The 56,083-nt window shown below is 72.2% G+C and carries 59 protein-coding genes (2 of these 59 cut by a window edge); 16 read left to right on the forward strand and 43 right to left on the reverse strand.

The genetic code is table 11. The features are described 5' to 3' along the window. On the forward strand, positions 1-708 hold the 3' portion of the coding sequence (locus tag FZC61_RS00295; protein WP_148611345.1) for a metallophosphoesterase. It extends 237 nt beyond the left edge of the window; 708 of the gene's 945 nt are visible here — the last part of the coding sequence; its start codon lies off the left edge, out of view; the stop codon is at positions 706-708. 445 nt (positions 709-1,153) lie between these two features. Here the strand turns inward: FZC61_RS00295 and FZC61_RS00300 are convergent, their stop codons facing one another. The 5 genes from FZC61_RS00300 to FZC61_RS00320 form a co-directional block, all read right to left on the reverse strand. Further along, entirely contained in the window at positions 1,154-2,422 is a 1,269-nt protein-coding gene (locus tag FZC61_RS00300) for an HNH endonuclease signature motif containing protein (RefSeq protein ID WP_148611347.1), read from the reverse strand. Positions 2,423-2,830: 408 nt separating this feature from the next. Then, positions 2,831-5,089, reverse strand: coding sequence for a transglutaminase TgpA family protein (locus FZC61_RS00305; RefSeq protein ID WP_148611349.1), 2,259 nt, complete (start codon positions 5,087-5,089; stop codon positions 2,831-2,833). After that, entirely contained in the window at positions 5,086-6,276 is a 1,191-nt protein-coding gene (locus FZC61_RS00310; RefSeq protein WP_148611352.1) for a DUF58 domain-containing protein, read from the reverse strand. The genes FZC61_RS00305 and FZC61_RS00310 overlap by 4 nt, the downstream gene beginning before the upstream one ends. After that, positions 6,276-7,250 carry an AAA family ATPase gene (locus FZC61_RS00315; protein ID WP_148611354.1) on the reverse strand — a complete coding sequence of 325 codons (975 nt, stop codon included), beginning with the start codon at positions 7,248-7,250 and terminating at the stop codon, positions 6,276-6,278. Before FZC61_RS00315 ends, FZC61_RS00310 begins: the two co-directional genes overlap by 1 nt. Before the next feature lie 10 nt (positions 7,251-7,260). Then, a complete protein-coding gene (locus tag FZC61_RS00320) occupies positions 7,261-13,500 on the reverse strand; it encodes a fibronectin type III domain-containing protein (protein WP_148611356.1) in 6,240 nt (2,079 codons plus the stop codon). Between the two features lie 102 nt (positions 13,501-13,602). On the opposite strand from FZC61_RS00320, the gene FZC61_RS22830 reads away from it, so the two are divergent. Together FZC61_RS22830 and FZC61_RS22835 are read left to right on the forward strand one after the other, a co-directional pair. Next, positions 13,603-14,721 carry an FHA domain-containing protein gene (locus FZC61_RS22830; RefSeq protein ID WP_170285914.1) on the forward strand — a complete coding sequence of 373 codons (1,119 nt, stop codon included), beginning with the start codon at positions 13,603-13,605 and terminating at the stop codon, positions 14,719-14,721. Further along, positions 14,718-16,139 carry a serine/threonine-protein kinase gene (locus FZC61_RS22835; protein ID WP_170285915.1) on the forward strand — a complete coding sequence of 474 codons (1,422 nt, stop codon included), beginning with the start codon at positions 14,718-14,720 and terminating at the stop codon, positions 16,137-16,139. Before FZC61_RS22830 ends, FZC61_RS22835 begins: the two co-directional genes overlap by 4 nt. A 15-nt stretch (positions 16,140-16,154) precedes the next feature. Here the strand turns inward: FZC61_RS22835 and map are convergent, their stop codons facing one another. From map to rpsJ, 24 genes are all read right to left on the reverse strand, one after another. Further along, positions 16,155-16,976 (reverse strand): type I methionyl aminopeptidase, encoded by an 822-nt coding sequence (gene map / locus FZC61_RS00330; RefSeq protein ID WP_148611360.1) that lies wholly within the window; start codon positions 16,974-16,976, stop codon positions 16,155-16,157. Positions 16,977-16,982: 6 nt separating this feature from the next. Beyond that, positions 16,983-17,558 carry an adenylate kinase gene (locus FZC61_RS00335; protein WP_148611362.1) on the reverse strand — a complete coding sequence of 192 codons (576 nt, stop codon included), beginning with the start codon at positions 17,556-17,558 and terminating at the stop codon, positions 16,983-16,985. A 2-nt stretch (positions 17,559-17,560) separates the two neighbouring features. Beyond that, a complete protein-coding gene (secY, locus tag FZC61_RS00340; RefSeq protein ID WP_148611364.1) occupies positions 17,561-18,865 on the reverse strand; it encodes a preprotein translocase subunit SecY in 1,305 nt (434 codons plus the stop codon). 158 nt (positions 18,866-19,023) lie between these two features. Further along, the gene (rplO, locus tag FZC61_RS00345) at positions 19,024-19,464 is read right to left on the reverse strand and encodes a 50S ribosomal protein L15 (RefSeq protein WP_148611366.1); all 441 of its coding nucleotides are present in this window, start codon (positions 19,462-19,464) and stop codon (positions 19,024-19,026) included. Between the two features lies 1 nt (position 19,465). Continuing rightward, complete coding sequence (gene rpmD, locus FZC61_RS00350) at positions 19,466-19,648, reverse strand: 50S ribosomal protein L30 (RefSeq protein WP_140008184.1); 183 nt, start codon at positions 19,646-19,648, stop codon at positions 19,466-19,468. Further along, positions 19,648-20,283: a 30S ribosomal protein S5 gene (rpsE, locus tag FZC61_RS00355; protein ID WP_148611368.1), complete on the reverse strand. Its 636-nt coding sequence runs from the start codon at positions 20,281-20,283 to the stop codon at positions 19,648-19,650. Before rpsE ends, rpmD begins: the two co-directional genes overlap by 1 nt. A gap of 34 nt (positions 20,284-20,317) precedes the next feature. Next, positions 20,318-20,701: a 50S ribosomal protein L18 gene (gene rplR / locus FZC61_RS00360; protein WP_148611370.1), complete on the reverse strand. Its 384-nt coding sequence runs from the start codon at positions 20,699-20,701 to the stop codon at positions 20,318-20,320. Positions 20,702-20,704: 3 nt separating this feature from the next. Continuing rightward, complete coding sequence (rplF, locus tag FZC61_RS00365) at positions 20,705-21,244, reverse strand: 50S ribosomal protein L6 (protein ID WP_148611372.1); 540 nt, start codon at positions 21,242-21,244, stop codon at positions 20,705-20,707. A gap of 28 nt (positions 21,245-21,272) precedes the next feature. Continuing rightward, the gene (rpsH, locus tag FZC61_RS00370; protein WP_148611374.1) at positions 21,273-21,674 is read right to left on the reverse strand and encodes a 30S ribosomal protein S8; all 402 of its coding nucleotides are present in this window, start codon (positions 21,672-21,674) and stop codon (positions 21,273-21,275) included. A gap of 76 nt (positions 21,675-21,750) precedes the next feature. Continuing rightward, positions 21,751-21,936 (reverse strand): type Z 30S ribosomal protein S14, encoded by a 186-nt coding sequence (locus tag FZC61_RS00375; RefSeq protein WP_028636399.1) that lies wholly within the window; start codon positions 21,934-21,936, stop codon positions 21,751-21,753. Positions 21,937-21,939: 3 nt separating this feature from the next. Further along, entirely contained in the window at positions 21,940-22,512 is a 573-nt protein-coding gene (rplE, locus tag FZC61_RS00380; protein ID WP_148611376.1) for a 50S ribosomal protein L5, read from the reverse strand. A gap of 2 nt (positions 22,513-22,514) precedes the next feature. Further along, entirely contained in the window at positions 22,515-22,889 is a 375-nt protein-coding gene (gene rplX / locus FZC61_RS00385) for a 50S ribosomal protein L24 (protein WP_211357022.1), read from the reverse strand. Beyond that, complete coding sequence (gene rplN, locus FZC61_RS00390) at positions 22,889-23,257, reverse strand: 50S ribosomal protein L14 (protein ID WP_091109706.1); 369 nt, start codon at positions 23,255-23,257, stop codon at positions 22,889-22,891. The genes rplX and rplN overlap by 1 nt, the downstream gene beginning before the upstream one ends. A 79-nt stretch (positions 23,258-23,336) precedes the next feature. Further along, positions 23,337-23,615 carry a 30S ribosomal protein S17 gene (gene rpsQ / locus FZC61_RS00395; RefSeq protein WP_148611378.1) on the reverse strand — a complete coding sequence of 93 codons (279 nt, stop codon included), beginning with the start codon at positions 23,613-23,615 and terminating at the stop codon, positions 23,337-23,339. After that, positions 23,612-23,854, reverse strand: a complete 243-nt coding sequence (rpmC, locus tag FZC61_RS00400) for a 50S ribosomal protein L29 (protein WP_148611380.1) — start codon at positions 23,852-23,854, stop codon at positions 23,612-23,614. The genes rpsQ and rpmC overlap by 4 nt, the downstream gene beginning before the upstream one ends. Beyond that, positions 23,854-24,273, reverse strand: a complete 420-nt coding sequence (gene rplP, locus FZC61_RS00405) for a 50S ribosomal protein L16 (RefSeq protein ID WP_148611382.1) — start codon at positions 24,271-24,273, stop codon at positions 23,854-23,856. The genes rpmC and rplP overlap by 1 nt, the downstream gene beginning before the upstream one ends. A 3-nt stretch (positions 24,274-24,276) precedes the next feature. Further along, on the reverse strand, positions 24,277-25,107 hold the full coding sequence (gene rpsC, locus FZC61_RS00410; protein WP_148611384.1) for a 30S ribosomal protein S3: 831 nt from the start codon (positions 25,105-25,107) through the stop codon (positions 24,277-24,279). After that, on the reverse strand, positions 25,107-25,529 hold the full coding sequence (gene rplV / locus FZC61_RS00415; protein WP_148611386.1) for a 50S ribosomal protein L22: 423 nt from the start codon (positions 25,527-25,529) through the stop codon (positions 25,107-25,109). Before rplV ends, rpsC begins: the two co-directional genes overlap by 1 nt. Then, the gene (gene rpsS, locus FZC61_RS00420; RefSeq protein ID WP_148611388.1) at positions 25,529-25,810 is read right to left on the reverse strand and encodes a 30S ribosomal protein S19; all 282 of its coding nucleotides are present in this window, start codon (positions 25,808-25,810) and stop codon (positions 25,529-25,531) included. The genes rplV and rpsS overlap by 1 nt, the downstream gene beginning before the upstream one ends. Before the next feature lie 15 nt (positions 25,811-25,825). Then, the gene (gene rplB / locus FZC61_RS00425) at positions 25,826-26,662 is read right to left on the reverse strand and encodes a 50S ribosomal protein L2 (RefSeq protein ID WP_148611390.1); all 837 of its coding nucleotides are present in this window, start codon (positions 26,660-26,662) and stop codon (positions 25,826-25,828) included. Between the two features lie 26 nt (positions 26,663-26,688). Further along, positions 26,689-26,994: a 50S ribosomal protein L23 gene (rplW, locus tag FZC61_RS00430; protein WP_148611392.1), complete on the reverse strand. Its 306-nt coding sequence runs from the start codon at positions 26,992-26,994 to the stop codon at positions 26,689-26,691. Further along, on the reverse strand, positions 26,991-27,644 hold the full coding sequence (gene rplD, locus FZC61_RS00435; protein WP_148611394.1) for a 50S ribosomal protein L4: 654 nt from the start codon (positions 27,642-27,644) through the stop codon (positions 26,991-26,993). The genes rplW and rplD overlap by 4 nt, the downstream gene beginning before the upstream one ends. A 2-nt stretch (positions 27,645-27,646) precedes the next feature. Next, positions 27,647-28,303, reverse strand: a complete 657-nt coding sequence (rplC, locus tag FZC61_RS00440; RefSeq protein WP_148611396.1) for a 50S ribosomal protein L3 — start codon at positions 28,301-28,303, stop codon at positions 27,647-27,649. Positions 28,304-28,317: 14 nt separating this feature from the next. After that, positions 28,318-28,626, reverse strand: coding sequence for a 30S ribosomal protein S10 (gene rpsJ / locus FZC61_RS00445; RefSeq protein ID WP_008360994.1), 309 nt, complete (start codon positions 28,624-28,626; stop codon positions 28,318-28,320). 461 nt (positions 28,627-29,087) lie between these two features. On the opposite strand from rpsJ, the gene FZC61_RS00450 reads away from it, so the two are divergent. From FZC61_RS00450 to FZC61_RS00475, 6 genes are all read left to right on the forward strand, one after another. Then, on the forward strand, positions 29,088-29,579 hold the full coding sequence (locus FZC61_RS00450) for a carboxymuconolactone decarboxylase family protein (protein ID WP_148611398.1): 492 nt from the start codon (positions 29,088-29,090) through the stop codon (positions 29,577-29,579). Positions 29,580-29,689: 110 nt separating this feature from the next. Continuing rightward, on the forward strand, positions 29,690-30,787 hold the full coding sequence (locus FZC61_RS00455) for a hypothetical protein (RefSeq protein ID WP_148611400.1): 1,098 nt from the start codon (positions 29,690-29,692) through the stop codon (positions 30,785-30,787). Positions 30,788-30,805: 18 nt separating this feature from the next. Continuing rightward, positions 30,806-31,411, forward strand: a complete 606-nt coding sequence (locus FZC61_RS00460; RefSeq protein WP_148611402.1) for a DUF4129 domain-containing protein — start codon at positions 30,806-30,808, stop codon at positions 31,409-31,411. Beyond that, positions 31,408-32,541 (forward strand): DUF4350 domain-containing protein, encoded by a 1,134-nt coding sequence (locus FZC61_RS00465; protein WP_148611404.1) that lies wholly within the window; start codon positions 31,408-31,410, stop codon positions 32,539-32,541. Before FZC61_RS00460 ends, FZC61_RS00465 begins: the two co-directional genes overlap by 4 nt. After that, positions 32,538-33,545: an AAA family ATPase gene (locus FZC61_RS00470; RefSeq protein WP_148611406.1), complete on the forward strand. Its 1,008-nt coding sequence runs from the start codon at positions 32,538-32,540 to the stop codon at positions 33,543-33,545. Before FZC61_RS00465 ends, FZC61_RS00470 begins: the two co-directional genes overlap by 4 nt. Before the next feature lie 10 nt (positions 33,546-33,555). Beyond that, a complete protein-coding gene (locus FZC61_RS00475) occupies positions 33,556-34,848 on the forward strand; it encodes a DUF58 domain-containing protein (RefSeq protein ID WP_148611408.1) in 1,293 nt (430 codons plus the stop codon). Between the two features lie 190 nt (positions 34,849-35,038). Here FZC61_RS00475 and FZC61_RS00480 read toward each other — a convergent pair whose 3' ends face one another. Next, positions 35,039-36,034 carry a stage II sporulation protein M gene (locus tag FZC61_RS00480; RefSeq protein ID WP_148611410.1) on the reverse strand — a complete coding sequence of 332 codons (996 nt, stop codon included), beginning with the start codon at positions 36,032-36,034 and terminating at the stop codon, positions 35,039-35,041. Positions 36,035-36,056: 22 nt separating this feature from the next. Here FZC61_RS00480 and FZC61_RS00485 point away from each other — a divergent pair, with 22 nt between their 5' ends. Together FZC61_RS00485 and FZC61_RS00490 are read left to right on the forward strand one after the other, a co-directional pair. Then, on the forward strand, positions 36,057-36,923 hold the full coding sequence (locus FZC61_RS00485) for an alpha/beta fold hydrolase (protein ID WP_148611412.1): 867 nt from the start codon (positions 36,057-36,059) through the stop codon (positions 36,921-36,923). A 5-nt stretch (positions 36,924-36,928) separates the two neighbouring features. Further along, positions 36,929-37,738, forward strand: a complete 810-nt coding sequence (locus FZC61_RS00490; protein ID WP_148611414.1) for an RDD family protein — start codon at positions 36,929-36,931, stop codon at positions 37,736-37,738. On the opposite strand, the gene FZC61_RS00495 is transcribed toward FZC61_RS00490, so the two are convergent. Then, positions 37,722-39,026, reverse strand: a complete 1,305-nt coding sequence (locus tag FZC61_RS00495; RefSeq protein WP_246142448.1) for an MFS transporter — start codon at positions 39,024-39,026, stop codon at positions 37,722-37,724. The two genes, FZC61_RS00490 and FZC61_RS00495, sit on opposite strands and share 17 nt — an antisense overlap. Before the next feature lie 82 nt (positions 39,027-39,108). Between FZC61_RS00495 and FZC61_RS00500 the strand changes: the two genes are divergently transcribed. Then, positions 39,109-39,825, forward strand: coding sequence for a tetratricopeptide repeat protein (locus FZC61_RS00500; protein WP_148611416.1), 717 nt, complete (start codon positions 39,109-39,111; stop codon positions 39,823-39,825). Here the strand turns inward: FZC61_RS00500 and FZC61_RS00505 are convergent. The 9 genes from FZC61_RS00505 to FZC61_RS00545 all read right to left on the reverse strand — a co-directional run bounded on the left by FZC61_RS00505 (position 39,783) and on the right by FZC61_RS00545 (position 48,389). Next, entirely contained in the window at positions 39,783-40,703 is a 921-nt protein-coding gene (locus FZC61_RS00505) for a homocysteine S-methyltransferase family protein (RefSeq protein ID WP_148611418.1), read from the reverse strand. The two genes, FZC61_RS00500 and FZC61_RS00505, sit on opposite strands and share 43 nt — an antisense overlap. Positions 40,704-40,757: 54 nt before the next feature. Continuing rightward, positions 40,758-41,498 (reverse strand): tRNA (guanosine(46)-N7)-methyltransferase TrmB, encoded by a 741-nt coding sequence (gene trmB, locus FZC61_RS00510; RefSeq protein WP_148611420.1) that lies wholly within the window; start codon positions 41,496-41,498, stop codon positions 40,758-40,760. After that, complete coding sequence (locus tag FZC61_RS00515; RefSeq protein ID WP_211357023.1) at positions 41,491-41,898, reverse strand: hypothetical protein; 408 nt, start codon at positions 41,896-41,898, stop codon at positions 41,491-41,493. Before FZC61_RS00515 ends, trmB begins: the two co-directional genes overlap by 8 nt. Before the next feature lie 93 nt (positions 41,899-41,991). After that, on the reverse strand, positions 41,992-43,185 hold the full coding sequence (gene tuf / locus FZC61_RS00520) for an elongation factor Tu (RefSeq protein ID WP_148611422.1): 1,194 nt from the start codon (positions 43,183-43,185) through the stop codon (positions 41,992-41,994). Positions 43,186-43,279: 94 nt separating this feature from the next. After that, positions 43,280-45,394 (reverse strand): elongation factor G, encoded by a 2,115-nt coding sequence (gene fusA / locus FZC61_RS00525; RefSeq protein ID WP_148611424.1) that lies wholly within the window; start codon positions 45,392-45,394, stop codon positions 43,280-43,282. A gap of 77 nt (positions 45,395-45,471) precedes the next feature. After that, positions 45,472-45,942 (reverse strand): 30S ribosomal protein S7, encoded by a 471-nt coding sequence (gene rpsG / locus FZC61_RS00530; RefSeq protein WP_134766929.1) that lies wholly within the window; start codon positions 45,940-45,942, stop codon positions 45,472-45,474. Then, complete coding sequence (gene rpsL, locus FZC61_RS00535; RefSeq protein WP_134766928.1) at positions 45,942-46,316, reverse strand: 30S ribosomal protein S12; 375 nt, start codon at positions 46,314-46,316, stop codon at positions 45,942-45,944. The genes rpsG and rpsL overlap by 1 nt, the downstream gene beginning before the upstream one ends. Positions 46,317-46,650: 334 nt before the next feature. After that, entirely contained in the window at positions 46,651-47,943 is a 1,293-nt protein-coding gene (locus tag FZC61_RS00540; protein WP_148611426.1) for an MFS transporter, read from the reverse strand. Further along, a complete protein-coding gene (locus tag FZC61_RS00545; protein ID WP_148611428.1) occupies positions 47,940-48,389 on the reverse strand; it encodes a MarR family winged helix-turn-helix transcriptional regulator in 450 nt (149 codons plus the stop codon). The genes FZC61_RS00540 and FZC61_RS00545 overlap by 4 nt, the downstream gene beginning before the upstream one ends. Positions 48,390-48,469: 80 nt before the next feature. Here FZC61_RS00545 and FZC61_RS00550 point away from each other — a divergent pair, with 80 nt between their 5' ends. Further along, a complete protein-coding gene (locus FZC61_RS00550; protein WP_246142449.1) occupies positions 48,470-48,766 on the forward strand; it encodes a DUF2530 domain-containing protein in 297 nt (98 codons plus the stop codon). 672 nt (positions 48,767-49,438) lie between these two features. On the opposite strand, the gene FZC61_RS00555 is transcribed toward FZC61_RS00550, so the two are convergent. After that, positions 49,439-50,236 (reverse strand): DUF3027 domain-containing protein, encoded by a 798-nt coding sequence (locus FZC61_RS00555; RefSeq protein WP_148611430.1) that lies wholly within the window; start codon positions 50,234-50,236, stop codon positions 49,439-49,441. A gap of 101 nt (positions 50,237-50,337) precedes the next feature. On the opposite strand from FZC61_RS00555, the gene FZC61_RS00560 reads away from it, so the two are divergent. After that, entirely contained in the window at positions 50,338-51,831 is a 1,494-nt protein-coding gene (locus FZC61_RS00560) for an MFS transporter (RefSeq protein ID WP_148611432.1), read from the forward strand. A 307-nt stretch (positions 51,832-52,138) separates the two neighbouring features. Here FZC61_RS00560 and FZC61_RS00565 read toward each other — a convergent pair whose 3' ends face one another. Continuing rightward, positions 52,139-52,534 carry a cold-shock protein gene (locus FZC61_RS00565; RefSeq protein ID WP_148611434.1) on the reverse strand — a complete coding sequence of 132 codons (396 nt, stop codon included), beginning with the start codon at positions 52,532-52,534 and terminating at the stop codon, positions 52,139-52,141. A 69-nt stretch (positions 52,535-52,603) separates the two neighbouring features. Then, positions 52,604-53,215 (reverse strand): HAD family hydrolase, encoded by a 612-nt coding sequence (locus tag FZC61_RS00570; RefSeq protein ID WP_246142450.1) that lies wholly within the window; start codon positions 53,213-53,215, stop codon positions 52,604-52,606. Between the two features lie 176 nt (positions 53,216-53,391). Between FZC61_RS00570 and FZC61_RS00575 the strand changes: the two genes are divergently transcribed. Both FZC61_RS00575 and FZC61_RS00580 read left to right on the forward strand, forming a co-directional pair. After that, positions 53,392-55,494 (forward strand): S8 family serine peptidase, encoded by a 2,103-nt coding sequence (locus FZC61_RS00575; protein ID WP_148611436.1) that lies wholly within the window; start codon positions 53,392-53,394, stop codon positions 55,492-55,494. A 19-nt stretch (positions 55,495-55,513) separates the two neighbouring features. Continuing rightward, a protein-coding gene (locus FZC61_RS00580; RefSeq protein WP_148611438.1) for a GNAT family N-acetyltransferase crosses the window boundary here: on the forward strand, positions 55,514-56,083 show its 5' portion. It continues 12 nt past the right edge of the window; the window shows 570 of its 582 coding nt (coding positions 1-570); the start codon lies at positions 55,514-55,516; its stop codon lies off the right edge, out of view.

Here is a 56,083-nt window from a genome sequence, read left to right on the forward strand (position 1 = left end):
GCCGTCGAGCCCGCGGCGGCGGCGATGGGCGCGGTGGTCGTGTGGACGATGGGCAACCACGACGAGCGGGCGGCGTACTCGGCGGCGCTGTTCGGTGTCGCGGACGAGGCACCGCAGGACCGGGTCGTCGAGGTCGACGGGCTGCGGGTCGTCGCCCTCGACACCAGCGTGCCCGGCTACCACCACGGCGCGCTCGACCCCGAGCAGCTGGCGTGGCTGGCCGACGTGCTGTCCACGCCCGCGCCGTACGGCACCGTGATCGCACTGCACCACCCGCCGATCCCGGTGCCGATGCTGCGCGCCGCGGAGCTGATCGAGCTGGAGGACCAGCAGGCGCTCGCCGCGGTCGTCGAGGGCACCGACGTCCGGGTCATCCTCGGCGGGCACTTCCACTACACGTCGTGGTCGACCTTCGCCGGCATCCCCGTCTCGGTGGCGTCGGCGTCCTGCTACACCTCCGACCCCGCGCCGGTCGACCGCTTCGTGTCGGGGGTCGACGGCCACCAGGCCTTCACGATGCTGCACCTGTACGACGACCGTGTCGTGCACACGGTCGTGCCGCTGGCCGCGGCGCCCGAGGTCACCGGTTACCCGGCCGACGTCGTGGCGCAGGTCGAGGCCCTGACGGCCGACGAGCGCCGCGACATCCTGTCGCGCAAGGACTCGCCGTTCAACGTGGGTGACGCTGGAGGCGAGCCTTCGCCGTGACCCTCAGGTCGCGCGCCACGGCGTGATCGACAGCGGGGCAGCGCGGAGGTGCAGGTGAGGCGTGACGTCGGTCAACCCGGTGCCGCCAGGGTCGCAGCGTCCGTGACCGGGTCGAGAGGCGCCCTGCGGTGGGGTGGTTTCGTGACGGCCGCGGGCGGCCTCCTCAACCACCGTGTTGCCCGGTCGGCGTACGACGTCACCCCACGGTGGTCGAGGAGGTCGCCCGCGACCGCAGCCGGCGCATCCGACCCGACCCACGGTGGTCGAGGAGGTCGCCTGCGACCGTCTCGAGACCCGATCACCGCAGCGGGTCTGGGTGACTTGGTCTGCACCCTGCGGCTGGGTGGTTTCGTGACGGCCGCGGGCGGCCTCCTCCACCACCGTGGGGTGGGTGTGGGCGTGCCGGTGGCCCCGCTGTGGTGGGGCCAGCGGGGCGGTGGGAGGGTCAGGGTCGTCGACGCGGTGGGCGGGGTGGGCGGAGTGGTGGGGGTCTGCGGTCGACGAGGTAGGTGGCGCCGGTGGGGCTGGTCCAGTGGTAGAGCCCGGGGCGGAGCATGACGTAGCGCCACCGGGAGTGGGTCTTGGCGCGGTGGTGACGCCGGCAGAGCATGGCGAGGTTGTGCGCCGACGTCGGCCCACCCGCTGAGAACGGGACGATGTGGTCGAGGTCGACCCGGCGTCGATTGCACCCGGGGAACACACAGGTGTGGTCACGTAGGCGCACGAGCTCGCGGATCGCCTCGGTGGGCTCGTAGGCCTCGGTGGACGGGTCGGCGGCGAGGTCGACGACCGGCTTGATCGTGACCTTGGTGCCGGCCTGCTGGCACCAGGCGCGGATCTGCTCGATGAGGACCGGGGACCAGGTGTTGTCGAGGAACCCGGGCAGGTCGGGGTGATCGGCAGCAACGTGCGCGTACAGCGTGACGCCGCGTCCTGAACCACTGGTGATCTCACCGGTGAGCAGGTCGAGGGCGAGCTGTTGGCGGCCCATCTCACCCAGCGCCTGGGAGCGGCGCACGTCCAACGACTCGGTGGACCCCAGGTCGGCCAGCGCCTGGGCGCCGTTCTTGAGTGCGGCTTCGAGGTCGATCGCATCCGCCAGGTCCAACGTCGCGGTCACCTCCACGGTGCCGGAGGTGCCGGCGTCGCTGAGGTGGACGTCGGCGTGCCGGTTCTCGGCGGCCTTCTTCCTACGGCGTTCGGCCTCGGCGGGGTCGTGCTTGGCCCGGGCTGCGTCGACGGCCCGGTCGACCTGCGCCCACGAACAGGTGTGCAGGAACGGGGCGATGTCCTTATCGACCTCGGCTGCACCGGCGAGGGGGAGGTCGGTGGTGTGCTCGGCGACGCGGAACGCCTTCCACACCGGCACCTCGAGCCGCACGACGCGTGCATACAGGCGCGGGAGGCGGTAGCGCAGCTCCAACGCCTTGCCGAGGTAGGCCAGACCACCGTCGGTGCTCATCCCCAACGACAACGCCAGGTCCAGGGCGGCGTACTCACCGATGACCGGACACCCGGGGCCGCCCAGGTGCAGGGCGGGTTCTTCCATCGGGTCCAACAACACCGCTGCCTCGTCGGCGTCGGCGGTGTTGACCATCGCCCAGTCGAGGACCGCGGTGAGCTTGGCGACCTGCTCGCGAGACTCGGCGTCGCGGTGCGCGCGCACGGACTCCAGCAGCGGGTCGTTGCTGCGGGTCCGGGTGCGGGTGGTCATGCGTTCATTCTACGCGTGAGTGCTTGTATTCGAAAGTATGTACTACGGATTTGTGGATGAGTTTCCGGGTTCGGTTGGGGTGGGTGGGTCTCGAGACGGTCGCTAGCGCGACCTCCTCGACCACCGTGGGGCCCGGTCTTTGGCGTGACCTCCTCGACCACCGTGGGGCCCGGTCTTTGGCGTGACCTCCTCGACCACCGTGGGGCCCGGTCTTTGGCGTGACCTCCTCGACCACCGCGGGGACCGGTCGCTAGCGCGACCTCCTCGACCACCGCGGGGACCGGTCACTGGCGCGACCTCCTCGACCACCGTGGGGTCGGGTCCGGTGGCTGGCGCGACCTCCTCGACCACCATGGGGTGACAGTCGGTCTGGCGTGACCTCCTCGACCACTGTGGGGCCTGGTCGGCCTAGTGGCGCCGGAAGGAGCGCAGCGCGACGAGAGCGCGTAGCCGGCGCCGGGCGGGGACGGCGTGGGTCATCGCGCGGCGCTCGTCGTCGACCATCGCCCAGAACTCGGCGGCGACGGCGTCGTCGGGGTCGGTGGGGCCGAAGACGAGGGTGTCGGCGGTGCGGGCGAGGTCGACGGCACCCGGGGTGGCGACGTGGGGGGCCTGCTGGCGGCGGGTGAGGCCGGCGCCGACGGGGACGTGCTGGCCGAGGTCGCGGGCGTGGTCGACCAGCTCGCGCCAGCCGCCGACGACCCGGGCCGAGGCGCGGGCGGCGGCCCGACGGCGACGTCGACGCCAGGCCTTGAGACCGACGATGGTGCCGACGACGAGGCCGACGAGGAGCACCGGGAGGCCGACGCCGAGCGCGACCCAGCGCCACCAGCCGGGGGCACCCCCAGGGGCGTCCCCGTCGTCGTCGCGGGTGACCTTGCGGGCCTGCAGCTCGTCGTCGTTCTGCTCGGCGAGGGTCGAGGGCGGCGGGATCGGCGCCGGTGGCGGGACGACGGTGCCGCTCATCTGCTGCTGGGTGACCGGCGGCTGCTCGGCCGGGCGGTCGTCGTCCATGAAGGTCTCGGTGGGCAGGGTCCTCCACGACCCGTCGGCGACCTGCAGCTCGACCCAGGCGGAGACGTCCCTGCCGCGGACGACGCCGTCGGCGGGCACGACCGCCCCCATCACGACCCGCGCGGGCACACCGACCTTGTTGGCCAGCAGCGCCATGATGGCGGCGTACTGCTCGTCGTTGCCGACCGGGATCGGGGTGTTGGCGAACTCGTCGCCGAGCCGCTTCTCGTGGTGGCCCGGATGGTAGATCTTCTCGGCCTGCAGGACGCCGTCGGAGTACTTGCCCTGGGTCTTGAGGTAGTCGGCGATCGCGAAGACGCGCTCCATCGGCTCCGACGCGCCGGCCGACCACTGCACGGCCTGGGTGTCGAGGAACGACGCGGCGAAGGCGTTGTCGTTGACGGCGTCGGACGGCGGGTCGGTCGGCCGGGCCAGGTCGTCGGAGCGCACGGCACTGAAGTCGTAGACGTCACCGGGGTGCACGCCGGTCGGCACGACCGCGGTGCGCGAGGCGAGGTCGTAGCGCCACGACTCCTGCTTGGCCGCGACGTCGCCCTCGTCGAACTCCATCGTCTGCAGGGCGCCGATGGTGGGGAGCCACGCGGCGTCGTAGCCCTCCCCCACGGTCACCCTGACATCGACGCGCTCACCGTCGGCGGGGTTGTCGATGGTGCTCGACACCCGCTGGAAGGCGTCGTCGGTGGTGGTCGGGTCGATGGCCTCGGCCGCGCCCCACACGATCCCGTCGTAGAGGTCGAGGGCGGCGATCCGCAGCCGCGAGCCGGCGGGGGCGCCGTCGAGGGTGAGCAGGGTCTTGTCGTAGAGGTTCTCGGGGCTGGCCGGCGCAGGCTCCTTGACGTAGCGGCGGAACGAGGCCAGGGGGGAGGGGTACTGCCCGATGTCGAAGGGCGGCTGCACCTGGGTGCGGAGCACGACCCGGCCGTCGTCGCCGGACCCCAGCGCGACCGAGGCGACCGGCAAGGCGAGCAGGCCGGCGCTGCCCACCAGCACCGCGCCCACCGCCGTACGCCGGACCCGACTGGTCGCGCTGCCCTCGACCGGTCGCTGCCCACGGTGCTCGCGCACGGCGACCCACCCCACCGCGACCACCGCGAACACGACGCCCTGCAGCCACAACGACTGCGGCCTGGTGACGCCGAGCAGGATCACGGTCGCCAGCAGCAGCACGGGCGCGAGCAGCGCGACGGCCGAGCGCAGCAGCGCGGGGCCCGAGCGCAACCCGCAGGTGAGCGCCCCGAGCAGGCCGGCGGCCAGGCCGAGGGTCCAGGGCAGCACCAGCACCAGGCCCGAGCCCGCCACGGGCGGCAGCGTGGTGAGCAGCTGCTTCCAGCCGCCGACGACCTGGTCGGCGACGGCACCGAGCGAGTCGCCGCTGAGCAGCACCCCGAGGCCGAACCACAGCGGGAGGGCGACCGTCACCGCGGCGATGCCGGGCCAGCGCAGCGCCCGCACCAGGCCGGTCAGCAGCAGACCCACGGCGACGCCGCCCAGCGAGACGACGAGGTAGGCGACACCGGTGAACGTCGTCGACAGCCCGACCAGGGCGACCGCGCACAGCACCAGGAGGAACGCGGCGTCGACCAGCGCAGCGCGGGTCGGCCGCCAGCGCGAGCGGGCCGCGGCGCCGTTCACCGCACGCTCCAGCGCAGCAGGCCGGCGAGCTCGTCCTTGTCGCCCAGGCGCAGCACCGACAGCCCCCCGACCTCGCTGACGCCGGGGTCGGCGCCCTCGGTGACGAGCACGGCGATGCGCCGCACCTCGGGCGGGAAGACGGCACTGGCGCGCAGCACGGTCTCGAGCCCGGTCGCCGCACCGCTCATCAGGAACAGCAGGCTGGTGTCGGGCGCCAGCCGGAGCGCCCGGCGCGACGACTCGACCAGACCGGGTCCGCCCAGGACGGCGCGGCACACGGCGTCGAGCGCGAGGTTGCCGTCGGTCCCCGACGAGGCGGAGGCCCCGCACACGAACGAGGTCTCGACGTCGTCGGTGACCGCGCGCACGAGGATCGAGGCGGCCGCCGACATCGCGGTCTCGAAGGCGTCCTCGCTCGCCCAGGCCCCGGGCGCGTCGTCGACCACGACGGTGGCGTGGCTGCGGCGGGTGTCGAGGTACTGCCGCACCAGCAGCTGGGCCTCGCCCGACGCACCCGTCGCCTTGGCCGACGAGCGCCAGTGGACGTGGCGCAGGTCGTCGCCGGAGACGTACTCGCGCAGCGCGTGGAAGGCCAGGTCGCTCTGCGAGAGCGCCTCGGTCGAGACCCCCTCGAGGTCGCGGAGCAGCCCGGCGCCCATCTCCTCGAGCGGCACCAGCGGCGGCCGCACCAGGATCTCCTGCAGCGGCGCCCACACCGAGTCGCGCGAGAACAGCCCGAGCGCGTCGCCACGCCGGGTCAGCGCCGGGCCGACGCCGATCACGCCGCGCCGCTCGGTGCGCACCGTGAAGGACTCCTCGTGGGTGGCGCCGGCCGCGAGGGCGGGGACGCCGTAGCGGTGGACCGACGCGCCCACGGGCAGCTCCAGCAGGGTCGGCAGCATCCGGCGTCCGGCCGTGTTGGTGACGTCGACGCCGCCCGACACCGACCCGCCCGCGACCACGCGCGACGGCTCGAGGGAGATCACGACGCGCACCCGGGTGCGACCCAGGAGGAACGGCAGGCACACGACCGGCAGCAGCAGGCACGTCGCCCCGAGGACAGCCAGCTCGCGCCAGTGGGTACGGCTCGCCACGACGAGCGCGAGCACGCCGAGGCCCAGGAGCAGCCACCCCAGCGGACGGACCACCCCCAGCGCACGGCGTACGGCGTCGCTCGTCCTCGACATCAGACGGTCGCGACCCGGTCGGTCGGCGGCGCGACGGCGCCGAGCAGCCGGGAGATGACGGTGTCGACCGTGACGCCGGTGAACTGGGCCTCGGCGTCGAGCAACAGCCGGTGGCAGAGCACCGGCTCGGCCAGCGACCGCACGTCGTCGGGCAGGACGTGGTCGCGTCCGTCGGCGGCCGCCCAGGTCTTGGCCACCCGGATCATGGCCAGGCAGCCGCGCGCCGACAGCCCCAGCTTGACGTGCGGCTGACGACGCGACTCCTCGGCCAGCTCGGCGACGTAGCCGATCACGGCCGGGTCGACGTAGACCTCGTCGGCCAGCTCACTCATCTGCGCGATGGTCTGGGCGGTGATGACCGGGGTCACCAACGACGCCCGGTCGCGGACCTTGGCGTTGACCAGCAGCTCGATGGTCGCGGCCTTGTCGGGGTAGCCCACCGAGCTCTTCATCAGGAACCGGTCGAGCTGGGCCTCGGGCAGCCGGTAGGTGCCGGCCTGCTCGATGGGGTTCTGGGTGGCGATGACCATGAACGGCCGGCCGACCGCGTGCGGCCGACCGTCGACGGTGACCCGGCCCTCCTCCATGACCTCGAGCAGCGCCGACTGGGTCTTGGGCGAGGCCCGGTTGATCTCGTCGGCGAGCACGATGGTGTGGAAGATCGGGCCGGGGTGGAACTCGAAGGTGCCCTTGTGCTGGTCGTAGACCGTCACCCCGGTGACGTCGAACGGCAGCAGGTCGGGGGTGAACTGGATGCGCGCGTGGCTGCCCTGGACGGTGTTGGCCAGCGCCCGGGCCAGCATCGTCTTGCCGGTGCCCGGGAAGTCCTCGAGCAGCAGGTGGCCCTCGGACAGCAGGCACGTCAGGGCCAGCCGTACGACGTGGCGCTTGCCGAGCACGGCCTTCTCGATGTTGGTGGTGAGCTGGTCGAACGTCTGGCGGAACCAGGCCGCCTGCTCGGTGGAGATCGTCACAGGGTCTCTTTCAGTACCAGTTGAGGTGGTTGCTCTCGGCGAGCACGTTGCCCGAGGAGTCGCCGCAGCGCACCCACACGGATCGGTCCGGGTAGCCGAAGTAGGGGCCCGGCTCGACGGATCGGTTGGTGGCGACCTGGCGGTTGGTGATGTATTGACCGTCCACGGAGTCGTAGACGTCGCAGAACATCGGGTTGAAGGGCCAGTTGGCGCTCTCGAACCGGATCCGGGCGCACGCCGAGACCGTGCACGGCGAGCCCGTGGAGCCGTTGCTGCAGGGGTTGCTCGTGCCGTCGCGGCACGAGGCGCCCTTGGAGATGGTCACCGTCGGTGCGGGCGGGTTGTCGGTCGGTGACGAGCGGGCCTGCCGCTCGCCGTAGCCGCGGTCGGGCGAGTTGTCGAAGATCTTCAGCTTGAGCTGCTCGGTGTTGTTGTAGCCGATGTCGTTCCACCCGGTGGTGAAGCTGTAGGTGTCGACCACGTCGATCGACATGGTGGTGGCCAACCCGTAGCCGGAGCTGATGCGCGTGACCTCCAGCCTCGCCGGGTTGCCGTTGGTGTCGACGGTGACCGACCACCGCACCCGGCGCCCCTGGGTCTCGGGCGTCATGTTGACGATGTGCTGGCGCACGAGGGGCCCGTAGGTCTGCAGGAGCTTCTCCTCCGAGCGGACGCAGGCGGACTTCTCGTTGCAGACCTCGAGCTGGAAGGTGTGGGCGCGGTCGTTGTCGGGCGTCGCGACCGCCTCGTTGCGCTGACCGGTGGCGTCGGCCTCGCGGTAGAGCGCGCCGTCGCGGTAGAGGCGCACCCGGGACTGGGCGCCGTTGGAGTCGGGCACCGTGTAGGTCGTGCGGCCGACCTTGTTGTCGCCCGAGGGGTCCAGGGTCCACGGGCCCCAGGGCTCCGGCTCGCCGACGGCCTGGAACGTCGCGGCCTGGCTCGGGGCCGACGTCCGGCCTGCCCCGTCCTTGTTGGTGGCGCGCACGGTGTAGGAGTAGGTCGTGCCGTCGTACTGGATGCCGGCGTTGGTGCACTGCGTCGCGGTCTGGTCGGAGCACGCGGGCAGGGCCTTGCCGTCACGCAGCACGGTGTAGCGCACCGGACCGGGACCGTTGGGCGGGTCGACCGGGGGCCAGCTGACCACCACGGCGGTCTCGTCGGAGCTGGTGCGCTGCTCGGTGATCGTGGGCTGTGCCGGGGCCTGCGGGGTGCCCAGCGACTGGAAGGTGGCCGAGACACGCTTCTCGCCGGGGAAGGTCTCGTTGATGGCATAGACGGTGAACGAGTAGGCCTGGTTGTTGTCGAGCCCGGTCGCGGTCACCTCGGGCCGGCGGGTCGTCGTCGACCCGCCGTCCTGCCACGACACGACGTACTGCTTGATGTCGGAGGTCTGGGTGGTCGGCGGGGTCCAGCGGAGCTTGAGGAAGGTGTCACCCTCCTTGACCAGGGTGATCGGTCCGACCCGGCCGGGACGTGCGTCGGGCGTCGCGACCGCGGACCGGGGGCTCCACGCCGACCAGCCGACGGCGTTGTGGGCACGCACCTCGAAGCGGTAGTCGCGACCGTTGACGAGGCCGGACACCTCGCAGCTGGTGCCGCCGCACTCACGACGCTCACCGCCGCTGCGCACCTCGTAGCGGTCGATCGGCGCGCCGTTGGCCTCGGGCGCGCGCCACGAGAGCGCCACCTCCTGGTCACGGACGGCGGTGCCGGGCACCGGCGCGGTCGGCCGGTCGGGCACGTCGAGCACGTCGAGGACCAGGCGTCCCTCGGCTTGGCGCTCGGGCCCGGAGGACCCGGCGACGTCGCTCATCACGACGCGGAACTCGGCGCGCCCGTCGACCACGGCCCCGGTGCGCAGCCGCACCGACGAGCCGTCGGCGGTGGCCTGGACGTCGAGACCGGTGAGCTGCTCGATCGAGACGACGGTGGGCTCGGGTGTGGCCACGCCCGGGCGCAGGTACGGCGCCAGGTCGAAGGTGCGCTGCTGGCCGGCCCGCATGTCGTCGAGGCGGATCGGCACCAGCGTCGGCGGTGGGGACCGGACCACCACGACCTGGATCAGGCCGGGGTCGCTGCCCCCGGAGGTGACCTTCAGCTCGGCCCGGCTGCCGGGCGCGGTGGTGCCGGCGGCGTTGATCTCGATGGTCCGCCCCTGGCCCTGGATGATCGCCAACCCGTCGACGGAGGTGTTCCAGTCGGCGTCGAAGGACAACGCGTCGACCTCGTCGGGCTCGGGGGTCCAGACGTGGCACAGCGAGGCGATGTCGAGGGAGAGCGTGCGGTCCTGGGCGATCCGCACGGGCTGGGTGGGGCAGCGCAGGATGGGGTCGCGCGAGCCGACCTGGACGGGCACGGACACCGTCGCCTCGACCCCGTCGGGGTCGTCGACGGACTCGCCCGTGGTGACCTCGAAGACCAGGGCACCGGGGCCCTGGTAGGTGTCGGCGGCCGTGACCTCGAAGCGGGCCTTGCCGGTGATCCGCGGGACGACCGCGCTGGCGGGCGAGCCGGAGACCCGGTCCTTGAGCGTGAAGATGACCGGGCCACCGGCCGGGTCGACGACGTAGTCGGCGAGGTCGAAGTCCGCGGTGGCGCCCGGCTCGACCTCGAGGACCGCCCCCGGCACGACGTACGGCGCCTCGCCGGCGAGCGGGGGCACGAAGACCGACGCGGTCGCCGAGCCACCGTCGGCGTCGACGACGCGGAAGGACACGACCCGGGGCTCGTCGCCGCGCGCGACCGTGACCGTGCCGTCGGCGACGCTCGCGGTGACGCCCGGCGGCGCGAAGACCTCGGCGACCGACAGGTCGGCGTCGTCGCCGTCGGGGTCGTAGGCCGTCTCGAGCACGTCGACGGTCACCGTGGACGCGTCGCCCCGGCCGTCGACCTCGCCGCCGGCGACCGCCGCGGCGTCGACCGACCCCTCGACCGCCGGGGTGCCGTAGGCGTCGAAGGCGACCGGCGGGTTGTTGAACGGCTCGGACAGCCGCACCGTCGCGGTGGTCTGCGAGGACTCCAGGCCGTTGGTGACCCGGTAGACGGCCTCGATCGTGCGACCGTCACCCCTGGCCGGGACCTGGACGACCAGCGGGCCCTGCGGCGACTCCAGGCTGACACCCGGTTGCCGGCCCACCAGCTCGACCTCGACGCGGTCGCCGGCGGCGACGTAGTCGTTGGCGAGCACGTCGAGGCGTGCGGTGCGTCCGGGCTCGGTGGTGAGGGTGTCGGGCACCGCCAGCGGCGGCTGTGGGGTGCCCGGGGCGGTCACCGCGACCCGGACGGTGCCGGTGGCCGGCGCCCCGAGGGCGTCGATGACGGTGTAGGAGAACTCGTCGGTGCCGACGCTGCCCGGGTAGGCCTGGTAGACCAGCGACGTCGCCCCGAACCGGACGATGCGGCCCAGCTCGGGCCCGGAGGCGATTCCGGTGAGGGTCACCGGGTCACCGTCGGGGTCGACGTCCGCGCCGGGCAGGCGCAGCGTGATCGTGTCGCCGGCGACCGCTCGCCCCTCGAGCGCAGGCGGCTCGGGCGGCTGGTTGCGGCGGTCGGCCGGCACCACCTGCACCTCGAGGGTCCCAGGCGCCCGCTGCCCGCCGGCGTTGCTGGCGAGGTAGCGCACCGTGTAGGTCTCGGTGTCGTCGATCTGCTGCGGCGCGACGTAGCGGACGAACCGGTGGGTGACGAACGCCTGCCCGGTCGGCGCCCGGGCGTCGTCGCCGGGGCCCTGGACGGCCAGGACGCCGGCGTCCTGGCCGGGGACGTCGCCGACGAGCTCGAGCTCGTCGCCCGCGGGACTGAAGTCGTTGTCGAGCACCGGGACCGACACGGCCCCGCCGGCCCGCACGACGACCCGGTCGACCTCGGTCACGGGGGTGTTGTCGGCCGGTGCCGGTCGCCAGGTCACCACGACCTGGCCCTGGATCCCCGACCGGCTGCCGTTGCTGATGGTGTAGCGGACCAGCTGCGGGTTGGGGGCCAGGTCGCCGGTGCGCGCCGCGATGCGCAGCCACCGGCCCTGGACGACGGCGACGTCGAGCGACTCCTCGCCCCCGCGGTCGGCCTCGGCGCCCTGGACGACCAGGATGCCGCCGGAGGGGTCGACGTCGTTGGCGACGACGTCGACCAGCGAGGCCGCCTGGCCGTAGACGGTGAGGCTGTCGGGCATCGCCACCGGCGCCGCGGGCGGCCTGTCCGGGGCCTTGACGTCGACGCGGATGCGCCCGGCGTCGAAGGGCGCGTTGCCGTAGCGCAGGTCGTAGTCGAGGAAGTAGGTGCGCGGCTGGTCGGCGGTGAAGCTGATCGTGCCGTCGACCAGGTCGGTGCGGACCTCGGCCCCGCCGACCTGGGCGATCTGGCCGGCCAGCTCGACGAGCGCGGTCGGGTTGACCGGGTCGGACCCGGGCAGGTCGTTGGCCAGGGGTCGGATGGTGAGGGTCTTGCCGGCCTCCCCGGACACGACGTCGGGCTCGGCGGTGCCGGGGAACGCCTTGCGGTCCTTGACGTCCTGGACGCGGACCTGCAGCTCGTCCTCGACCGGCTCGCCGATGCCGTCGCTGACGCCGTAGGCGACCGTCACGACGCCGCTCGTGGCCGGAGCGGTGAAGCGGACCCGGCCGGCCGACGTGGGACGGGCCAGGGCCCCGCTGCGCTCGCCGCCCTTGGCCTCGGCCGAGGCCAGGGAGAGCGGGTCGCCGTCCTGCTTGTCACGCCAGTCGGGCAGGACCGGGATGTCGAGGGTGCCGCCGGCCGGCACGGTCCAGTCCCGCTTCTCGAAGCCCTCGCGCAGCTGGGGTGGGGCGTCGACGTCGTCGCTGCGCGGAGTCACCCGGACGGTCGCGGTGTCGCTGAGGCCGCTGCGCCCGTCGTCGATCGTGTAGTCGAACCTGGTGGGGCCGGCGTCGTCGGGCAGCGTCACCTGGACGGTCTGGCCGTCGGGGCTGATGCTGATGTCGGCGTCGGAGCCGGTGACGTCGCCCACGCCGGCGATGGCCAGCAGCCGTCCGGCCGGCGCCGTGTCGTTGTCGAGCGGGTGCAGCACCGTGGTGCGTCCTCGACGCGCCCCGAGGTCGTCGTCCTTGGCCTCCGGCGGACGACGGTCGCCCTGGTCCTCGTTGTTGTTGTCGTCCTTGTCGTCGCTCGGGTCGGGCTTGAGCTGGAAGGCGTCCCAGTCGTCGAGTCGGGTCGGCTGGTCGGAGTCGATGTCCCAGACCGCGCCCGTGGTGCGGTCGTTGAGGACGATCTCGCCGCGGTTGACCCGGAACACCAGGTCGGTGGTCCGGGTGCCGAGGCCGGAGACCCTGGGCTCGGCGCCGTCGCAGACGGTCGCCACGGTGCCCAGGCCACCGGACCACGCGCCGTAGACGCAGGCACCCAGGCGCACGGGCGGGGTCGGCCGCCCGCTGACCCCGTCGACGAGGGTGGTCTCGTCGCCGGTGTCGAGGTCGACGGCCAGCAGGGAGTCGGTGGTCGTCACCAGGACCGAGCCGGCGTCGGGACCCGGCACCTGCAGCGTGGCGTCGGGGGTCACGTCGGTGTCGGGCCCGCCGACGACCCGCAGCGCCCCCGAGGCACCGTCGAGGACGACCGCGCGGTCGCCCACGGCCGTCACCGTCGTCGCGGGGCCGAGGTCGGCCCCGAGCGGGGTCCGGGTCGGGGCGGCCAGACCCGCGTCGGTGGGCGCGAAGCGTCGCAGCACGTCGTCGGACGTCGAGGCGACCAGCACCTGCCCGTCGAGCGTCACGGCGAGACCGGCGTCCTCGCCCGTGGTGGCGAGCGGGTCGGTGCCGGCGTCGAGCGCCGAGACCGGGGGCACCCCCAGCCGGGTGTCGACGCGCTCGGCCCACAGGGTGCCGGCGGCCGGGTCGAGCACCGCGGCGGTGCCCCCGGCCAGGCCGACCTGGGCCGCCGCGGGCAGCGTGGCGTCCTCACCGTCGAGCAGGGCGACCTTGCCCGGGTCGAGCGTGCTCAGGACGCCGGCCGACACGTCGATCCCGAGCACCGCGGCGCCGTCCTGGACGACGTCGAGCTGGGTGTCCTGCTCGACGAACGCGACCCCGTCGAGCTGCGCGATCGGCTTGTTGATCCGCCCGTGGAAACCGTCACGGCCGTTGGTCACCCAGATGCCGCCGTCGTTGAGCTGTGCGTCGTGCGTGCGGTAGCCGTCGGCCTGCGTCGCGACCACCACCATCCCGGTCACGGCGACGAGCAGCGCGAGGTTGGACGCGATGGCGACACGATGCCGTCGCACGGAGCCCATGACGCCCAAGACCGCCTCCAGTGACCGAGTGGGGAAAGGGTAAGGAGCCCCTCCGGGCTGCGCCAAGTCGCGGCACCGGTGGAGAATGCCCGCGTGGAGGCGACCTACACCCCCGGCGACGGCCTCGTCGTCGGCGCAGGCCCCCGGTGGCTGCTGGTCTCCCCCGACCCCGGACCCGACGCGGCCGACGTGCTCTGGGCGCTGGTGACCGACCCCCGCGCCGGGGCCGCTGCCGTGGTCGGTGCCGTCGTCGACGCCGTCGCCGCTGCCTGCGGGGCCCCGGTCGCCCTGGTGCTGGTCGACCTGACCCCGGGCGCCGAGACCTCCACGACCCGCGGGACCGGTCGCCACACCAGCCTCGACGGCGTGCACACCCTCGACCTGGGTGGGCCGGACGCCCCCGACGCCCCCGTACGCCGCCTGGTCGGCGGCGTCGTCGGCGCGGCGCGGCTGGTGCTGCGCCCGACCGGCCCGACCGGCCCGACCGGCCCGACCGGCGCCGTGACGGCGTCCGAGCCCGGCGTACCGACCGAGGGTCTGATCGACGGCATCCCCCCCGAGATCCTGGCGGCCAGCGCCCCGACCCCGCCGACCCCGCCGACGACGACGGCGGAGCCGCTGCTGCGGGTGGATCGGATCGACAGCACGGTGCGCCGCGACCTCGACCACGACGGCCGTACGACCCACCGGCTACCGGCCCCGGGCGGACCGCCGCTTCCTCCCCCACCGGGCGCACACCTGCAGCAGACCACCAACGAGACCGTGCTCGCGGTGCACTGCCCCGCCGGCCACGTGACCGCCGCCTACAGCCCGCGGTGCCGGGTGTGCCACCAGGCCGTGGCGCCGCAGGAGCCGCACCGGATGCCGCGGCCCCGCCTGGGCACGCTCCACCTGCCCGACGGCGAGCGCGTGCCCCTCGACCGGGGCGTCGTCCTGGGTCGCCAGCCCGAGCCGGTGCCGGGCGGCGCCGAGTGGCCGCACCTGGTGCGGCTCCCCCCGCAGGCCACGTTCGTCTCGCGCAGCCACCTGTCGGTCGTCCTGGAGGGCTGGCTGGTGATCGCGACCGACCTGGGCTCGCGCGGCGGCACCACGCTGCGGGTGGCCGGCCGGCCGCCCCAGCGCATCCGCGGCCACGAGCAGTACGTCTGGGAACCTGGCCAGGTGCTCGACCTGGCCGACAGCTACGAGATCGTCTACGAGGTCACCGAGTGAGCGGCGCGCCCGAGATCCCCGGCTACACCTTCCTGCAGCACCTGGGCAGCGGAGGGTTCGCCGACGTCTTCCTCTACGAGCAGCAGTGGCCGCAGCAGCGCGTCGCCGTCAAGGTCGTGCGCCCCGACGTCTTGCTGACCGAGCGCGAGAAGGGGTTGTTCGCCGCCGAGGCCAACGCGATGGCCACGCTCGCCGACCACCCCTACATCGTCTCGGTGATCACCGCCGGCACGATAGGCGCCAGCGGACCCGCTGCCGGGCGGCCCTACCTGGTGATGCGCTACTGCCCGCCGCCCGACCTCGGGGTGCGCGTGCGCCAGGCGCCGATGTCGGTCGCCGACGCCCTCAGCACCGGCATCAAGCTCGCCAGCGCCGTCGAGACCGCCCACCGGGCCGGCATCGTGCACCGCGACATCAAGCCGAGCAACGTGCTGGTGACGACCTACCAGGAACCCGCGCTCACCGACTTCGGCATCGCGGGCTACCTCCACGAGGTCGGGGCCGAGTCCGAGGTCCGCATCTCCTACCCGTGGTCGCCGCCCGAGCTGCTCGACGGGCGCTCCAACGGCTCGGTCGCCAGCGACGTCTATTCGCTCGGCGCGACGATCTGGAACCTGCTGACCGGGCGGTCGCCCTTCGCCGTGATGCACGGCGACAACACCCCGCGGGCCCTGTCGGCGCGCATCCTGCACACCCCCGCACCCGGCACCGGGCGCCCCGAGGTGCCGCCGGCGCTCGAGGGGCTGCTGGCCCAGTGCCTGGCCAAGGCGCCCGAGCACCGACCGGGCTCGGCTCTCGAGCTGGCGCGTGCCCTGCAGCGCATCGAGGCCCAGGCCGGCTACGCCCGCACCGCGATCGCGGTCGAGGGGGACCGCCCGGCGAGCGACGGCGCAAGGGTCGTCCCCCCGGCGGTCGGCGACCCCGACGCGACCTACGTCAAGCCGATCACCGTGATCCCCGCCTCCGGGCCGCGGGCCGCCCGGATCGAGTCCGCGTCCGACCCCACCGGCACGGGCCCCTCCGAGCGCGGCTCGCGGGCGGGCCTGGTGTGGGCGGTCGTCGGTGCCGTCGTCGCGGCGGCGGTCGTCGGCTTCCTCGCGCTGCGCGGGGGTGGCGAGGAGGAGCCGCCGGTCACGCTCGACCCGGCGACCCGGACCCCCGCGCCGATCGAGGCGGGCTCGCTGCCGCTGCCTCCCGAGGTCGAGGCGACCCGACGCGGCGACCGGGTCACGTTCACGTGGCGCGCCCCGGACAAGCAGCGTGCCGGCGACACCTGGATGTGGCGTCGTACGGACACCGGCGAGGCCGTCCGCACCGGCGACACCGAGGTGGTGGTGCGCTCGGCCGACCGCGTGTGCGTGCAGGTCGTGCTGATCCGCGACGGCGACGACTCGCCGCCGACCGAGCGCTGCCGCTGAGTCGGAGCGGTCGGGTCAGTCGCCGCCGTAGGTCACGCCGAGCGACTCCAGGACGACCTTGCCGCCGTCGAGGGCGGTGAGCACCCAGGTGCCGCCGTCGGGGGTCAGGGTGAAGGTGTGCTCGCTGTGCGCGGCCCAGGAGCCGTCGTGGGTGACGACGGTCCAGTCGTCGTCGAGCAGGTCGACCTCGGCGCTGCCGAGGGTGACCATGGGCTCCACGGCCAGGGCGAGGCCCGGCACGAGCCGGGGGCCGCGACCGGGCTTGCCGTAGTTGGGGACGTCGGGCGCCTGGTGCATCTCGGAGCCGATGCCGTGCCCGGTGTAGTCCTCGAGGATCCCGTAGCGACCGGCCGCGCGGACGTGGGTCTCGACGGCGTGCGAGATGTCGGTGACCCGACCGCCGGGTCGGGCCGCGGCGATGCCGCGCCACATGGCCTCCTCGGTCACCCGCATCAAGGTGGCGACCTCCTCTGGCACGTCCCCGAGCGCGATGGTGATGGCGGCGTCGCCGTGCCAACCGTCGACGATCGCACCGCAGTCGATCGAGACCAGGTCGCCCTCGGACAGGACCCGCCCACCCGGGATGCCGTGCACGACCTCGTCGTTGACCGAGACGCACAACGACCCGGTGAACCCGTGGTAGCCCAAGAACGAGGGCGTGGCCCCGAGCTGGCGGATGTGGGCCTCAGCGGCGGCGTCGAGCTCGCCGGTGGTCAGGCCGGGTCGCGCGAGCTCGCGCACCATCTCGAGGGTGCGACCGACCACGAGCCCGGCTCGCCGCATGACGGCGACCTGCTCGGGCGTCTTGACCTGCACGCCCCGATCACGCCACCCCAAGGTGACTCAGCTCTCTGGAATGATGTCGAGGGCGGCGAAGACGCGCTCGGTGACCTCGTCGACCTCGCCCATGCCGTCGACCTCGACCAGGACGCCGCGCGAGCGGTAGAGCTCGATGAGCGGCTCGGTCTCCTTGGTGTAGAGCTCCTGACGGCGCCGGATGACGTCCTCGGTGTCGTCGGCGCGACCCTCGGTCTGCGCGCGCTGCAGGAGGCGGGCGACGAGCTCGTCGGCGTCCACGGTGAGCACCACGGCCGCGTCGAGCTTGTGCCCGGTGAAGGAGATCATGCCGTCGAGCTCCTCGACCTGCGCGGTCGTGCGCGGGTAGCCGTCGAGCAGGAACCCGGGAGCAGCGTCCGGCTCGTCGATGCGGTTGCGCACCATCAGGTTGGTGACCTCGTCGGGGACGTACTCCCCCGCGTCCATGTAGTGCTTGGCCTTGATCCCGAGCTCGGTGCCCTGGGACACGTTGGCCCGGAAGATGTCGCCGGTCGAGATCGCAGGGATGCCGAAGTGGTCGGCCACCTTGGTGGCTTGGGTTCCCTTACCCGCACCGGGGGGGCCCATCAGGATGAGGCGCATGGCTACCGCAAGAATCCTTCGTAGTTGCGCTGCTGGAGCTGGCTCTCGATCTGCTTCACCGTGTCGAGCGCGACGCCGACCATGATCAGGATCGAGGTGCCACCGAACGGGAAGTTCTGGTTGGCCTCGATCAGGACCAGGGCGATCAGCGGGATCAGTGAGATCAGTCCGAGGTAGATGGCACCCGGCAGCGTGATGCGGGACAGGACGTAGGACAGGTAGTCCTCGGTCGGCTTGCCCGCCCGGATCCCGGGGATGAAGCCGCCGTACTTCTTCATGTTGTCGGCCACCTCTTGCGGGTTGAAGGTGATCGAGACGTAGAAGTAGGTGAAGAAGATGATCAGGGAGAAGTAGGCGACCATGTAGTAGGGGTGGTCGCCGCGCACGAAGTGGTCGTTGATCCAGGTGATGTAGCCCGGCTGGTCGGCACTGCCGCGGTTGAACTGGACGGCCATGGCCGGCAGGTAGAGCAACGACGACGCGAAGATCACCGGGATGATGCCGGCCTGGTTGACCTTGAGCGGGATGTAGGTCGAGCTGCCGCCGAACATCTTGCGGCCGACCATCCGGCGCGCGTACTGCACCGGGATGCGGCGCTGGGCCTGCTCGATGAAGATCACCGCGGCGATGATGACCATGCCGATCACGATGACGATCCCGAAGGTCCACCAGCTCTTGGTCTTGCCGACGGCCCACAGCTGGGCCGGGAAGGTCGCGACGACCTGGGTGAAGATGAGGATCGACATGCCGTTGCCGACGCCGCGCTCGGTGATGAGCTCGCCGAGCCACATGATGACGGCCGTGCCGGCGGTCATGGTGACGACCATGACCAGGAAGGTCTGCAGCCCGTTGTCGAACAGCAGGGGCTCGGTGCAGCCCTGCAGCAGGTTGCCCGAGCGGGCCAGGGCCACGATGCCCGTCGCCTGGAGGACCGCGAGGCCCAGCGTCAGGTAGCGGGTGTACTGGGTGATCTTGGTCTGCCCCGACTGACCCTCCTTCTTGAGCGCCTCGAGCCGTGGGATGACCACGACGAGCAGCTGCAAGATGATGCTGGCGGTGATGTAGGGCATGATCCCGAGCGCGAAGATCGTCAGCTGGAGCAGCGACCCGCCCGAGAACAGGTTGATGAGGGTGTAGACCCCCTGGCTGTTGGCGTCGTTGCCGAGGCAGTCCTGCACGGCGGCCACGCTGACCCCGGGCGCCGGGATCTGGGACCCCGCGCGAAAGATCGTGATGATCAGCAGGACGAACAGCAGCTTCTTGCGAAGGTCCGGTGTACGGAAGGCGTTCACGAACGCGGTGAGCACGTTTCCTCTTTCTCCAGCAGATGAGGGGCCGGACCGAGCGGCTGTGACGTGACGGACACGCCGAAGCACGAGCGCTGGGCCTCGGGAAGCCTAACAGGCGACGAAGGGGCGTTCCTCATCAGCGGGAACGCCCCTTCGTCTTCGAGCTTGTGGAAATGTCAGGCCACGGTGACCGAGCCGCCGGCGGCCTCGATCTTCTCCTTGGCCGAGGCCGAGAACGCCTGGGCGGTGACCGTCACCGGGACGGTGATGTCGCCCTGGCCGAGCACCTTGACCGGCTGGCCCTTGCGGACCGCGCCCTTGGCCACGAGGGCGTCGACGCTGACGTCGCCCCCCTCGGGGAACAGGGTGCCGAGCTTGTCGAGGTTGACGACCTGGAACTCGACGCGGAACGGGTTCTTGAAGCCCTTGAGCTTGGGCAGACGCATGTGGATCGGCATCTGGCCACCCTCGAAGGCGACGGGGACCTGGTAGCGGGCCTTGGTTCCCTTGGTACCGCGGCCGGCGGTCTTGCCCTTGGAGCCCTCACCGCGACCCACGCGGGTCTTGGCCTTCTTGGCGCCCGGTGCCGGGCGCAGGTGGTGCAGCTTGAGCGTCATGTCACTCGACCTCCTCGAACGTCACCAGGTGACGGACCGTGTGGACCATGCCACGGATCTCGGGGCGGTCCTCCTTGACGACCACGTCACCGATGCGCTTGAGGCCCAGCGACCGGACGGTCTCGCGCTGGTTGGCCTTGCACCCGATGGTGGACTTCAACTGCTGGATCTTGAGCTGGGCCATCACGACACCCCCGCCGCAGCAGCGGCCTCGGCCGCCTCGACACGACCCTCGGCCTGGGCCTTGAGCAGCGCGGCCGGAGCCACGTGCTCGACCGGCAGGCCACGGCGAGCCGCCACGGCCTCCGGCTGCTCGAGCATGCGCAGCGCCTCGACCGTCGCGTGGACGATGTTGATCTGGTTGGACGAGCCGAGCGACTTGCTCAGCACGTCGTGGATGCCGGCGCACTCGAGGACGGCGCGCACCGGGCCACCGGCGATGACGCCGGTACCGGGCGAGGCCGGCCGCAGGAAGACGACGCCGGCCGCCTTCTCACCCTGCACCGGGTGCGGGATGGTGCCCTGGATGCGGGGCACGCGGAAGAACGCCTTCTTGGCCTCCTCGACACCCTTGGCGATCGCCGCGGGCACCTCCTTGGCCTTGCCGTAGCCGACACCGACCATGCCGTCGCCGTCACCGACGACGACGAGGGCGGTGAAGCTGAAGCGCCGACCACCCTTGACGACCTTGGCGACGCGGTTGATCGCGACGACGCGCTCGAGGTACTGGCTCTTCTCAGCGCCCTGACCACGACCTCCGTCACGGCCGCGGCCCTGACGGTCGCCGCCACCGCGCTGTCCGCGCTGGGGTCCACTCATGAGTCTCTACTCCCTGTTCGTGTTGGTCGCTGGCTTAGAACTCGAGCCCGCCGGAGCGGGCCCCGTCTGCCAGGGCCGCGATCCGGCCGTGGTACTTGTTGCCGGCGCGGTCGAAGACCACGGTCTCGACACCCTGGGCCTTGGCACGCTCGGCGACGAGCTCACCGACCCGGGTGGCCTTGGCGCTCTTGTCACCCTCGAGGCCGCGCAGGTCGGCCTCCATGGTCGAGGCCGAGGCCAGCGTCTTGCCGATCAGGTCGTCGACGACCTGGACGGTGATGTGCTTGCTCGAGCGGGTGACCACCAGGCGCGGACGCTCGGCGGTGCCACTGATCTTCTTGCGGCCGCGCACCTGGCGCTTGAGCCGCGACTGCAGGCGCTTGGACGCGTGCTTCTGCTGCTTGATCTTGACGGCCATGGACTACTTACCAGCCTTTCCGACCTTGCGGCGGATCTGCTCTCCGGAGTACCGGATGCCCTTGCCCTTGTAGGGCTCGGGCTTGCGAAGCTTGCGGATGTTGGCGGCGACCTCGCCGACGAGCTGCTTGTCGATGCCGACGACGCCGAGGCGGGTCGGTCCGTCGACGGTGAAGGTGATGCCCTCGGGCGCGTCGAAGATGATCACGTGGGAGTAGCCGAGCTGGAACTCGAGCTGGGTCGGTCCCTTCGACAGCACGCGGTAACCGACGCCGACGATCTCGAGCTTCTTCTCGTAGCCGTCGGTCACGCCGACGACCATGTTGTTGACGAGGGTGCGGGTGAGGCCGTGGAGCGACTTGCTGATCCGGTCGTCGTCGGGGCGCTTGACGTCGAGGACGCCCTCGCCCTGCTCGACCACGATCGGCTCGGCCACGGTGTGCGACAGGGTGCCCTTGGGCCCCTTGACGGTCACGAGCGGACCGTTGATGGCGACGTCGACCCCGGACGGGACCGCGACGGGAAGCTTGCCAATGCGCGACATGCTGGTGTTCTCCTTCTCGGTCTCGTCGTTACCAGACGTAGGCGAGGACTTCTCCGCCCACGCCCTTCTGGTTGGCCTGCTTGTCGGTGAGCAGACCCTGGCTGGTGGAGATGATGGCGATACCAAGTCCGCCGAGCACCTTGGGCAGGCCCGTGTGCTTGGCGTAGACCCGGAGGCCGGGCTTGCTGATGCGGCGCAGGCCGGCGAGCGAGCGCTCGCGGCTGCGGCCGTACTTGAGGGTGATGGTCAGCGTCTGGCCGACGCCCTCGTTGTCGGTCACGTCGAAGGAGGCGATGTAGCCCTCCTGCTTGAGGATCTCGGCGACGCCCTGCTTCAGCTTGCTGTAGGGCATGGAGACGTCGTCGTGGAACGCCTGGTTGGCGTTGCGCAGACGCGTGAGCATGTCTGCGATCGGGTCGGTCATCGTCATGGAAGGTCGTTCTCTCTCTTCTGTGGTTTCCGCTCCGCGACGGGAGCGGACCTTCAGCGGTTGATGTGGCTGGGGTTCACCAGGAGGACTTGGTCACGCCGGGCAGCTCGCCGCGGTGGGCCATCTCGCGCAGGCAGATGCGGCACAGGCCGAACTTGCGGTAGACGGCCTTGGGGCGGCCGCAGCGCTGGCAGCGGGTGTAGCCGCGCACGGCGAACTTGGGCTTGCGGGCCGCCTTGACCCGGAGGGCTGTCTTGGCCATGTCTCAGTTCTCCTTGAAGGGGAAGCCGAGCTGCTTGAGCAGCGCGCGACCCTGGTCGTCGTTCGTGGCGGTGGTGACGATGGTGATGTCCATACCGCGCTGGCGGTCGACCTTGTCCTGGTTGATCTCGTGGAACATGACCTGCTCGGTCAGGCCGAAGGTGTAGTTGCCGTTGCCGTCGAACTGGCCCGGGTTGAGACCGCGGAAGTCACGGATGCGGGGCAGGGCCAGCGACAGCAGGCGGTCGAGGAACTCCCACATGCGGTCACCGCGCAGGGTGACGTGGCAGCCGATCGGCATGCCCTCGCGCAGCTTGAACTGGGCGATGGACTTGCGGGCCTTGGTCACGGCCGGCTTCTGGCCGGTGATCGCGGTGAGGTCGCGGATCGCGCCCTCGATCAGCTTGGAGTCGCGAGCGGCCTCGCCGACACCCATGTTGACCACGATCTTGGTCAGGCCGGGGACCTGCATGATGTTGGCGATCTCGAACTCGGACCTGATGGCCGGGACGATCTCCTCGCGGTAGCGCGTCTTAAGACGCGGGGTGACCTTCTCGGCCACTGCTCCCTCGGTCATGCTCAGATCTCCTTGCCGGTCTTGCGCGAGATGCGCACGCTGCGCGTGCCCAGGTAGGTGGAGCCGTCGGGGCGGCGCTTGGTGACCTCCTCGCGGCGGAAGCCGATCCGGGTCACCCCGTCTCCCTCGACGAGCATCACGTTGGACACGTGGATCGGGGCCTCGGTGGTGATGATGCCGCCGGTGTTGCCCGCACGGCCGCCCTGGTTGACGACCTTCGTGTGCCGCTTGATGCGGTTGACGCCTTCGACGATCAGCCGCTGCTCCTCACGGAGCACCTTGATGACCTTGCCCTCGGCGCCCTTGTCCTTGCCCGCGATCACCTTGACGGTGTCGCCCTTCTTGATGTCGATCTTGGCCTTCTTGGGCGTAGCCATCACAGCACCTCCGGGGCGAGCGAGATGATCTTCATGAACTTCTTCTCGCGCAGCTCGCGGCCCACGGGGCCGAAGATGCGGGTACCGCGCGGCTCGCCGTCGGCCTTGAGGATGACGGCGGCGTTCTCGTCGAAGCGGATGTAGGACCCGTCGGCGCGGCGGCGCTCCTTGACGGTGCGCACGATGACGGCCTTGACGACGTCGCCCTTCTTGACGTTGCCGCCGGGGATCGCGTCCTTGACCGTGGCCACGATGACGTCACCGATGCCGGCGTAGCGCCGACCCGAGCCGCCGAGCACGCGGATGCAGAGGATCTCCTTGGCACCCGTGTTGTCGGCGACCTTGAGTCGCGACTCCTGCTGAATCACTGTTTTCTCCTTGTCGAGCCGGTTCTCCGCGCCTCACGAGCGCGGAGCCTGGCTGAACGGTGTTGGGCTGAGAAGGGTTTTACTTGGCCTTCTCGAGGATCTGGACGAGGCGCCAGCGCTTGGTCGCCGACAGCGGACGGGTCTCCATGATCAGGACCCGGTCGCCGGTGCCGCACTCGTTGTTCTCGTCGTGCGCCTTGAGCCGGCTGGTGCGGCGCATGACCTTGCCGTAGAGCGCGTGCTTGACACGGTCCTCGACCTCGACCACGACGGTCTTGTCCATCTTGTCGCTGACTACCAGACCCTCACGGGTCTTGCGCGCGTTGCGCTGGGTCGGCGTGCTCGTCGTGTCACTCATGCGGTTGCCTCGTCGTTCGTGCCGGGAGCGGTACGGATGCCGAGCTCGCGCTCGCGCACCACGGTGTAGATCCGCGCGATGTCCTTCTTGACCGTGCGAAGCCGGCCGTGGCTCTCGAGCTGGCCGGTCGCGGCCTGGAAGCGCAGGTTGAACAGCTCCTCCTTGGCCTCGCGCAGCTTGGACTCGAGATCGATGTCGTTGAGCTCGTCGAGCTCGTGGGCCTTGACCTCGGCAGCCATCAGAACTCACCGGCCTCTCGGGTGATGAAGCGGCACTTCATGGGCAGCTTGTGGATCGCGCGGCGCATCGCCTCGCGGGCGACCTCCTCGTCGACACCGGACAGCTCGAACATGACGCGGCCGGGCTTGACGTTGGCGATCCACCACTCGGGAGAACCCTTGCCGGAACCCATACGGGTCTCGGCGGGCTTCTTGGTCAGCGGGCGGTCCGGGTAGATGTTGATCCAGACCTTGCCGCCACGCTTGATGTGGCGGGTCATGGCGATACGGGCGGACTCGATCTGGCGGTTGGTCACGTAGTGACCCTCGATCGCCTGGATCCCGAACTCACCGAACGCCAGCGTGGTGCCACCCTTGGCCGCGCCACGGCGGTTGGGGTGGTGCTGCTTGCGGTGCTTGACGCGACGGGGCATCAGCATGGTTCAGCCCTCCGTTCCGGAAGTCGTCTCCGCGGGAGCCACCGTGTCGGCCTGTCCTGCGACAGCGCCCTCGGCGCCACCCTCGCGGTCCGCGCGGGTCGGGCGCGAGCCACGGCTCGGACGCTCGCCACCGCGCTGCGGGCGGTTGCTGCCGCCGCGGCCGGGGACACCGGCGCGCGCTGCGGCCTGGGCCTGACGCTCGGCACGGGTGCCGGCGACCTCGCCCTTGTAGATCCAGACCTTCACGCCGATGCGGCCGAAGGTGGTCTTGGCCTCGTAGAAGCCGTAGTCGATGTCGGCACGCAGCGTGTGCAGCGGGACGCGACCCTCGCGGTAGAACTCGGTGCGCGACATCTCAGCGCCGTTGAGACGACCGGAGCACTGGATCCGGATGCCCTTCGCACCCGAGCGCATCGTGGTCTGCATCGCCTTGCGCATCGCGCGACGGAACTGCACACGACCGGCGAGCTGCTCAGCGACTCCCTGGGCGACCAGCTGCGCGTCCATCTCCGGGGCCTTGACCTCGAGGATGTTGAGCTGGACCTGCTTGCCGGTGAGCTTCTCGAGCTCGCCACGGATGCGGTCGGCCTCGGCGCCGCGGCGACCGATGACGATGCCGGGGCGGGCGGTGTGGATGTCGACACGGACGCGGTCACGCGTGCGCTCGATCTCGACCTTGGCGATGCCGGCGCGCTCCATGCCCTTGGACAGCAGCTTGCGGATGGCGACGTCCTCGCCCACGTAGGCCTTGTAGAGCTTGTCGGCGTACCAGCGCGACTTGTGGTCGGTGCTGATGCCCAGACGGAAGCCGTTGGGGTTGATCTTCTGGCCCATCAGGCACCCTTTCCGTTCGTCTTGACCGCGGAGGCCGGCTGCACCACGAGGGTGATGTGGCTGGTCCGCTTGTTGATCCGGGTGGCGCGACCCTGGGCGCGGGGGCGCCAGCGCTTCATCGTCGGGCCCTCGTCGACCATGGCCACGGAGACGACCAGGTCGCCGGCGTCGAGGCCCTCGGTGGTCTCGGCGTTGGCGATGGCGCTCTCGAGGACCTTGTAGACGGTCTCGGACGCAGCCTGCGGCGCGAACCGCAGGATGGCCAGGGCCTCGTCGACGGGCAGTCCGCGGACCAGGTCGACGACACGACGGGCCTTCATCGGGGTGATCCGCTGGAAGCGGGCACTCGCGAAGGCACCCGGCTGGTCACCCAGCAGGGAGTCGCGGCGCGCGCTGATGCGGTGACGCTCGGTGGTAGACATCAGCGACGACGCCCCTTCCGGTCTTCCTTGACGTGCCCGCGGTAGGTGCGGGTCGGGGCGAACTCGCCCAGCTTGTGGCCGACCATCGAGTCGGTGACGAAGACCGGGACGTGCTTGCGTCCGTCGTGCACGGCGACCGTGTGCCCGATGAAGTCGGGCGTGATCATCGAACGGCGCGACCAGGTCTTGATGACGTTGTGGGTGCCCTTCTCGTTCTCGGCGTCCACCTTCTTCTGAAGGTGGTCATCGACGAAGGGACCCTTCTTGAGGCTGCGAGGCATCTGTCTTCTTCCCTATCAGCGCTTGTTCTTGCCGGACTTACGCCGGCGGATGATCTGCGAGTCGGAGGCCTTGCGCTTGCGCGTACGGCCCTCGGGCTTGCCCCACGGGGACACCGGGTGGCGTCCACCCGAGGTCTTGCCCTCGCCACCACCGTGCGGGTGGTCGACGGGGTTCATCACGACACCACGCACGGTCGGGCGCTTGCCCTTCCAGCGCATGCGGCCGGCCTTGCCCCAGTTGATGTTGGACTGCTCGGCGTTGCCGACCTCGCCGATCGTGGCGCGGCAGCGCACGTCGACGAAGCGCATCTCGCCCGAGGGCATGCGCAGCGTGGCGCGCGAGCCCTCGCGGGCGATCAGCTGGGCGCTGATGCCGGCGGACCGGGCGATCTTGGCGCCGCCGCCGGGGCGGAGCTCGACGCAGTGGATCGTGGTACCGACGGGGATGTTGCGCAGCGGCAGGTTGTTGCCGGGCTTGATGTCAGCGCCCACGCCGGACTCGATCCGGGTGCCCTGGGTGAGGTCCTTGGGGGCGATGATGTAGCGCTTCTCGCCGTCGGCGTAGTGCAGCAGCGCGATGCGGGCGGTGCGGTTGGGGTCGTACTCGATGTGAGCGACCTTGGCCGGCACGCCGTCCTTGTCGTAGCGGCGGAAGTCGATGATCCGGTAGGCACGCTTGTGCCCGCCGCCCTGGTGGCGCGTGGTGATCCGACCCTGGTTGTTGCGGCCGCCCTTCTTGGGCAGCGGACGCGTCAGGGACTTCTCGGGCGTCGTACGGGTGATCTCGACGAAGTCGGCGACCGACGAGCCACGACGGCCCGGAGTGGTCGGCTTGTACTTGCGGATAGCCATGAGTCAGTAGTCCTCTCGGAACCCGGTCAGGAGACCGGACCCCCGAAGATGTCGATGCGGTGGCCCTCGGCGAGGCTGACGATCGCGCGCTTGGTGTCCTTGCGCTTGCCCAGACCGGACTTGGTGCGGCGCGTCTTGCCGACCCGGTTGAGCGTGTTGACCGAGGTGACCTTGACGTTGAAGATCTTCTCGACCGCGATCTTGATCTCGGTCTTGTTGGCCTCGGGGTGCACCAGGAAGGTGTACTTGTTGGCGTCGAGCAGGCCGTAGCTCTTCTCGGACACCACGGGTGCGATCAGGACGTCACGGTGGTCCTTGTGGATCGTGCTCACTTGTCGCCCTCCTCGGTCTTGTCGAGGCCGACAGCCGGACCGGCGGAGGCCTTGGTGGCGTGGGCGACGAACGCGTCGTAGGCGCCCTGCGTGAACACGATGTCGTCGGAGTCGAGGACGTCGTAGGTGTTGAGCTGGTCGACGGCCACGATGTGGACCTCGTGCGCGTTGCGCAGCGAGAGCCAGGTGACGGTGTCGGTGCGCTCGAGGACCACGAGGAACTTCGTGCGCGACGAGAGCTCGGCCAGCGCCTTGAGCGCCGCCTTCGTCGACGGCTTGTCACCGCTGACGATCGACTCCACGACGTGGATGCGCTCGTTGCGGGCCCGGTCGGACAGGGCACCGCGCAGGGCGGCGGCCTTCATCTTCTTGGGGGTCCGCTGGTCGTAGCTGCGCGGCTGCGGGCCGTGGACGACGCCACCGCCGGCGAACTGCGGCGCACGCGTCGAGCCCTGGCGGGCGCGGCCGGTGCCCTTCTGCTTGTAGGGCTTGCGTCCACCACCGCGCACCTCGGCGCGCGTCTTGGTGGCGTGGGTGCCCTGGCGGGCGGCGGCGCGCTGGGCGACGACGACCTGGTGGATCAGGGGCACGTTGACCTTGGCGTCGAAGATCTCGGCGGGGAGGTCGACCTTGACAGTCTTGACAGCCATGTTCAGACCTCCTGCTTCTTGGCGGCCGAGCGGAGCATGACCAGACCGCCCTTGGGGCCGGGGACGGCGCCCTTGACGAGCACCAGGCCCTTCTCGACGTCGACCGCGTGGACGGTGATGTTCTGCGTGGTGACCACGTCGCTACCCATGCGGCCGGCCATGCGGGTGCCGCGGAAGACGCGACCCGGGGTGGCGCAGGCGCCGATGGAGCCGGGCTTGCGGTGGTTGCGGTGAGCACCGTGCGAGGCGCCCACACCGTGGAAGCCGTGGCGCTTCATGACACCGGCGAAGCCCTTGCCCTTGCTGGTGCCGGTGACGTCGATGACGTCGCCCGCGGCGAAGGTGTCGACCGGGAGCTCCTGGCCCACGGTGTAGGTGGAGGCGTCGGCGGTGCGGATCTCGACGACGTGGCGGCGCGGCGTGGTGCCGGCCTTGTCGAAGTGACCGGCCTGCGGCTTGGTGATCTTGCGACCCTCGATCTCGCCGTAGCCGACCTGGATGGCGTTGTAGCCGTCGGGCTGGGGCAGGCGGACCTGGGTGATGACGTTGGTGCTCACCGCGAGGACGGTGACCGGGACGACCTTGTTGTTGTCGTCCCACAGCTGGGTCATGCCGAGCTTGGTGCCCAGCAGTCCCTTGACGTTGCGTTCGGTAGTCATGGCTCTCCTGGACCTCAGAGCTTGATCTCGATGTCGACGCCCGCAGGCAGGTCGAGGCGCATCAGCGAGTCGACGGTCTTGGGCGTCGGGTCGATGATGTCGATGAGGCGCTTGTGGGTGCGCATCTCGAAGTGCTCGCGGGAGTCCTTGTACTTGTGGGGCGAGCGGATGACGCAGTACACGTTCTTCTCGGTCGGCAACGGCACGGGGCCGGCGACCTTCGCACCCGTTCGGGTGACGGTGTCCACGATCTTGCGCGCCGAGGTGTCGATCACCTCGTGGTCATAGGCCTTGAGCCTGATGCGGATCTTCTGTCCCGCCATAGGTAGCTCGTCCTTACTCGCTCGTCCTGCGTCATGGGTCTGGGCTCCGCTTCCCCACCCCCGCGGTCGGGCGTGTCGCCATATCTGGGACATGACGGGCCGCGCGCGACTGCCTCGAGGCTGTGGATCTCGCGATCCGCGGCCAGCGGTGGTGTGCTGATCGGGTCTCCTGGTGCGGTGCGGCCGGTGCCAACCACCACGTCACGGCGCAACCCGTGAGGGTCGTGCTGGGAGACGCGATTCAGAAGTCAAGACCTGCCGCACCCCGGCAACCCGCCGGAGCAACCTGGATATCTTGGCAGAGATCGGCGTGGTGTCCAACTCGACGGCGATCGGCTGCTGCGGGGCGGGCAGGGACCCAGTCGCGGACGCCCGGCACTGGCCCGGGCAGGGCTCCCGCCGTAGTGTCAGCCCATGCTGAACGAGAACACGTTCTACCTTCCGAGGGGCGCGGAGCACCGATGAGGATCGACGTGCCCGAGGGCACCGACCCGCTGACGCACGTCTGGGGTCGAATGGTGCCCGGCATCGGTCCGGCCGCGGCCGGCTTCGCCCAGAGCGTCTACGAGCACGGCACCCTCGGGCTGCGCGAGTTCGAGGCCGCGCGGCTGCGGATCGCGCAGCTCAACGGCTGCCTGTTCTGCCAGGACTGGCGTACCGAGCGGGACGGCGTCACGGTCGAGGACGCCTTCGCCGACGCGGTCACCGACTGGCACACCACCGAGGCCTTCGACGAGCGCACCCGGCTGGCCGCGGAGTACGCCGAGCGCTTCGCCCTCGACCACCACGGGCTCGACGACGAGTTCTGGACGCGGTTCAAGACGGTCTACACCGATCGCGAGGTCGTGGAGCTCACGATGTGCCTGGGGTCGTGGATCGCCTTCGGCCGGCTCAACCGGGTGCTCGGGCTCGACGAGGCGTGCGTGCTGCCGGGTCACCTCTCCTCGCGCTGACCCGGCTCGGACCGGCTCGGACCGGCTCGGACCGGCTCGGACCGGCTCGGACCGGAAAGGTCGTCACGACCTGACAAGATGACCTCCCCGCCCACCAGCGATGAGGAGCCATGTCGGACTTCCCGCCTCCCGGCCCGCCCCCGCCGCCGGGTGCGCCCGTGCCCGACGAGCCCGTCGCCCCGCGGTGGGGACCCCCGTCGTACCCGCCGCAGCCACTGCCGCCGCCACCGGCCCCCGGGTGGGTCCCTGCGCGCGGGATGCTCGGGGCGGCCCACAAGCCGGGCGCGATGCCGCTGCGCCCGCTCTCGCTCGGTGACATCTACGACGCGGCGTTCCGGATCATCCGCTTCAACCCCAGGGCGACCGTGGGGGCCTCGGTCCTGGTGGCGGCGGTCGCGATGGCGATCCCGGTGCTCGTGGTCGGGGTGCTGACCTGGACGGTCGGGCTGACCTACGACCCGACGGCCACCGACCCGGGCGAGGACCAGGTGATCGGCTTCGTGACCGCGTACGGCTCCTACGCCCTCGGTGCCCTGCTGCAGGGCCTCGGCCTCATCCTGGTCACCGGCATGGTCGTCCACGTGACGGCGGCGGCCGCGGTCGGCAGGCGGCTGACCCTGGGCGAGGCCTGGGCCGCGACCCACGGCCGCCGGTGGCGCCTGGTCGGACTCGCGGTCCTGCTCGGACTCGCGACCATGCTGATCCTGGTCGGCTACGCGCTCTACGTCACGCTCGTCGTGGTGCTGGCCCCGACGCTCGCGGCCGTGCTGCTCATCGTCTTCTCCGTCCCGGTGCTGGCCGCCGTCATGGGGTGGTTCTGGATCCGCGTCTACTACCTGCCCGTGCCCGCCCTGATGCTCGAGGGCCTGGGGGTCGTCGCCAGCATCGGTCGCGGCTACCGGTTGACCCGGGGTGGCTTCTGGCGGATCTTCGGCATCGCGCTGCTCACCTTCGTCATCGGCGCGTTCGCCGGGCAGCTGCTCGGCGTGCCCTTCTCGCTCGGCGGCAGCATCGGGGCGCTGGCCGTGCCGAGCGACCTGGCGCTCTTCGTCACCATCCTCGGCAGCGCGCTGGCGCAGGTCGCCTCGACGGCGTTCGTCGCGCCGTTCACCTCGACGGTGACGAGCCTGCAGTACCTCGACCAGCGGATGCGCACCGAGGGCTACGACGTCGAGCTGATGCGGCAGGCCGGGGTGCTCGACCGATGACGAGACGATGAGGGTCGCGTGAGGCTGGAGCCCCCGCTCGACCCGTCGGGCGACGAGGCCCGCGGGCTGCTGCGCCGCGAGCTCGCCAATCCCGACTACGTCTCCGACGACCTGCTGCAACGGGTCCTCGACTGGATCGGGCGCCAGGTCGACGGCTCGGTCGAGGGCGCCCGCGACCTCCCCACGCTGACGTGGTTCGCGCTCACCGTGGTCGTGGTGGCCCTCGTCGGTGGCCTGGGGTTCCTCGCCTCGCGCGCCCGGCGTACGGCGCGGCGGCCCGGCGGCCGCGACGGCGACGTGCTGGGCGACGAGGTCGTCGGCGCCGCCCGGCTGCGGGCGCGCGCCGAGCTCGCCCTCGCCGAGGGACGCCACGCCGACGCGGTCGTCGACGGGTTCCGGGCCCTGGCCCGACGCCAGGTCGAGCGCGGCCGGCTCGAGGACTCCCCCGGCGTGACCGCCCACGAGGTCGCGGCCGTGCTGGCGCGCGAGTACCCCCAGCTCCGTGGTCGCACCGTTGCGGGCGCCGACCTCTTCGACGCCGTGATGTACGGCGAGCGCCCGGCCTCGCGCGAGCAGGCCGTCGCGGTGCTCGACCTCGACGTCGAGCTGGCGGCGACCCGGTGACCGACGTCGCCGACCGGACGCGTCGGGCCACTCCGCTCGGCCTGCTGCGGCGCCACCGCACCGCGCTGGTCGTCACCGCGTTCCTGGTGCTCGCGGTGGTGGTCGCGCTGCTGACCGGTGGCGGCCAGACCGGCCGCGACGCGACGTACGACCCCGACAACGCGGGCACTGACGGCGCCCGCGCCGTGGCCCGGGTGCTGTCCGACCAGGGCGTCGAGCTCGACGTCGTCCGGTCGGCCGGCGCCCTGGCCGACGCCGGCGCAGGCACCGGCACGACGGTGGTCGTCACCTCGGCCGAGCAGCTCGGCGCGAGCACGGTCGAGCGGCTGCGGCGCGACACCGCCGGCGCGACCGTCGTGGTCGTCGACCCCGGCCCGGCGCTGCTCGACCTGCTCGGCCTACCCGGCTCGGCCGGTGACGCCGACACCGAGCAGCCGGTCGCCGCGTCGTGCGACGACCCGCGCTACGCCGGCCTCGACATCGAGGTCGACGGCGCCACCCGGATGCCCGGCGACGGCTGCTTCGACGACACCCTCGTGACGGTCGACGACCTCACCCTGCTCGGGGCGCCCCAGCTGCTGACCAACGACCAGGTGCTGCGCGCCGACAACGCGGCGGTGGCGCTGCGCCTGCTCGGCCAGCAGGCCCGCGTGGTCTGGTACGTCGCGTCGTACGACGACCTCGTCGGCGACGACGGCGTCGACTTCTGGTCGCTGGTGCCCGACTGGGTGCGCCCGGGGTTCGGGCTGCTGGTGCTGGTGGTCCTCGCGCTGGTGCTCTGGCGCGGACGCCGGCTCGGGCCGCTCGCCACGGAGCCGCTGCCCGTCGTGGTGAGGGCGATCGAGACCACGCGTAGCCTCGGCCGGCTCTACCGGCGCTCGGGCGACCGCGGCCACGCCGCCGCGACCCTGCGCGCCGCCACCCGGGCGCGGGTGCGCACGCGGATGCGGCTCGGCCCCGCCACCGACGAGCAGACCCTGGTGCGCGACGTGGCCCGCCACGTCGGGCGGCCCGAGGCCGAGGTCGCCGACCTCCTCGCCGCCACCGCGCGCCCGCCCGCCACCGACCGTGACCTGATCAGCCTGGCCGCTGCCCTGGCCGCACTCGAGGAAGAGGTACGCCGCTCATGACGTCGCTCGACAAGACCCCGGACGCCCCGGACGCCCCGGACTCCCCCGCCGCGGCCGGCGCCGCGCGCGAGCGGCTGGTCGCCGTACGCCACGAGGTCGCGAAGGCCGTCGTCGGCCAGGACGCCGCCGTGTCCGGGCTGCTGGTGGCGCTGCTGTGCGGGGGCCACGTACTGATGGAGGGTGTGCCCGGCACCGCCAAGACCCTCCTGGTCCGCACCCTCGCGGCCTCGCTGTCGGTCGAGACGCGACGGGTGCAGTTCACCCCCGACCTGATGCCGGGCGACATCACCGGCTCGATGGTCATCGACTCCCACGCCGGCGAGCTGTCGTTCCGCGGCGGGCCGGTCTTTACCAACCTGCTGCTGGCCGACGAGATCAACCGGACGCCGCCCAAGACCCAGTCGGCGCTGCTCGAGGCGATGGAGGAGGGCCAGGTGTCGGTCGACGGCACCACTCACCCGCTGCCGCGGCCGTTCCTGGTGGCGGCGACGCAGAACCCCGTGGAGTACGAGGGCACCTACCCGCTGCCTGAGGCGCAGCTCGACCGCTTCCTGCTCAAGGTGGTGCTGCCGATCCCCGGGCGCGACGCCGAGATCGAGATCCTCCACCGCCACGCCGCCGGCTTCGACCCGCGCGACGTGCGCGCCGCCGGTGTCACCGCGGTCGCCACCGGCGCCGACATCGAGGCCGGGCAGCGCGCCGTGCGCACGGTGCAGGTCGGCCCCGAGGTCGCGGCCTACATCGTCGACATCGCCAGGGCCACCCGCGAGTCGCCCTCGTTGTCGCTCGGCGTCAGCCCGCGCGGCGCGACCGCCCTGCTGCGTGCGGCCCGCGCCTGGGCCTGGCTCTCCGGCCGCGACTTCGTGACACCCGACGACGTCAAGTCCCTGGCCCACGCCACGCTCGTGCACCGGCTCGGCCTGCGACCCGAGGCCGAGCTCGAGGGCGTCGACGTGGCGCAGGTGCTGGCCTCGGCGCTCGGCTCCGTCCCGGTCCCGCGCTGATGGCGGGCTGATGGCGCTCACCGGTCGCACTCCCCTGCTGGTGCTGCTGGGGCTGGTCGCCGTGCTCGTGCGACCGGCCGGCAGCTCGGTGTGGCTGTGGCTGCTGCTCGTGCTGCTGCTCTGCGGTCTCGACCTGCTCCTGGCGCCCCGGCCGTCGTCGCTCAGCGTGGTCCGCCGCCCGACCGGGTCGGTGCGCACGGGGCACCCGGCCGAGTCCCTGGTCGTCGTCACCAACGACTCGACGCGGACGGTGCGTGGCGTCGTACGCGACGCGTGGCAGCCGACCGCCGGCGCCACCAGCAACCGGCACCCGATCCGCCTCGCGCCCGGCGACCGAGCGGGCCTCACGACGCCGCTGCTCCCCCGGCGCCGCGGCGACCTGCGCGCGCTCGGTGTCACCGTGCGCCTGCCGGGTCCGCTGGGTCTCGTGGCGCGCCAGCAGACGATCGACGTGCCGGGCACGGTCCGGTCGCTGCCGCCCTTCGAGTCGCGCAAGCACCTGCCCTCACGGCTGGCGCGCCTGCGCGACCTCGACGGTCGTTCGGCGGTGCGGGTGCGCGGGCAGGGCACGGAGTTCGACTCGCTGCGCGAGTACGTCCGGGGCGACGACGTCCGCTCGATCGACTGGCGCGCCTCGGCCCGCACCACCAACGTCGTGGTGCGCACCTGGCAGCCCGAGCGCGACCGGCGGGTCGTGCTGGTCCTCGACACCTCCCGTACGTCGGCCGGCCGGGTCGACGACGTCCCGCGGCTCGACTCCGCGATGGACGCCGCGCTGCTGCTCGCCGCGCTCGCCGCCCGCGCCGGCGACCGGATCGACTTCGTGGCCGGCGACCGGCGGGTCCGCTCCCGCCTGCGCTCGGCCGGGCGCCGCGACGTCGCCGCGACCCTGCAGGACGCGATGGCCGACCTCCGACCGGTGATCGCCGAGGCCGACTGGGACGCCCTGGCCGGCGCGGTGCAGGGCTTCGGTCGCCAGCGGGCCCTGGTCGTGCTGCTCACCCCGCTCGAGCCGAGCGCGATCGAGGAGGGCCTGCTCAGCGTGCTGCCCACCCTGACCCGCCACCACCGCGTGGTGCTGGCCTCGGTGCGCGACCCCGAGCTCGACCGCCTCGCCGCGCTCCGCGAGACCATCGACGACGTCTACGACGCCGCGGCCGCCGAGCAGGCCGTCGCCCGCCGACGGCGTACCAGCGAGCTGCTGACGAGGCTGGGCGTCGACGTGGTCGACGCCGACGCCCAGCGGCTGCCACCGGCGCTGGCCGACCACTACCTGTCGCTCAAGGCGCAGGGGCTGCTCTGACGCGTCGCACGACCAGCGACCCGGCAGCGTCGGGCACCACGGTGGTCGAGGTGCGAGGGCCGCCAGGCCCGAGCCTCGAGACCCCGCACTGTCGTTGCCTGGTGACCGCGTGGGTCGGCGGGGTTGCTCATCGCCCACCGGGTCTCGAGGCTCCTCGCGGGCGCTCGTCGCACCTCGACCACCGTTGGGGTCAGGCCTGGGTGGCGACGGTGTCCTCGAGCAGGTCGGCCGACAGGTCGCCGGTCTCGCCCTCGGCGACGGCGCGGCGGCCGAGCACGAACACGTAGGCCAGGAAGACCGCCTCGGCGAGCACCCCGATCGCCAGGCGCGCCCAGGTGGGCAGCGGTGAGGGCGTCACGAAGGCCTCGATGAGGCCGCTGACGAGCAGCACGACGCCGAGACCCATCGCGACGGTGACGGCGGTGCGGCCCTCGCGGGCCAGCGACGCGGCGCGGCTCAGCCCGCGGGGCTCGATCCACGACCAGAACAGGCGCAGCCCCACGCCGCCGGCGACGAAGATCGCGGTCAGCTCGAGCAGGCCGTGGGGCAGGATCAGCCCGAAGAAGACCTGCCCGCGGTCGGCGCGGACCATGATCGAGCCGACGATCGCGACGTTGAGGACGTTGGTGAACAGCAGCCACACCACCGGCCCCCCGAACACCCCGAGGGCGATGCACAGCGCCGCGACCCGCGTGTTGTTGAGCCAGACCAGGGTGGCGAAGCTGTGCGCCGGGTTCTCGTCGTAGTAGCGCTCGAAGTCGCTGTTGACGAGCTGGTCGACCTCCTGCGGCGAGAGCAGCGACTGCTCGACGTTCGGGTGGTCGAGCAGCCAGAGCATCACCACGGCGATGAGGACGACGTTGGCGGCCAGGCACCCGAGCCACCACCAGCGCAGCCGGTAGAGCGCGGCCGGGAAGCGGTGGGTGAAGAACCGCGCGAAGGAGCGCCAGGTGCTGGTGCGGGTGCCGACCATCCGGATGCGGGCTCGGGCCAGCAGCGAGGAGAGGTAGGAGATCAGGTGGCTGTCGGGCGCGGACGTGCGGACCACGGACAGGTGGGTCGCGACCTGCTGGTAGCGCTCGACCAGCTCGTCGCTCCCGGGCCCGTCGAGGGTACGGCGCGCGGTCAGCTCCTCGAGGCGCTGCCAGTCGTGCGCGTGCGCGAGCACGTAGGCGTCGAGGTCCACGGGCTCACCCTAATCTGGGGCCATGAGCGGACCCGGGCCCACGAGCTCGGAGGTCGTGGCCCTGCCCGATGGTCGCCGGGCGCAGGTCTGGGTCGGAGGGGCGACGACCGGCCCGCTCGTCGTCGTGCTGCACGGCTGTCCCGACACGCGCCACGTCGCGATGACCGGCCACGAGGCGGCCGCCGGGCTCGGCGTACGGCTGCTGTGCGTCAACCGTCCCGGCTACGGCGACTCCGACCCGCACGCCTCGACCCAGGGCTCGGTGGCCGACGACGCCGTCGCGGTCGCCCGCTCGCTCGGGGCCGACAGGTTCGCCGTGCTCGGCATGTCGGTGGGCTGCTCCTACGCGGTCGCGGTGGCGGCGCGTCACCCCGAACGCGTGGCGGCCCTCGGCCTGGTCGCGCTGCAGACCCCGCCGCCCGAGACGGGCACGGTGACGGACAAGGTCGAGCGCTACCGCCCCGGCTTCGCGTCGTACGTCGCCGCGCTGGCCCCCGACGACCCCGACGACACGGCGCTGGCCGGCCGCTTCCTCGACCGGCTGCCCCCGGCCGACGCCGCCGAGCTCCTCGCGCGGGCCGGGCGGGCGGGTGTCGCCGCTGGCGTCCGGGAGGCCCTCGCCTCACCCGAGGGCTACCTGCGCGACGCCGCGCTGCTGCTGTCGCCGTGGGAGCACGCGCCCGAGGAGGTCAGCTGCCCCGTGCACCTGTGGTTCGGCGAGCTGGACGCGAGGTCGCCCGCCAGCGCGACGGCCGCCTGGACCGCCCGCCTGGCGGCCCCCGCCGTCGTGGTGCGCCCCGGCACCACCCACCTGACGACACTGGTCGGCCACTGGCCGGAGGTCCTCGGCACGCTGGCCCGCCCCCTGCACCGCGACCTGGGAGACTGACGGGCATGGCCGGTCCCGAGTTCGCGACGACCACCAGTGACGACCTCGTCACCGGTGAGGCGGTGGCGCTCGACCTCCCCCCGGCCAGCCTCGGCTCGCGGATGGCCTCCGGGCTGATCGACGTCGCGGTGACCTTCGGGGCGCTGGTCGTGGTCCTGGTGGTCTTCGCGGTCGCCTCGGTCGACACCGACCCGGCGCTGGCGCAGGCCGCGGTGATCGCGGTGACGCTGCTCGTCCTGGTCGTCGCGCCGACCGCCCTCGAGACGCTGACCCGTGGCCGCTCGGTGGGCAAGCTCGCCCTGGGGCTGCGGGCGGTGCGCGACGACGCGGGCCCGGTCTCCTTCCAGCACGCGCTGACCCGCACCCTGATCGGGGTCGTCGAGGTCTACGTCCTGTTCGGCGTGCCGGCCTTCTTCTCCATGTTGCTCAGCCCGCGCGGCAAGCGTCTGGGCGACTACGCCGCCGGCACCTACGTCGTACGCACCCGCGTGCCGCTGTCGCTGCCGTCGCCACCGATGGTGCCGCACCACCTGGTCGGTTGGGCCGCGCGTGCCGACATCACCGCGCTGCCGACCGGGCTGGCGCTCGCCTGCCGCCAGTACCTCGGTCGCGCCGCGACCCTCGACCCCGCCTCCCGCGCCGCGGTGGGCGCCCGCCTGGCCGAGGAGGTCAGCGCCCACGTCGCCCCGCCACCGCCCCCCGGCACCCGGCCGGAGGACTTCCTGGCCGCGGTGGTCGGGTCGCGGCGCGAGCGCGACCTGGCCCGGTTGCAGCGACAGGCCGCGCAGCGGCACCGGCTCACGTCGCGGCGGTGAGCGCGGCCTCGGTGCTCGGCTCGCGCGTCGGGGGGATCAGCAGCACCGCGGCGGCCGCGGCCAGGCAGAGCACACCGGCGGTCATCCAGGCGCCGAAGTAGTCGCCGGTCTCCTGGCGGACCAGCCCGGCGTAGCTGGCCGCGACGCCCGCGCCGACCATGTGGGCGGCGAAGACCCAGCCGAACACGACCCCGGCCCGCTCGACCCCGAAGTGGGCGCGGCACAGCGCGACGGTCGGCGGCACGGTCGCGACCCAGTCGAGGCCGTAGAAGACGATGAAGACGAACAGGCTCGGGTGCACGACGCCGGCGAGCAGGTAGGGCACCGCGAGCAGCGACAGCCCGCGCAACAGGTAGTAGACGAGGAGCAGGTAGCGACTGTCGACGCGGTCGGTGAGCCACCCGCTGGCGATCGTGCCGACGATGTCGAAGATGCCGATCAGCGCCAGCAGGGACGCCGCCGTCGTCTGCGGCAGCCCGTGGTCGTGCGAGGCGGCGATGAAGTGGGTGCCGATCAGCCCGTTGGTCGACCAGCCGCAGATCCAGAACGTGCCGAAGAGGATCCAGAACACCTTCGACCGCGCGCTCTCACGCAGCGTGTCGATCGCGGTGCGGGCCGCGCCTCGGGTGGGCACCGGCGCGGTCGGGGGTGGGGCGTCGGGGTCGGCGCCGTACGCCGTGGTGCCGACGGCGGCCGGTGAGTCGGCCAGCACCAGCAGGACCAGCGGCACCAGCAGCAGCGCGAAGGCCGCGACCAGCCCGGCCGCCCAGCGCCAGCCCGGCCCGTCGGCGAGGTGCGCGATGGCGGGCAGGAAGACGAGCTGGCCGGTCGAGCTCGCCGCCGAGAACACCCCGACCACGACGCCGCGGTGCCGCACGAACCAGCGGTTGGCGACGATCGCCCCGAAGACCAGCGCCAGCGCCCCGGTGCCGACGCCGATCGCGAAGCCCCACAGCAGCCACAGCTGCCAGGCCTGCTGCATGACCAGGGTCAGCCCGGAGCCGACCGCCACCAGGGTGAGCGACGCCGCGACCACGCGGCGGACCCCGAAGCGCTCCATCAGCGCCGCGGCAAAGGGCGCGGTGAGGCCGTAGACGATCAGGTTGAGACTGACCGCGCCCGAGGTGGTGCCGCGCGACCAGCCGAAGTCGTCCTCGAGCGGCTCGAGCAGCGCCCCGGTCGAGGAGCGGAACCCGGCTGCGGCGACCAGCGCGGCCATCGTCACCGCCGCGACCCACCAGGCCCGGTGCACCCGCACCCGGCGCAGTGGCTCGACGTCGGTGCTCACCGGGGCAGCCTAGAGCGGCGGCGACCTCGGACGCGCCGCGCTCGACGGACAGCGGACGTCGATCCGCTGCCAGACTGGCGCGATGGACGTCACCGCGTTGTGGGACTTCGACGACCCGGCCGCCTCCGAGGCCCGTTTCCGTGCGGCCGCGGCCGACGCACCCGACCCGGTGCAGACGCGAGTGCTGACCACCCAGGTGGTGCGCGCCCTCGGCCTGCAGGAACGGTACGCCGAGGCGCACGCGCTGCTCGACACCGTCGCGACCGACGACCCCGAGGTCGCCACGCGGGTGCTGCTGGAGCGTGGTCGGTTGCGGCGCTCGGCCGGGTCGCCCGACGAGGCCGAGCCGCTGTTCGCCGCGGCGGCGGCGGCCGCGGCGGCCGGTGGGCTCGAGGCCCTGCGGGTCGACGCGCTGCACATGGTGGCGCTCGTCGCCCCGCCCGAGGACCGACTGCAGCGTCACCACGAGGCGCTCGCGATCGCCCGCGCCTCCCACGACGCCGCCGCCCGCGACTGGGACGCCAGCCTGCTGCACAACATCGGGATGACCCACGCCGACGTGGGCGACTGGGGCGCTGCCCTGGCCGCGTTCGAGGACGCCCTGGTGGCCCGCGAGCGCACCGGCGACGCCGCCCGCACCCGTGTCGCCCGCTGGATGATCGGCTGGTCCCTGCGTCAGCTCGGGCACACCGAGAGCGCCCTCGCCGTGCAGAGAGCCCTCAAGGCCGAGCTCGACGCCGCGGGCGAGACGGATCCCTACGTCGACGAGGAGATCGCGCTGATGACGTCGGGGGGCTGACCCCACAGCGCCGCCACGTGGCGGACGTCGGTGCCGCAGCACCCGCCCACGACCTGCACCGCCGGGAGCTCCTGCACGAGACGCGCGTGGTCGGTCGCCAACTCGACCGGGTCGCCGTCGTCGAGCACCGTGGCCTCGTCGAGCTCGGCGTGGCTCTGTCGCGAGGCGTTGACCCGCAGGCCCTGGATCCGGCGGCGCCACGGTCCGTCGTCACCGAGGCCGCGCGCGACGTGGTCGGGGTGGGCGCAGTTGACCAGGTAGTAGTTCGGGGCGGTGTCGGCGTCGACCCGGGCCACGGCCTGCGCGAGGGTCAGGCCTCCGGGCAGCCGGCCGTCGGTCTCGACGGTGAACCCGAGCGCCACCGGGAGCCCCACGTGGGCCGCGGCGCGGGCGATCCCGACGGCCTCACCCACGTCGGTCAGCGTGAGCGCGGTCGCCCGGTCGGCGCCGGCGTCACGGAAGGCGCGGAGCTGGGGCCGGTGGTAGTCAGCCGCCTCGTCCGGGTCGACCGCGGGGCCGGGCAGGTAGCCGTCACCACGCGGACCCAACGTCCCACTGACCTCCACGGTCGTGCACCCGGCCGTGTCCAGCGCACGCAGGAACCCAACGGCGTCGCGGTTGACGCGGGCGAGCGCAGCAGCGTCGAAGCCGACCCGGGCGCCCCAGTCGGGGTTGGCCCGCCACGTGGGTGTCTCGAGGAGCAGGCCCACCTCCGCCCGCGCCGCCACCGCGGCGTACGCGCAGTAGTAGTCGGTCAGCAATCTGCGCCCACCGGCCGCGTCGAGCAGCGGGAAGGCCGCGAACTCGGGCAGGTCGACGCCGTGGTGGAAGATCAGGTCGGTCTCGAGACCGCCGTCGGTGACGAAGCGAGTGGTCATCGCTGCTCCTCGCGCAGGCCGGACACCCGTTCTAGCAGGTCGAGGAGTCCGACGTCAGCGTGACCTGACGTAGGCCAGGTCGGTGATCGTCCGACCGGCCGCCAGCCCCTTGCGCTCGAACTTGGTCACCGGCCGCTCGGACCAGCGCTCCACGACGCCGCCGACCAGGGCCGGCTCGGCGTCGAGCACCTCGACCATCTGCTCGGCGTACGCCGCCCAGTCGGTCGCCAGCCGCCACCGCCCGCCGGGGCGCAAGCGCTGGGTGGCCGTGGCCGTGAACGCCGGGGCGACCAGGCGGCGCTTGTGGTGCTTGGCCTTGTGCCACGGGTCGGGGAAGAAGGTCCAGAGCTCGTCGAGGCTGTCGGGCTCCACCAGGTGCTCGAGCAGCCAGACGGCGTCGATGCCGCACACCCGCACGTTGTCGAGCCCGGCCTCAGCCACCCGGCCCAGCGTCTCGGCCACTCCGGGGCGCCACACCTCGAGCGCGAGCACGTTGGTGCCCGGCCGGGTCGCGGCCAGGGCCGCGGTGGCCTCGCCGATGCCGCACCCGATCTCGATCGCGAGCGGCGCCTCGCGACCGAAGGCGCGGGCCCACGAGAACCCGGGCTCGTCGACGGCCTCGTCGGGGATCACCCAGGCGTCGTGGTGAGCCTCCCACGCCGCGGCCTGACGCGGGGTGAAGCGGCTGCCACGACGGCTGTAGGTCAGGACCTCGCGCACCCGCCGGCCGTCGTCGGTGAGCTTGTGGTGGGGACGAGCCGGGCGGGACCCGGCGTCCGGCGGCTGCTCAGGCACTCGTCGAGACCGCCGCGACGAGCACGACGAGGTAGACCACGCCGAGCAGGACCCCGAGGGCGAGCAGGACGCTTCCGACGATGCCCAGGACGTAGCCGACCTTGACCTGGGACCGGCCGCCCCACCGGCCGCCGGAGGCGTCGATCTCGCGCAGCGTGCGACCGCCGATCACCCAGGCGAACGGCGCGATCGCCTGGCACAGCGCGAAGGAGAGCACCCCGAGGATGAGCACCGTGGTCGCCCGGGGGTGGTCGGGCGGCGGGCCCCACGGCACGCCGGTCGGACTCAGGCCGTACGGACCGTAGGGGCCGGCCGCACCGCCCTGCTGCTGCGGGAAGTAGGGGTTGCCGGGCTGCTCCGGGCCCCGCTCGGGGTCGTCGGGGTGGGGCGACTGGCTCATGGGGCCAGCGTTCCACGATCGGCGCGGGGGCAGAAAAACGACGAAGCCCCCAGGGCCCGAAGGCCCTGGGGGCAACGCGTGCGGATCAGGTGATCACTTGGTGATCTTGACGACCCGGCCGGCGCCGACGGTGCGGCCACCCTCGCGGATCGCGAAACGCAGACCCTCGTCCATGGCGATGGGCTGGATCAGCTCCACCGACATCTCGGTGTTGTCGCCCGGCATGACCATCTCCGTGCCCTCGGGCAGCGTGACGACGCCGGTGACGTCGGTGGTCCGGAAGTAGAACTGCGGACGGTAGTTGTTGAAGAACGGCGTGTGACGACCGCCCTCCTCCTTCGAGAGGATGTAGACCGAGGCCTCGAAGTTGGTGTGCGGGGTCGTGGTGCCCGGCTTGATGACGACCATGCCGCGCTCGATGTCCTCGCGCTTGGTGCCACGAAGCAGGAGACCGACGTTCTCGCCGGCCTGGCCCTCGTCGAGCAGCTTGCGGAACATCTCGACGCCGGTGACGGTCGACTTCTGGGCGGTCTCGCGGATGCCGATGATCTCGACCTCCTCGTTGACCTTGACGATGCCACGCTCGATGCGACCGGTGATGACCGTGCCGCGACCGGTGATGGTGAAGACGTCCTCGACGGGCATGAGGAACGGCTTGTCCGTCTCACGCTCGGGGGTCGGGATGCCCTCGTCGACCGCGTTCATCAGCTCGATGATCGACTCGCCCCACTTCTCGTCGCCCTGGAGCGCCGGGAAGGCAGCAACGCGGACCACGGGAATGTCGTCGCCCGGGAACTCGTAGTCGCTGAGGAGCTCGCGCACCTCCATCTCGACGAGCTCGATGAGCTCCTCGTCGTCGACCATGTCGCACTTGTTGAGCGCGACGACGATCGCGGGGACGCCGACCTGGCGGGCCAGGAGCACGTGCTCCTTGGTCTGCGGCATGGGGCCGTCGGTCGCCGCGACCACGAGGATCGCGCCGTCCATCTGCGCAGCACCGGTGATCATGTTCTTGATGTAGTCGGCGTGACCCGGGCAGTCGACGTGCGCGTAGTGGCGCGCCTCGGTCTGGTACTCGACGTGCGCGATCGAGATCGTGATGCCGCGCTGACGCTCCTCGGGAGCCTTGTCGATGTCCTCGAACGCCGAAGCGGCGTTGAGGTCGGGGTGCTTGTCGTGCAGGACCTTGGTGATCGCCGCGGTAAGGGTCGTCTTACCGTGGTCGATGTGACCGATCGTGCCGATGTTGACGTGCGGCTTGGTCCGCTCGAACTTCGCCTTAGCCACGGGGGCTCCTCCTGGTGTGGGTTGGTACTTGACTCGTACTGATGGGTGGTGCGCCGAGGGCTGCGACGCGCAGGGTCTCCGTCAGGGAGGGGACCTACTCGCCCCGCACCTTCTTGATGATCTCGTCGGCGATGTTCGTGGGAACCTCGGCGTACGAGTCGAACTCCATCGAGTACGAAGCCTGGCCGGAGGTCTTGGACCTCAGGTCGCCAACGTACCCGAACATCTCGGACAGGGGCACAAGGGCGTCGATGACCATGTCACCGTGACGCTCCTCCTGGGCCCTGATCTGACCGCGCCGGGAGTTGATGTCGCCGATGACCGTGCCCAGGAAGCTCTCGGGCGTGGTCACCTCCACGGCGAACATCGGCTCCAGCAGCACGGGCTTGGCCATGCGGGCGGCCTCCTTGAAGGCCTGGTTGCCGGCGATCTTGAACGCCAGCTCCGACGAGTCGACGTCGTGGTAGGCGCCGTCCTCGAGGGTGAACTTCACGTCGACCATCGGGTAGCCGGCGAGGACGCCGAACTCCATGGCCTCCTGGCCACCCTGGTCGACCGAGGGGATGTACTCCTTGGGCACGCGGCCACCGGAGACGGCGTTGACGAACTCGTAGCCGGCACCGACACCGGTCTCGGGGTCGATGTTGGGGCCCAGACCCACGACGACCTTGGCGAACTGGCCCGAGCCACCCGTCTGCTTCTTGTGGGTGTAGGAGTGCTTGGTGACCTCCTTGCGCAGGGTCTCGCGGTAGGCCACCTGAGGCTTGCCGACGGTCGCCTCGACGCGGAACTCGCGCTTCATCCGGTCGACGAGGATCTCGAGGTGGAGCTCGCCCATGCCGGCGATGATCGTCTGACCGGTCTCCTCGTCCGCCTTGACGGTGAACGTGGGGTCCTCGTCGGACAGCCGCTGGATGGCGGTGCCGAGCTTCTCCTGGTCGCTCTTGGTCTTGGGCTCGATCGCAACCTCGATCACCGGGGCCGGGAACGTCATCGACTCGAGGATGACCTGGTTGCTGGGGTCGCACAGGGTGTGGCCGGTCTTGGTGTCCTTCAGACCCATGACGGCGACGATCTGACCGGCGCCGACCGACGCGATCTCCTCACGCTTGTTGGCGTGCATCTGGTAGACCTTGCCGATCCGCTCCTTGCGGCCGTTGACCGAGTTGACCACGGTCGCGCCGGCCTCGAGCTTGCCGGAGTAGACGCGGACGTAGATCAGCTTGCCGAGGTGCGGGTCGGTGGCGATCTTGTAGGCCAGGCCGGAGAACGGCTCGTCGTCGGACGGGAGACGGCGGATCTCCTTGTCCTCGTCGCGCGGGTCGTGACCGATGATCGCGTCGATGTCGAGGGGGCTCGGGAGGTACTTGACGACCGCGTCGAGCAGGGGCTGGACGCCCTTGTTCTTGAACGCGGTGCCGCACAGGACCGGGTTGAGCTTGTCGGCGAGGGTGGCGCGACGGATCGCGGCCTCGAGCTCCTCGACGGTGAAGACGTCGCCCTCGTCGAGGTAGCGCTCCATGATGGCGTCGTCGGTCTCGGCGACGGTCTCGACGAGCTTCTCGCGGTACTCGGCGGCCTGCTCGGCGAGGTCGGCCGGGATCTCCTCGATCTCGTAGTCCTCACCGATCTTGGTCTCGCCGCGCCACACGAGGGCGCGCATGCCGACCAGGTCGACGACACCGAGGAAGTCGGACTCGGCGCCGATCGGCAGCTGCAGGACCAGCGGGGTGGAGTTGAGGCGGTCGACCATCATGTCGACGCAGCGGAAGAAGTCGGCACCGGTGCGGTCGAGCTTGTTGACGAAGCACATGCGCGGCACGGAGTACTTGTTGGCCTGGCGCCACACGGTCATCGTCTGGGGCTCGACACCGGCGACACCGTCGAAGACCGCGACCGCGCCGTCGAGGACGCGCAGCGAGCGCTCGACCTCGGCGGTGAAGTCGACGTGCCCGGGGGTGTCGATGATGTTGATCTGGTGGTCCTTCCACCAGCAGGTCGTCGCGGCCGACGTGATCGTGATGCCGCGCTCCTGCTCCTGCTCCATCCAGTCCATCGTGGCCGCACCCTCGTGGACCTCACCGATCTTGTAGCTGATGCCGGTGTAGAAGAGGATGCGCTCGGTGGTGGTGGTCTTGCCGGCGTCGATGTGCGCCATGATGCCGATGTTGCGGACGACATTCAGGTCGGTGGTGATGTTGACAGCCACTGTTGTCAGCGTTCCTTAGAGGTCTGAGGTGGACTGGTGGAGGACGGAGGTGCCGCGGGGGCACCCCCGTCCGATGATCACCAGCGGTAGTGGGCGAAGGCCTTGTTGGACTCGGCCATCTTGTGGGTGTCCTCGCGCTTCTTCACCGCGGCACCGAGGCCGTTGGAGGCGTCGAGGATCTCGTTCATGAGCCGCTCGTGCATCGTCTTCTCGCGGCGGTCGGCGGCGTAGCCGACGAGCCAGCGCAGCGCCAGCGTGGTGCCGCGCGTGCCCTTGACCTCGATCGGGACCTGGTAGGTCGCGCCACCGACGCGGCGGGACTTGACCTCGATGGCCGGCTTGACGTTCTCGAGCGCACGCTTGAGCGTGACGACCGGGTCGGTGCCGTTCTTCTCGCGGCATCCCTCGAGCGCGGTGTAGACGATGCGCTGGGCGACCTGCTTCTTGCCGTCCTGCAGCACCTTGCTCACGAGCTGGGAGACGAGCTGCGACCCGTAGACGGGGTCGATGTCGATCGGCCGCTTGGGGGCCGGACCCTTGCGGGGCATTAGCTCTTCTCCTTCTTGGCGCCGTACTTGCTGCGGCCCTGCTTGCGGTTCTTGACACCCTGGGTGTCGAGCGAGCCGCGGATGATCTTGTAACGGACACCGGGGAGGTCCTTCACCCGGCCACCGCGGACGAGCACGATCGAGTGCTCCTGGAGGTTGTGGCCCACGCCCGGGATGTAGGCCGTGACCTCGACGCCGCTGCTCAGACGCACGCGGGCGACCTTGCGGAGGGCGGAGTTCGGCTTCTTCGGGGTGGTGGTGTAGACGCGGGTGCAGACACCGCGACGCTGGGGGGATTCCTTCAGGGCAGGCGTCTTGTTCTTGGACACCTTGTCCTGGCGGCCCTTGCGGACCAACTGCTGAATGGTGGGCACCTGGTGGTTCCCTTTCGGTCTACTCTCAGTGACGGCACCTTGCCGCGCACGGATGTCACGTTCGTAAGGCGTGCCCCGCGAGCCCTGGGCCCACGAGTGGGCACGACGGGCGGACGAAGGTGTCCGGACGGGCCGGACACACGAGGGCCAAGGCTACTGGCCGCCCCCCGCCCCAGCAAATTCACCGCCGCGGGACCCGCGAGGGACGAGCGGGTCCCGCGACAGCGGGGAGGTTGAGCGAGCACGGAGCGCTCCGAGGAACGAGGAGCGGTCCGAGCGCCGACGAAACCGGACCAACCGCAGCCGAGTCTCGGAACCCGACGACGCCCCCCACCTACGTCGCTGCGACCCGCTCCGGCGCGACGTCCTCGACCCGACCACCCGGCGTACGCGACCCGGCGAGCAGGCGGCGCCAGCCGCCGGTCATCCGGGCGTAGACGCCGACGGCCAGCGCCACGCCGAGCAGCGTGAAGAGCCCGCCGGCGACGAGGGTCCAGCGGGCCCCGAAGTGCTCTCCCACGAAGCCGATCACGGGCGAGCCGAGCGGGGTGCCACCCATGACGATCGTCATGTAGAGCGCCATCACGCGGCCCCGCAGCTCGGGGGCCGCGCTGAGCTGGATGGTGGCGTTGGCGGAGTTGAGCATCGTGATCGTGCAGAAGCCGATGACCGGGGCGAACAGCGCGAACGCAGTGAAGGTCGGCAGGGTCGAGGCCACGAGCAGGGCGACCCCGAAGCCGGTCCCGGCCAACAGGAGCAGCCGCAGGCGGACCTTGACCCGCCGCGCGGCCATCAGCGCGCCGGTGAGGGACCCGACGGCGAGGGCCGACCCGAGCACCCCGAACTCGCCCGCGCCCTTGCCGAACACCTGGGTGGCCATCAGCGCGGAGGTGATCATGAAGTTCATGCCGAAGGTGCCGGCGAAGAAGACCAGCACCAGGATCATCACCATCCGCGGCTGGCTGCGGACGTAGCGGACCCCCTCGAGCAGGGCCCCCGGGCGGCGTCCGGTCGGCCGGGACGGGTGGAGCTGGGCGAGGTCCATGCGCTGGAGCTGGGCGATGATCGCGAGGTAGCTCACGGCGTTGAGGAGGATGACCCAGCCGGTGGCGCGGGTGCCGTCGCCCAGGGCGTGGATCATCAGGCCGGCCAGGGCCGGGCCGAGGATGCGGGCCAGGTTGAAGCTGGCGGAGTTGAGGCCGACCGCGTTGGTGAGGTCGTCGGGCCCGACCATCTCGGAGACGAACGACTGGCGGGCGGGGGCGTCGAAGGCCGAGCCGACGCCAAAGACGAACGCGATCACGAAGACCTGCCAGGTCTGGGCGACCCCCGAGACCGCGAGCAGGCCCAGCAGCAGGCTGGCCACGCCCATCGCGCCCTGGGTGACCTGGAGCAGCCGCCGCTTGGGGAAGCGGTCGGCGATGACGCCGGCGTACGGCGACAGGAGCAGGACCGGCAGGAACTGCAGACCCGTGGTGATGCCGAGGGCGGTGCCGCCCCCGCCGAGCGTCAGCACCAGCCAGTCCTGCGCGACGCGCTGCATCCACGTGCCGGTGTTGGAGACCAGGGTGCCGGCGACGTAGAGGCGGTAGTTGTGGTTGCGCAGGGCTCGGAAGGTGGGGCTCATTCGGCGTTGGCCAGTCTCTCCAGGATCGGGGCCGCCTGTCGCAGGACGGCGCGTTCGTCGGGGGTCAGGTCGCGCAGCCGCCGGGCCAGCCACTCGTCGCGGCGGCGACGGTCGGCGAGCAGCGTCTGGCGCCCGAGGTCGGTCAGCACGACCACGACCTGGCGGCCGTCGGTCTCGTGGCGTCGTCGCTCGACGTAGCCGTCGGCCTCGAGGCAGGTCACGGTGCGCGTCATGCTCGGCGGCTGGACGCGCTCACGGGCGGCCAGGTCGCCCACGCTGAGGTCGCCGTGGCGGTAGAGCCCGGCGAGCACGGCCATCGCGTTGAGGCTGAGCTGGTTGTCGGGGTGACGCTCCCCCGCCAGGCGACGGCGTAGCCGCATCACCGACATCCGCAGCTCGGACGCGAGCCCCGGGTCGGTGCGGGAGGCCTTCTCGACGGTGGGCATGTCGTTAGCCTAACTCATTACCCATGCTAATCATTCCTGGGCTGCAGACCCCGGCTGCTCCCCCGGCGTACGCTGTGGCCGTGGAGCTCCGCGACGACCAACCGATGCAGCACGAGTTCAGGAACAAGACCTATGTGCTGGCCGACGTCGAGCCCCTCGACGTCGACGGCGTGCGCACGGTCGAGGTCGGCACCGCGATCTTCTTCCTGGCCTTCCTCGGGCTGCTGCCGTTCTACGGCCGGCTGCGCGAGGACGGCCACACCTGGTGGCTGTGGATGTGCCTGGCCGGCATGGGCCTGGGCCTGTTCGGCCTGGAGTACTGCCGACGCCGCCGCCAGGCCCGCCACGAGCGCGACGCCGACCTCAACCCCGAGTAGGCCGACCGCACCGTGTCCGACTCGATCGTGGGCCGACCACAGCACCGATCCGGTCACTGGGCGCCCGGGCCACCGACCAACACGACCACACGGCGCACGTCGCGGTCGACCGTCCGCCGTGCCGGTCAGGCCCGCCAGGCCAGGTCGGCGGCAGCGCTACCAGGCGGCGCGGGACTGCGGCACGAGCCGGCCGAGCCGCCGGACGGATCACCAGGCGCCCGGGCCACCGACCAACGCCACCACACGGCGCACGTCGCGGTCGACCGTCCGCCGTGCCGGTCAGGCCCGCCAGGCCAGGTCGGCGGCAGCGCTACCAGGCGGCGCGGGACTGCGGCACGAGCCGGTCGAGCCGCCGGACGGATCACCAGGCGCCCGGGCCACCGACCAACGCCACCACACGGCGCACGTCGCGGTCGACCGGCCGCCGTGCCGGTCAGGCCCGCCAGGCCAGGTCGGCGGCAGCGCTACCAGGCGGCGCGGGCCTGCGGCACGAGCCGGTCGAGCCGCCGGACGCATCACCAGGCGCCCGGGCCACCGACCAACGCCACCACACGGCGCACGTCGCGGTCGACCGGCCGCCGTGCCGGTCAGGCCCGCCAGGCCAGGTCGGCGGCAGCGCTACCAGGCGGCGCGGGCCTGCGGCACGAGCCGGTCGAGCCGCGACCAGACAAGTCAGAACGACTCGTAGTCGTCGGCTCCCAGGGTCGTGTCGAGCGCGTGCTCGGGCAGCGGCTGCGGCTCGTGCTTCTTGGCCAGGCGCACCTCGGAGTGGGCACCGCAGCCGTGCTGGAACGCCACGACGCGTCCGTCGTCGTTGGCGTCGCCGTTGGCGCAGACCCCGAAGGTCTCCGACAGCGGGCCGGCCAGGCGCATCAGGAAGCCGCAGGTCGAGCAGGGCTGGGGGGCGGCCTGGGCCAGCGGCGAGTCGGGGCCGCCGTCGCCGTCGTACCAGCGCTGGGCGGCCAGGTCGCGGCCCTCGCGCGAGAGGGTGCGCACGCGGCCGGCGTAGAGCTCCTTGGCGACGTCGCGGACCTGGGCCTTGTCGTCGGCGTCGAGCGGGTCGTCGCCGAAGGTGTAGACCGGGACCAGGCGCGGGTCGTCGTCGGCGACGGGCAACAGGTCGCCCGGTGACATGTCGCCGGGCTGCAGGCGCTCGCGGTAGGGGACCCACGGCGGCGCGATGATCGCGTCGGCACCGGGCAGGAGCACGACCTCGGCGACGGTGATGGTCTTCTGGCGGTAGGCGCGGACCACGGTGACGGCCCAGCGCCAGCCGACGTAGCCGGGGCGGCTGCAGGCGAAGAAGTGGGTGACGGTGCGCTCGGCCTCGGTCTCGGCCTCGACCCCGAGGTGGTCGCCGACCTCGCTGGGTGGGACCTCCTGGAGCAGGGCGGACCGGGCGACGTCGACCGCGCGGGCGGCCACGGTGTCGGGCTGGGTGCGCACCAGGGTGGTGAGGGACGTCGTCACGGGCGTCAGTGTGACCGATCGCGCGCGGCGCTGTCAGGTCGGGTCGGGCTGGTGGGCAGGTCGCGCGTGTCGGGCTCGGTCGCGGAGGGCAGGATGGGCACATGACCCTCAGTCCCGGCGACGCCCCGCTCCACGGTGGCCGCGACACCCGGTCGCTGGGTGACGAGGTCGAGGCGCTCGAGGCCCGCTCCGAGCCCGGGCCGTCGGGCACCGACCGGGCGCGCACGGTGGGCCAGGGCCTCGGCACCGGGGCCAAGGCGACGGCCCGCGGGGTGCGGGCGACAGCACGGGTGACCGGGCGCGCCGGACGCTTCGCGGTGTCGCAGGCCAAGCGCGCGGCCAACGCCGAGGGCGCCGAGCAGTCGGGCCTCAACCGCCTGATCTACCTGCACGCCGCCAACGCCGCCGGCGACGCCGCGGTCACGATCTCGCTCGCCACGACGGTGTTCTTCGCCGGTGCGACGAGCGAGGCCCGGGGCCAGGTGGCCCTCTTCCTGGCGCTGACGATGGTGCCGTTCGCGATCGTGGCCCCGCTGATCGGACCGTTCCTCGACCGGTTCAGCCACGGTCGCCGCTGGGCGATCGGCGCGACGTTCGCCATGCGCGCGTTCCTGTGCTGGGTGCTCGCCTCCGCGGTGGCCGACGAGTCGGCGCTGCTGTATCCCGCCGCGCTCGGCGTGCTGGTCTCGTCGAAGGCCTACGGCGTGACCCGGGCGGCCGCCGTCCCCCGGTTGTTGCCGAGCGACTCGACCCTGGTCAAGGCCAACGGCCGGGTCTCGCTGGCCGGCCTGGTGGGGGCCGGTATCTCCGCGCCGCTGGCCGGGGGCGCCGCCTACTTCGGGGCCGAGTGGTCGCTGCGCTACGCCTTCGTCGTCTTCGTCGCCGGCACCATCGCCGCGATCCTGCTGCCGGCCGAGGTCGACTCGACCGAGGGCGAGCAGCAGGTCTCGTTGCGCAGCGGCCCCGACGGGCAGCGGCGCGGCACCCACATCCCGGCCCAGGTGGCCTACGCCCTGCGGGCCAACTGCGGTCCGCGCTGGCTGTCGGGCTTCTTGACGATGTACATGGCGTTCCTGCTGCGCGACAAGCCGCTGGACGGGTGGGAGGACCGGCAGACGGTCCTGCTCGGCATCGTCATCGGTGGCGCCGCGGTCGGCAACGCGGTCGGGATCTTCCTGGCGTCGGTGCTCAAGCGGATCAACCCGGCCGTGACGGTGACCTTCGCGCTGCTGGCCGACATCGTGATCGTGCTCGTCGGCACCCTCTTCTACGGCGTCCTGGCCCTGGCCGGGCTCGGCCTGGTCGCCGGCCTGGCCCAGGCCCTGGCCAAGGTGTCGCTCGACTCGACGATCCAGAGCGGCGTACCGGCCCACGTGCAGGCCAGCGCCTTCGCCCGCAGCGACACGACCCTGCAGCTGGCCTGGGTCATCGGCGGCTTCATCGGCATCGCCCTGCCGCAGGTCCCCCGCCTCGGCCTCGGCGTCGCCCTGGCGGTCCTGGTGCTGTGGACCCTCTTCGTCCTCTCCCACCGCCCCCGCAGGCCGAGCCGGGCAGCACCCGCCGCACCCGAACGCCCGCACCTCACCAAGGACTGAGCAGAGGCGGATCGGCCAAGCCGATCCACGCCAGGTCCCACACGTGGGCGCCCGGGCCACAGACCGGGACGACCACACGGCGCACGGAGCGGTCGGGCGGCCGCCGTGCCGGTCAGCCCCGCACGGCCAGACCGGCGGCAGCGCTACCAGGCGACGCGGGGCTGCGGCACGAGCCGCTCGACAAGCGACCAATGAACGGAGCGTTCGGGCGGCCGCCGTGCCGGTCAGCCCCGCACGGCCAGACCGGCGGCAGCGCTACCAGGCGACGCGGGCCGGCGGCACGAGCCAACCCGAGCCGCGACCAAGGTCAGAGCGCCAGCTCGTCGGCGAGGGCGTGGAGCAGCTTGGCGACGGGCTGGGCCGCCTTGGGGTCGGGGTGCCGTCCGTGCCGGTAGGCCTCGCCGATGCCGTCGAGCACCCGGATCAGGTCCTCCACGATGGGGGCCATCTCGTCGGGGCGCTTGCGCTTGGCCTGGGACTGGTTGCGGCTGACGGAGGCCGGGGCGTCGAGGACGTTGACCTGGAGGGCCTGGTCGCCCTTGCGGCCCTGGGCGATCCCGAACTCGACCCGGGTGCCGGGCTTGAGGGCGGTGGTGCCGGCCGGCAGCGCGTCGGCGTGCACGTAGACGTCGGGCCCGTCGTCCTGGGACAAGAACCCGAAGCCCTTGTCGACGTCGAACCACTTCACCTTGCCGTTGGGCACTGTGCTCGTCCCCTCCACCTGTGACTGCCACCCCGTGAGTGCCCGGCCGTGCGGCGGGCGACGGTCACCTTATGCCACGTGGGCGTCGAGCCACGACGGGAAATCGTCGAGGCTGTCGAGGATGACGTGGGTGCCCGCGTCGAGCAGCTCGTCGCGGCTGCAGCCGCCGGTGAGGACCGAGACGCTGAGGACGCCGGCGGCCAGGGCCCCCTCGACGTCGTGGACGTGGTCGCCGACGTAGATCGACGCCCCTTCGCGGCGCAGGACGTCGGCCTTGCCGACGCCCCAGACCCAGCCCTCGAGCCCGTCGACCTCGAGGCCGAGGTGGTCGAGGTGGAGGCGGGCGTTGGGGGCGTACTTGCCGGTGACCACGAGCACCCGTCCCCGGTGGCGGCGTACGGCGGCCACCGCGGCGGCCGCGCCGGGCAGCAGCGGCACCGACGCGACGGCGTGCTCGGGGTAGAGCGCACGGAAGCGGTCGCCGGCCGCGGGGATGTCGGCGGCGGGCAGGTGGGGGGCGAGCATCAGGTCGAGCGGCGGCCCGAGCGCGGTGGTCATCTCCTGGATCGGGAAGTCGACCCCGAGCTCGTCGCCCAGGACCCGCAGCACCGCGGCGAACCCGGGCACGGTGTCGATCAGGGTCATGTCGAGGTCGAAGCCAACGACCAGGGGGGAGGGCACGCGGCAACCCTAGGTCGCAGGCGTCTTCACCCCAACGCATGCGACGGATGTGACGCGTGCGCCACAATGGTCGGCTCGGAGCCATCAGGGGCGGTGAACACACGGTGACCGGACGACCAGGACGACCAGGACGACCACGGGGGCGGCGCCCCGCGCTCGCGGCTGCGCTGGCGGCCGTGACGGTCCTGGCGGTGGGCGCGACGCTCGTACCGGCCCCCAGCCCCGCCGCCAGCCCGGTCGCCCGCGTCGACACGTCCTCGACGAGCGCGGGCGACGACGCGCTCTACCTGGTCACCCTGCGCGGCCCGGGCACCTCGACGACGTCGGGAGGGCTGGTGCGGACCCTCGCCGCGACGGCGCTGCTGCGCGAGCAGGACGCCGTGCTCGACGCCGTCGGCGCCCCGGCACCGGTCTACCGCTGGACCACCGCGCTCAACGGCTTCGCCGTGCGGCTCGACGCCGGGCAGGCCGCCGTCATGGCGTCCTCGGCGCGGGTGCTCACCGTCGAGCGCGACTCGGTCCGCCCGCTCGCCGGCGCCGATGCGGCCCGCCCGGCCGCCGCGGTCGACCGCCCGGTCGCGGCCCCCCGCCACGGCGGGGCCGGGACCGTGATCGGCGTCGTCGACACCGGGCTGGCTCCCGACAGTCCCGTCTTCGCCCTGCGCACGACGCTCGCGGCCCCCTCGTCGTTCGCAGGGACCTGCGAGACCGCGGTCGACTGGGACGCCGCCGAGTGCGCCGGCAAGGTCGTCTCGGCGCGGTCCTACGTCGCGGGCTTCGGCGTCGACGCCCTGCGCGCGGCCACGACGGTGTCCCCCCGCGACCTCGACGGTCACGGCACGCGGACGGCGTCGCTGGCCGCCGGCAACGCCGACGTGCCCGTGGTCGTCGACGGGGAGCAGCTCGGCTCCTTCGGCGGACAGGCCCCCGACGCCCGCCTCGCTGTCTACAAGGCCTGCTGGAGCGCCCCCGACCCCGCCGACGACGGCTGCTCGGCCGCCGACCTGGTCAGCGCCGTCGACGACGCCACCCGCGACGGCGTCGACGTCCTGACCCTCGCGGTCGGTGGCCCCAGCAGCTTCGACACCCTCGAGCGTGCCCTGCTCGGCGCCACCGAGGGAGGCGTGCTCGTGGTCGCAGCGGCCGGCAACCGCGGCCCCGGGTCCCTGGCCCATCCCTCGCCGTGGGTGACGACCGTGGGCGGCACCGCTGGCGACGTACGCCGCGGGCAGCTGCTGCTCCCCGACGGCGAGACCGTCGTCGGCGCGATGCTGTCGCGCCGGACGGTGGGGCCGGCGCGGGTGGTGCTCGCCGAGGAGGCCGCGGCCGACGACTCGTCGGTCGGCGACGCCCGGGTGTGCGTGCCCGGCAGCCTCGACGCTGCTCGCGTCGCCGGCGCCGTCGTGGTCTGCGACCGCGGCCGGGTGGGCCGGGTCGACAAGTCGCGGGCCGTGGCCCTGGCCGACGGCACCGCGATGGTCCTGGTCAACCGCGGCCCGGGCTCGATCGACGCCGACCTGCACAGCGTCCCGACGCTCCACCTCGCCGCCGGTCCCGGCCGTGAGCTGCGCCGGCGGCTGGCCGCCGACCCGACGCTGCGCGTGCGGATGCGTCCGCTCGGCGCGACCGACCGGCTCCCCCGCGTCGCCGGCTTCTCCGGCTCGGGCGGGTCGCGCACCGGCACCGTCAAGCCCGACGTGCTCGCCCCCGCCTCCAGCATCCTGGCCGCCGTGCCCGGCACCGCGGGCCGGTGGGAGGTCGCCAGCGGCACCTCGGCCGCGACCGCCTACACCGCCGGCGTCGCCGCGCGCCTGCTCGGTGGAGGGCTGCGGCCCGCCGAGGTCCGTTCGGCCCTGGTGACGACCGCACGTCCGGTGCGCGGCGGCGTGGTGCGCAGCGGCGCCGGTCTGCTGCGAGCGCGCGAGGCCCGACGTCCGGGCCTGGCCCTGCTCGTCGGACCAGGCGCCTACCGGGCGTGGCTCGACGGCGGCAGCCCCCACCTCAACACCCCGTCGATCCTGATGACCGGTCGCGAGGTCGTGGCCCGGCGCCGCCTCACCAACGTCAGCGGCCGCCGGCTCTACTTCTCCTCCTCCGCCCTGGGTTTCCGCCGCGACGTGGTGGTGACGCCCGCCGCCGTACGGCTCGGGCGCGGCGAGAGCGTCACCTTCCGGGTCCGGGTCTCGCCCTCGGGCGCCGACCGGCTCGACGACGGCTACGTCGTGTGGCGCGGCGCCACCGGCACCGTCACCCGGATCCCGGTGGTCCTCACCCGCTGAGCCGGGTGATGATGCCCGCGTGGACATCACCGGCCTGCTCCCCCTGCGGACCGAGCGCCTCGTGCTGCGCGAGGTGCGCGACGCGGACGCCGACGCGGTCCTGGGCTACTGCGGCGACGCCGAGGTCACCCGCTACCTCCCGTTCGACGTCCTCGACCGCGAGGGGGTCCTCGCCCGGATGCAGCGCTGGCGCGACGACCTGGCCCGCGACCCGGACGACGAGCCCGACCGCGACTGGGCCCTGACCCTGGTCGCCGAGCACGACGGCGCCGTGGTGGGCGACGTGATGCTGCGGTTGGCGGCCGGCGAGGTGCGCACGGTCGCCGAGCTCGGCTACGTCTTCGACCCGGCGTACGCCGGACGGGGCCTGGCCACCGAGGCCGCCCGCACCCTGCTCGACCTCGCCTTCGGCACGCTCGGGTGCCACCGGGTCTTCGCCCAGCTCGACCCCCGCAACCACCCCTCGGCCCGGCTCTGCGAGCGCCTGGGCATGACCCACGAGGCCCATACCCGCCAGGACTGGTGGGGCAAGGGCGAGTGGTCCGACACCTCGGTCTACGGGATCCTGCGCGACGAGTGGCCCCCGGTC

The sequence above is a fragment of the Nocardioides rubriscoriae genome (assembly GCF_008087085.1).
Lineage (GTDB): Bacteria > Actinomycetota > Actinomycetes > Propionibacteriales > Nocardioidaceae > Nocardioides > Nocardioides rubriscoriae.

Coding starts and splice junctions, on each gene's coding strand:
- FZC61_RS00375 (WP_028636399.1), bottom strand. CDS start 21,936: ATGGCCAAGACAGCCCTCCGGGTCAAGGCGGCCCGCAAGCCCAAGTTC.
- FZC61_RS00310 (WP_148611352.1), bottom strand. CDS start 6,276: ATGTCGAGGACGAGCGACGCCGTACGCCGTGCGCTGGGGGTGGTCCGT.
- rplC (WP_148611396.1), bottom strand. CDS start 28,303: ATGACTACCGAACGCAACGTCAAGGGACTGCTGGGCACCAAGCTCGGC.
- FZC61_RS00475 (WP_148611408.1), top strand. CDS start 33,556: ATGGCGCTCACCGGTCGCACTCCCCTGCTGGTGCTGCTGGGGCTGGTC.
- rpsG (WP_134766929.1), bottom strand. CDS start 45,942: ATGCCCCGCAAGGGTCCGGCCCCCAAGCGGCCGATCGACATCGACCCC.
- FZC61_RS00490 (WP_148611414.1), top strand. CDS start 36,929: ATGGCCGGTCCCGAGTTCGCGACGACCACCAGTGACGACCTCGTCACC.
- rplR (WP_148611370.1), bottom strand. CDS start 20,701: ATGGCCGTCAAGATCAAGCAGCAGAAGCACGCGTCCAAGCGCCTGCAG.
- rpsJ (WP_008360994.1), bottom strand. CDS start 28,626: ATGGCGGGACAGAAGATCCGCATCAGGCTCAAGGCCTATGACCACGAG.
- rpsE (WP_148611368.1), bottom strand. CDS start 20,283: ATGAGTGGACCCCAGCGCGGACAGCGCGGTGGCGGCGACCGTCAGGGC.
- FZC61_RS00505 (WP_148611418.1), bottom strand. CDS start 40,703: ATGACCACTCGCTTCGTCACCGACGGCGGTCTCGAGACCGACCTGATC.
- rplB (WP_148611390.1), bottom strand. CDS start 26,662: ATGGCTATCCGCAAGTACAAGCCGACCACTCCGGGCCGTCGTGGCTCG.
- rpsC (WP_148611384.1), bottom strand. CDS start 25,107: ATGGGCCAGAAGATCAACCCCAACGGCTTCCGTCTGGGCATCAGCACC.
- FZC61_RS00515 (WP_211357023.1), bottom strand. CDS start 41,898: ATGAGCCAGTCGCCCCACCCCGACGACCCCGAGCGGGGCCCGGAGCAG.
- FZC61_RS00545 (WP_148611428.1), bottom strand. CDS start 48,389: ATGCCCACCGTCGAGAAGGCCTCCCGCACCGACCCGGGGCTCGCGTCC.
- FZC61_RS00500 (WP_148611416.1), top strand. CDS start 39,109: ATGGACGTCACCGCGTTGTGGGACTTCGACGACCCGGCCGCCTCCGAG.
- rpsQ (WP_148611378.1), bottom strand. CDS start 23,615: ATGAGTGACACGACGAGCACGCCGACCCAGCGCAACGCGCGCAAGACC.
- rpmC (WP_148611380.1), bottom strand. CDS start 23,854: ATGGCTGCCGAGGTCAAGGCCCACGAGCTCGACGAGCTCAACGACATC.
- rplE (WP_148611376.1), bottom strand. CDS start 22,512: ATGACCGAGGGAGCAGTGGCCGAGAAGGTCACCCCGCGTCTTAAGACG.
- rpsS (WP_148611388.1), bottom strand. CDS start 25,810: ATGCCTCGCAGCCTCAAGAAGGGTCCCTTCGTCGATGACCACCTTCAG.
- rplP (WP_148611382.1), bottom strand. CDS start 24,273: ATGCTGATGCCCCGTCGCGTCAAGCACCGCAAGCAGCACCACCCCAAC.
- FZC61_RS00470 (WP_148611406.1), top strand. CDS start 32,538: ATGACGTCGCTCGACAAGACCCCGGACGCCCCGGACGCCCCGGACTCC.
- FZC61_RS00485 (WP_148611412.1), top strand. CDS start 36,057: ATGAGCGGACCCGGGCCCACGAGCTCGGAGGTCGTGGCCCTGCCCGAT.
- FZC61_RS00560 (WP_148611432.1), top strand. CDS start 50,338: ATGACCCTCAGTCCCGGCGACGCCCCGCTCCACGGTGGCCGCGACACC.
- FZC61_RS00335 (WP_148611362.1), bottom strand. CDS start 17,558: ATGCGCCTCATCCTGATGGGCCCCCCCGGTGCGGGTAAGGGAACCCAA.
- FZC61_RS00540 (WP_148611426.1), bottom strand. CDS start 47,943: ATGAGCCCCACCTTCCGAGCCCTGCGCAACCACAACTACCGCCTCTAC.
- FZC61_RS00455 (WP_148611400.1), top strand. CDS start 29,690: ATGTCGGACTTCCCGCCTCCCGGCCCGCCCCCGCCGCCGGGTGCGCCC.
- rpmD (WP_140008184.1), bottom strand. CDS start 19,648: ATGGCCCAGCTCAAGATCCAGCAGTTGAAGTCCACCATCGGGTGCAAG.
- rplO (WP_148611366.1), bottom strand. CDS start 19,464: ATGACGCTCAAGCTGCACCACCTGCGCCCGGCACCGGGCGCCAAGAAG.
- rplD (WP_148611394.1), bottom strand. CDS start 27,644: ATGGCTGTCAAGACTGTCAAGGTCGACCTCCCCGCCGAGATCTTCGAC.
- rplV (WP_148611386.1), bottom strand. CDS start 25,529: ATGTCTACCACCGAGCGTCACCGCATCAGCGCGCGCCGCGACTCCCTG.
- rpsH (WP_148611374.1), bottom strand. CDS start 21,674: ATGACGATGACCGACCCGATCGCAGACATGCTCACGCGTCTGCGCAAC.
- rplF (WP_148611372.1), bottom strand. CDS start 21,244: ATGTCGCGCATTGGCAAGCTTCCCGTCGCGGTCCCGTCCGGGGTCGAC.
- FZC61_RS00300 (WP_148611347.1), bottom strand. CDS start 2,422: ATGACCACCCGCACCCGGACCCGCAGCAACGACCCGCTGCTGGAGTCC.
- FZC61_RS00450 (WP_148611398.1), top strand. CDS start 29,088: ATGAGGATCGACGTGCCCGAGGGCACCGACCCGCTGACGCACGTCTGG.
- rplX (WP_211357022.1), bottom strand. CDS start 22,889: ATGGCTACGCCCAAGAAGGCCAAGATCGACATCAAGAAGGGCGACACC.